General features: G+C 62.5%; 52 protein-coding genes (1 of these 52 running past the window's edge). 38 read left to right on the top strand and 14 right to left on the bottom strand.

The window, feature by feature from the left end; translation table 11 throughout:
- Positions 1–377: 377 nt before the first annotated feature.
- From DK391_RS16225 to DK391_RS16265, 9 genes are all read left to right on the top strand, one after another.
- On the top strand, positions 378–878 hold the full coding sequence (locus DK391_RS16225) for a (2Fe-2S)-binding protein (protein ID WP_109478994.1): 501 nt from the start codon (positions 378–380) through the stop codon (positions 876–878).
- Positions 879–888: 10 nt separating this feature from the next.
- A complete protein-coding gene (locus DK391_RS16230; RefSeq protein ID WP_109478995.1) occupies positions 889–3,276 on the top strand; it encodes a xanthine dehydrogenase family protein molybdopterin-binding subunit in 2,388 nt (795 codons plus the stop codon).
- Between the two features lie 12 nt (positions 3,277–3,288).
- Positions 3,289–4,086: a xanthine dehydrogenase family protein subunit M gene (locus DK391_RS16235; RefSeq protein WP_109478996.1), complete on the top strand. Its 798-nt coding sequence runs from the start codon at positions 3,289–3,291 to the stop codon at positions 4,084–4,086.
- 143 nt (positions 4,087–4,229) lie between these two features.
- Positions 4,230–5,117 (top strand): MoxR family ATPase, encoded by an 888-nt coding sequence (locus DK391_RS16240; RefSeq protein WP_109478997.1) that lies wholly within the window; start codon positions 4,230–4,232, stop codon positions 5,115–5,117.
- Positions 5,118–5,122: 5 nt separating this feature from the next.
- Positions 5,123–6,364, top strand: coding sequence for a VWA domain-containing protein (locus tag DK391_RS16245; protein WP_109478998.1), 1,242 nt, complete (start codon positions 5,123–5,125; stop codon positions 6,362–6,364).
- Positions 6,355–6,936: a carbon monoxide dehydrogenase subunit G gene (locus tag DK391_RS16250; protein WP_109478999.1), complete on the top strand. Its 582-nt coding sequence runs from the start codon at positions 6,355–6,357 to the stop codon at positions 6,934–6,936. The genes DK391_RS16245 and DK391_RS16250 overlap by 10 nt, the downstream gene beginning before the upstream one ends.
- Positions 6,909–7,937, top strand: coding sequence for an XdhC family protein (locus tag DK391_RS16255; protein WP_109479001.1), 1,029 nt, complete (start codon positions 6,909–6,911; stop codon positions 7,935–7,937). The genes DK391_RS16250 and DK391_RS16255 overlap by 28 nt, the downstream gene beginning before the upstream one ends.
- Before the next feature lie 203 nt (positions 7,938–8,140).
- Complete coding sequence (locus DK391_RS16260; RefSeq protein WP_109479078.1) at positions 8,141–8,485, top strand: type II toxin-antitoxin system RelE/ParE family toxin; 345 nt, start codon at positions 8,141–8,143, stop codon at positions 8,483–8,485.
- Between the two features lie 13 nt (positions 8,486–8,498).
- Positions 8,499–8,840 carry an XRE family transcriptional regulator gene (locus DK391_RS16265; protein ID WP_109479002.1) on the top strand — a complete coding sequence of 114 codons (342 nt, stop codon included), beginning with the start codon at positions 8,499–8,501 and terminating at the stop codon, positions 8,838–8,840.
- Between the two features lie 41 nt (positions 8,841–8,881).
- On the opposite strand, the gene DK391_RS16270 is transcribed toward DK391_RS16265, so the two are convergent.
- Positions 8,882–9,604, bottom strand: a complete 723-nt coding sequence (locus tag DK391_RS16270) for a PepSY-associated TM helix domain-containing protein (protein WP_109479003.1) — start codon at positions 9,602–9,604, stop codon at positions 8,882–8,884.
- A 401-nt stretch (positions 9,605–10,005) separates the two neighbouring features.
- Here DK391_RS16270 and DK391_RS16275 point away from each other — a divergent pair, with 401 nt between their 5' ends.
- Positions 10,006–12,006, top strand: a complete 2,001-nt coding sequence (locus DK391_RS16275; protein WP_109479004.1) for a DUF3857 and transglutaminase domain-containing protein — start codon at positions 10,006–10,008, stop codon at positions 12,004–12,006.
- A 35-nt stretch (positions 12,007–12,041) separates the two neighbouring features.
- On the opposite strand, the gene DK391_RS16280 is transcribed toward DK391_RS16275, so the two are convergent.
- Both DK391_RS16280 and DK391_RS16285 read right to left on the bottom strand, forming a co-directional pair.
- Positions 12,042–13,073 (bottom strand): serine/threonine protein kinase, encoded by a 1,032-nt coding sequence (locus DK391_RS16280; protein WP_109479079.1) that lies wholly within the window; start codon positions 13,071–13,073, stop codon positions 12,042–12,044.
- Positions 13,074–13,188: 115 nt separating this feature from the next.
- A complete protein-coding gene (locus tag DK391_RS16285; RefSeq protein WP_109479005.1) occupies positions 13,189–13,401 on the bottom strand; it encodes a hypothetical protein in 213 nt (70 codons plus the stop codon).
- Positions 13,402–13,825: 424 nt separating this feature from the next.
- Here DK391_RS16285 and DK391_RS16290 point away from each other — a divergent pair, with 424 nt between their 5' ends.
- The 5 genes from DK391_RS16290 (at position 13,826) to DK391_RS16310 (ending at position 21,714) form a co-directional block, all read left to right on the top strand.
- Positions 13,826–17,008: an efflux RND transporter permease subunit gene (locus DK391_RS16290; protein WP_109479006.1), complete on the top strand. Its 3,183-nt coding sequence runs from the start codon at positions 13,826–13,828 to the stop codon at positions 17,006–17,008.
- A 51-nt stretch (positions 17,009–17,059) separates the two neighbouring features.
- Positions 17,060–18,325: an efflux RND transporter periplasmic adaptor subunit gene (locus DK391_RS16295; protein WP_109479007.1), complete on the top strand. Its 1,266-nt coding sequence runs from the start codon at positions 17,060–17,062 to the stop codon at positions 18,323–18,325.
- Positions 18,322–19,827: an efflux transporter outer membrane subunit gene (locus DK391_RS16300; RefSeq protein WP_109479008.1), complete on the top strand. Its 1,506-nt coding sequence runs from the start codon at positions 18,322–18,324 to the stop codon at positions 19,825–19,827. The genes DK391_RS16295 and DK391_RS16300 overlap by 4 nt, the downstream gene beginning before the upstream one ends.
- Positions 19,828–19,980: 153 nt before the next feature.
- Positions 19,981–21,252 (top strand): MFS transporter, encoded by a 1,272-nt coding sequence (locus DK391_RS16305; protein ID WP_109479009.1) that lies wholly within the window; start codon positions 19,981–19,983, stop codon positions 21,250–21,252.
- Between the two features lie 279 nt (positions 21,253–21,531).
- Complete coding sequence (locus tag DK391_RS16310) at positions 21,532–21,714, top strand: hypothetical protein (protein ID WP_109479010.1); 183 nt, start codon at positions 21,532–21,534, stop codon at positions 21,712–21,714.
- Between the two features lie 741 nt (positions 21,715–22,455).
- Here DK391_RS16310 and mgrA read toward each other — a convergent pair.
- Complete coding sequence (gene mgrA, locus DK391_RS16315) at positions 22,456–23,499, bottom strand: L-glyceraldehyde 3-phosphate reductase (protein WP_109479011.1); 1,044 nt, start codon at positions 23,497–23,499, stop codon at positions 22,456–22,458.
- 278 nt (positions 23,500–23,777) lie between these two features.
- Between mgrA and DK391_RS16320 the strand changes: the two genes are divergently transcribed.
- Complete coding sequence (locus tag DK391_RS16320; RefSeq protein WP_109479012.1) at positions 23,778–23,978, top strand: DUF3185 family protein; 201 nt, start codon at positions 23,778–23,780, stop codon at positions 23,976–23,978.
- A gap of 12 nt (positions 23,979–23,990) precedes the next feature.
- Here DK391_RS16320 and DK391_RS16325 read toward each other — a convergent pair whose 3' ends face one another.
- Positions 23,991–24,752 carry a phytanoyl-CoA dioxygenase family protein gene (locus tag DK391_RS16325; RefSeq protein ID WP_109479013.1) on the bottom strand — a complete coding sequence of 254 codons (762 nt, stop codon included), beginning with the start codon at positions 24,750–24,752 and terminating at the stop codon, positions 23,991–23,993.
- A gap of 436 nt (positions 24,753–25,188) precedes the next feature.
- Here DK391_RS16325 and DK391_RS16330 point away from each other — a divergent pair, with 436 nt between their 5' ends.
- On the top strand, positions 25,189–25,551 hold the full coding sequence (locus tag DK391_RS16330; RefSeq protein ID WP_109479014.1) for a hypothetical protein: 363 nt from the start codon (positions 25,189–25,191) through the stop codon (positions 25,549–25,551).
- Positions 25,552–25,689: 138 nt separating this feature from the next.
- Here the strand turns inward: DK391_RS16330 and metK are convergent, their stop codons facing one another.
- Positions 25,690–26,877, bottom strand: coding sequence for a methionine adenosyltransferase (metK, locus tag DK391_RS16335; protein ID WP_109479015.1), 1,188 nt, complete (start codon positions 26,875–26,877; stop codon positions 25,690–25,692).
- A 275-nt stretch (positions 26,878–27,152) separates the two neighbouring features.
- On the opposite strand from metK, the gene DK391_RS16340 reads away from it, so the two are divergent.
- From DK391_RS16340 to hslU, 9 genes are all read left to right on the top strand, one after another.
- A complete protein-coding gene (locus DK391_RS16340; protein WP_109479016.1) occupies positions 27,153–28,037 on the top strand; it encodes a lipid A biosynthesis lauroyl acyltransferase in 885 nt (294 codons plus the stop codon).
- Between the two features lie 55 nt (positions 28,038–28,092).
- Positions 28,093–28,953, top strand: coding sequence for a diaminopimelate epimerase (dapF, locus tag DK391_RS16345; RefSeq protein ID WP_109479017.1), 861 nt, complete (start codon positions 28,093–28,095; stop codon positions 28,951–28,953).
- A 93-nt stretch (positions 28,954–29,046) separates the two neighbouring features.
- Complete coding sequence (locus DK391_RS16350) at positions 29,047–29,766, top strand: DUF484 family protein (protein WP_109479018.1); 720 nt, start codon at positions 29,047–29,049, stop codon at positions 29,764–29,766.
- Between the two features lie 10 nt (positions 29,767–29,776).
- Positions 29,777–30,700, top strand: a complete 924-nt coding sequence (gene xerC / locus DK391_RS16355) for a tyrosine recombinase XerC (RefSeq protein WP_109479019.1) — start codon at positions 29,777–29,779, stop codon at positions 30,698–30,700.
- A gap of 76 nt (positions 30,701–30,776) precedes the next feature.
- A complete protein-coding gene (locus DK391_RS16360; protein ID WP_109479020.1) occupies positions 30,777–31,979 on the top strand; it encodes a class I SAM-dependent rRNA methyltransferase in 1,203 nt (400 codons plus the stop codon).
- Positions 31,980–32,157: 178 nt separating this feature from the next.
- Entirely contained in the window at positions 32,158–33,225 is a 1,068-nt protein-coding gene (locus DK391_RS16365) for a GTP-binding protein (RefSeq protein ID WP_204117373.1), read from the top strand.
- A 600-nt stretch (positions 33,226–33,825) separates the two neighbouring features.
- Positions 33,826–34,245, top strand: coding sequence for an RNA polymerase-binding protein DksA (gene dksA, locus DK391_RS16370; protein ID WP_109479022.1), 420 nt, complete (start codon positions 33,826–33,828; stop codon positions 34,243–34,245).
- A gap of 447 nt (positions 34,246–34,692) precedes the next feature.
- Positions 34,693–35,229 (top strand): ATP-dependent protease subunit HslV, encoded by a 537-nt coding sequence (gene hslV / locus DK391_RS16375; RefSeq protein ID WP_109479023.1) that lies wholly within the window; start codon positions 34,693–34,695, stop codon positions 35,227–35,229.
- Positions 35,230–35,238: 9 nt separating this feature from the next.
- Complete coding sequence (gene hslU, locus DK391_RS16380) at positions 35,239–36,585, top strand: ATP-dependent protease ATPase subunit HslU (protein ID WP_109479024.1); 1,347 nt, start codon at positions 35,239–35,241, stop codon at positions 36,583–36,585.
- Between the two features lie 75 nt (positions 36,586–36,660).
- Here the strand turns inward: hslU and DK391_RS16385 are convergent, their stop codons facing one another.
- Together DK391_RS16385 and DK391_RS16390 are read right to left on the bottom strand one after the other, a co-directional pair.
- A complete protein-coding gene (locus DK391_RS16385) occupies positions 36,661–37,203 on the bottom strand; it encodes a response regulator transcription factor (protein WP_109479025.1) in 543 nt (180 codons plus the stop codon).
- Entirely contained in the window at positions 37,200–38,504 is a 1,305-nt protein-coding gene (locus DK391_RS16390) for an ATP-binding protein (protein WP_109479026.1), read from the bottom strand. The genes DK391_RS16385 and DK391_RS16390 overlap by 4 nt, the downstream gene beginning before the upstream one ends.
- A 102-nt stretch (positions 38,505–38,606) precedes the next feature.
- Between DK391_RS16390 and DK391_RS16395 the strand changes: the two genes are divergently transcribed.
- Positions 38,607–40,241, top strand: coding sequence for a tetratricopeptide repeat-containing glycosyltransferase family protein (locus tag DK391_RS16395; RefSeq protein ID WP_109479027.1), 1,635 nt, complete (start codon positions 38,607–38,609; stop codon positions 40,239–40,241).
- Between the two features lie 19 nt (positions 40,242–40,260).
- Here DK391_RS16395 and DK391_RS16400 read toward each other — a convergent pair whose 3' ends face one another.
- Positions 40,261–40,506: a cysteine-rich CWC family protein gene (locus DK391_RS16400; RefSeq protein WP_109479028.1), complete on the bottom strand. Its 246-nt coding sequence runs from the start codon at positions 40,504–40,506 to the stop codon at positions 40,261–40,263.
- A 318-nt stretch (positions 40,507–40,824) separates the two neighbouring features.
- On the opposite strand from DK391_RS16400, the gene argB reads away from it, so the two are divergent.
- From argB to DK391_RS16435, 7 genes are all read left to right on the top strand, one after another.
- Positions 40,825–41,724 (top strand): acetylglutamate kinase, encoded by a 900-nt coding sequence (gene argB, locus DK391_RS16405; RefSeq protein ID WP_109479029.1) that lies wholly within the window; start codon positions 40,825–40,827, stop codon positions 41,722–41,724.
- Positions 41,725–41,932: 208 nt separating this feature from the next.
- Positions 41,933–42,688, top strand: a complete 756-nt coding sequence (locus DK391_RS16410) for a pyrimidine 5'-nucleotidase (protein WP_109479030.1) — start codon at positions 41,933–41,935, stop codon at positions 42,686–42,688.
- Positions 42,689–42,724: 36 nt separating this feature from the next.
- Positions 42,725–43,390 carry a nucleoid occlusion factor SlmA gene (slmA, locus tag DK391_RS16415; RefSeq protein ID WP_109479031.1) on the top strand — a complete coding sequence of 222 codons (666 nt, stop codon included), beginning with the start codon at positions 42,725–42,727 and terminating at the stop codon, positions 43,388–43,390.
- Positions 43,391–43,633: 243 nt separating this feature from the next.
- Complete coding sequence (locus DK391_RS16420; RefSeq protein WP_109479032.1) at positions 43,634–44,779, top strand: homoserine O-acetyltransferase; 1,146 nt, start codon at positions 43,634–43,636, stop codon at positions 44,777–44,779.
- Positions 44,776–45,384: a methionine biosynthesis protein MetW gene (metW, locus tag DK391_RS16425; protein ID WP_109479033.1), complete on the top strand. Its 609-nt coding sequence runs from the start codon at positions 44,776–44,778 to the stop codon at positions 45,382–45,384. Before DK391_RS16420 ends, metW begins: the two co-directional genes overlap by 4 nt.
- Before the next feature lie 13 nt (positions 45,385–45,397).
- On the top strand, positions 45,398–46,792 hold the full coding sequence (locus tag DK391_RS16430) for an AmpG family muropeptide MFS transporter (protein ID WP_109479034.1): 1,395 nt from the start codon (positions 45,398–45,400) through the stop codon (positions 46,790–46,792).
- Entirely contained in the window at positions 46,792–47,976 is a 1,185-nt protein-coding gene (locus DK391_RS16435) for a M48 family metallopeptidase (protein ID WP_109479035.1), read from the top strand. Before DK391_RS16430 ends, DK391_RS16435 begins: the two co-directional genes overlap by 1 nt.
- Positions 47,977–47,988: 12 nt before the next feature.
- Here DK391_RS16435 and DK391_RS16440 read toward each other — a convergent pair whose 3' ends face one another.
- From DK391_RS16440 to gatC, 5 genes are all read right to left on the bottom strand, one after another.
- On the bottom strand, positions 47,989–48,774 hold the full coding sequence (locus tag DK391_RS16440) for an exodeoxyribonuclease III (RefSeq protein WP_109479036.1): 786 nt from the start codon (positions 48,772–48,774) through the stop codon (positions 47,989–47,991).
- Between the two features lie 43 nt (positions 48,775–48,817).
- Entirely contained in the window at positions 48,818–49,654 is an 837-nt protein-coding gene (locus tag DK391_RS16445; RefSeq protein ID WP_109479037.1) for a PPK2 family polyphosphate kinase, read from the bottom strand.
- Positions 49,655–49,802: 148 nt separating this feature from the next.
- Complete coding sequence (gene gatB / locus DK391_RS16450) at positions 49,803–51,278, bottom strand: Asp-tRNA(Asn)/Glu-tRNA(Gln) amidotransferase subunit GatB (protein ID WP_109479038.1); 1,476 nt, start codon at positions 51,276–51,278, stop codon at positions 49,803–49,805.
- 2 nt (positions 51,279–51,280) lie between these two features.
- Positions 51,281–52,774, bottom strand: coding sequence for an Asp-tRNA(Asn)/Glu-tRNA(Gln) amidotransferase subunit GatA (gene gatA / locus DK391_RS16455; protein ID WP_109479039.1), 1,494 nt, complete (start codon positions 52,772–52,774; stop codon positions 51,281–51,283).
- 153 nt (positions 52,775–52,927) lie between these two features.
- Positions 52,928–53,227 carry an Asp-tRNA(Asn)/Glu-tRNA(Gln) amidotransferase subunit GatC gene (gene gatC / locus DK391_RS16460; protein ID WP_109479040.1) on the bottom strand — a complete coding sequence of 100 codons (300 nt, stop codon included), beginning with the start codon at positions 53,225–53,227 and terminating at the stop codon, positions 52,928–52,930.
- A gap of 378 nt (positions 53,228–53,605) precedes the next feature.
- On the opposite strand from gatC, the gene DK391_RS16465 reads away from it, so the two are divergent.
- The 4 genes from DK391_RS16465 to mrdA all read left to right on the top strand — a co-directional run.
- Entirely contained in the window at positions 53,606–54,649 is a 1,044-nt protein-coding gene (locus tag DK391_RS16465; RefSeq protein WP_004189550.1) for a rod shape-determining protein, read from the top strand.
- 128 nt (positions 54,650–54,777) lie between these two features.
- Positions 54,778–55,890, top strand: coding sequence for a rod shape-determining protein MreC (mreC, locus tag DK391_RS16470; protein ID WP_109479041.1), 1,113 nt, complete (start codon positions 54,778–54,780; stop codon positions 55,888–55,890).
- Positions 55,887–56,399, top strand: coding sequence for a rod shape-determining protein MreD (gene mreD / locus DK391_RS16475; protein ID WP_109479042.1), 513 nt, complete (start codon positions 55,887–55,889; stop codon positions 56,397–56,399). Before mreC ends, mreD begins: the two co-directional genes overlap by 4 nt.
- A gap of 176 nt (positions 56,400–56,575) precedes the next feature.
- Positions 56,576–57,671 carry the beginning of a penicillin-binding protein 2 gene (gene mrdA / locus DK391_RS16480; protein WP_109479043.1) on the top strand. Its footprint extends 1,304 nt past the window's final position, so only the first 1,096 of its 2,400 coding nucleotides appear in the window; it begins with the start codon at positions 56,576–56,578; its stop codon lies beyond the right edge, outside the window.

A 57,671-nucleotide genomic window follows, 5' to 3' on the forward strand; every position in this document is an offset into this window, starting at 1 on the left:
AGACCGAAACGGGCGGTGTTAGCCCGCTTTCTTTTGCCTACTTTTCTTTGCGGCGGCAAAGAAAAGTAGGTGCTGCCCCGCACAGGGGCAACGCGTGAAGCACCGACACCAAATCGCGGACGCCAGCAAAACCAAAACCAACAGCGAAAGCGAAAGCAAAACCAAAACCAAAACCAAAAACCGCCGGAGGCACAGACTCCAATAGCCGCCTCCCGTTTTTTGTGTTTTACTTTTCAGCGCAAGCAAAAAAAAAAACAAAAAAAACCCAACCGTACCGGACCCATAGAAACAGGCAGTCGGTAGGAAGTGAATGCGGGCCCGAGCCGGTATCGCCCCATCCGGGGCTCAATACAAGGGCGTCCCCTAGGAGACAGTTCATGGCGATCAGCATCAGTCTGACGGTGAACGGTTCACCCGTTACCGCGAACGTCGAGCCGCACACCCTGCTTGTCCAGTTTCTCCGAGAACAATTGCGGCTGACAGGAACACACGTCGGCTGCGATACCGCGCAATGCGGCGCGTGCACCGTTCATCTGAATGGCCGCGCGATCAAGTCCTGCAACATGCTCGCCGTTCAGGCCGAAGGCCAGCAGGTCACCACCATCGAAGGTCTGTCGACGAACGGTGAACTGCACCCGATGCAGGCCGCGTTCCGCGAATGCCATGGCCTTCAATGCGGGTTCTGTACGCCCGGCATGGTGATGAGCGCCACCGCACTGGTCGACACGCAACCCAACCTCACGGAAGACGACGTGCGCCGTCAGCTCGACGGCAATCTGTGCCGCTGTACGGGCTACCACAACATCGTCAAGGCGGTGCTTCAGGGCGCTGACGGCATGAAAGCCGGCGCGCCGCAGAAAACCACCACGACCGTCTGAGGAGCCCGCCATGAACGCACCCGATTCACATCGCATGGTGGGCATGCCCGTCAAGCGCAAGGAAGACTATCGCTTCCTCACCGGCAACGGCCAGTACACCGACGATATCGTCCTGCCCGGTCAAACCTATGCCGTTTTTCTGCGCTCGCCGCACGCGCACGCACGCATCAAACGCATCGACACGACGGCTGCGAAGCAGTCGCCCGGCGTCGTCGCGATTTTCACCGGCGCGGATCTCGCGGCTGAAAACGTCGGCGGATTGCCGTGTGGCTGGCTGATCCACAGCGTCGACGGCAAGCCGATGCACGAGCCGCCGCACCCCGTGATTGCGCATACGAAAGTGCGTCATGTGGGCGACCAGGTCGCGCTGGTGATCGCCGATTCGGTGAACGCCGCCAAAGATGCCGCCGAACTGATCGAAGTCGATTACGACGAACTGCCCGCCGTCATCGACACCCCGCACGCCGCCGATGCCGGTCAGCCCGCCGTGCACGACGAAGTGCCCGACAACACCTGCTACACATGGGGCCACGGCGACAAGGCCGCGACAGATGCCGCATTTGCCAAGGCGCATCACGTGACGACGCTCGACATCGTCAACAACCGCCTGATCCCGAACGCGATCGAGCCGCGCGCCGTCAACGCCAGCTACGCGCCGCAGGACGACAGCTACACCGTGTACGTGGCGAATCAGAACCCGCACGTCGAACGGCTGTTGATGGCGGCGTTCGTGCTGTCGCTGCCGGAATCGAAAGTGCGCGTGGTCGCGCCGGATGTCGGCGGCGGCTTCGGCTCGAAGATCTTCCTGTACGCGGAGGATGTCGCGCTGACGTGGGCGTCGAAGAAAATCCGCCGTCCGGTGAAGTGGACGGCCGAGCGCTCCGAAGCCTTCATCTCCGATGCACATGGCCGCGATCACGTGACGACAGCCGAACTCGCGAAGGATGCCGACGGCAAGTTCCTCGCGATGCGCGTGCACACGATCGCCAACATGGGCGCGTATCTGTCGACATTCGCCTCAAGCGTGCCGACCATCCTCTACGCGACGCTGCTCGCCGGCCAGTACGCGACGCCCGCGATCTACGCCGAAGTGAAGGCGGTGTTCACGAACACCGTACCCGTCGATGCGTATCGCGGCGCGGGCCGCCCTGAAGCGACGTACGTCGTCGAACGCCTGGTTGAAACGGCTGCGCGCGACATGAAGATGGATCCTGCTGAAATCCGGCGCCTGAACTTTATCCGCACGTTCCCGTACGCAACGCCAGTCGGCCTCACCTACGACACGGGCGACTACGACACCTGCCTCGACCGCGCGATGGAACTCGCCGATGTCAAAGGCTTCGCGGCCCGCAGACAGGAATCGGAGAAGAACGGCAAGCGGCGCGGTCTGGGCTACTCGTGCTACATCGAAGCATGCGGTCTCGCGCCATCGAATATCGCGGGTGCGCTCGGCGCACGTGCGGGTCTGTTCGAAGCAGGCGAAGTGCGCGTGCATCCAACCGGCTCGGTGACCGTCTTCACCGGCTCGCACAGTCACGGCCAGGGTCACGAGACGACGTTCGCGCAAGTCGTGTCCGACCGTCTCGGCATACCGCTCGACAACATCGAGATCGTGCACGGCGACACGGGCCGCATTCCGTTCGGCATGGGCACGTATGGTTCGCGCTCGATTGCCGTCGGCGGCTCGGCGATCATGAAGGCGCTCGACAAGATCGAATCGAAGGCGAAGAAGATCGCCGCGCATCTGCTCGAAGCATCGGCCGACGACATCGAGTTCAAGGACGGCACCTTCCGCGTCGCGGGCACGGACCGCACGAAGACTTTCGCCGACGTGTCGCTGGCCGCGTATGTGCCGCACAACTATCCGCTCGACAAGCTCGAACCCGGTCTCGACGAAAGCGCGTTCTACGATCCGACCAACTTCACTTATCCGGCGGGCGCGTATCTCTGCGAAGTCGAAGTGGATGTCGATACGGGCGAAACGCGCATCGAACGCTTCACTGCCGTGGATGACTTCGGCAACGTGATCAATCCGATGATCGTCGAAGGACAGGTGCATGGCGGACTCGGTCAGGGCATCGGTCAGGCGATGCTGGAGCGCTGCGTGTACGACAACGAAAGCGGTCAGTTGCTATCCGGCTCGTACATGGACTACGCGATGCCGCACGCGTCCGACCTGCCGTCATTCACCGTCGAAACCGCGAAAGGCACACCGTGCACGCACAATCCGCTCGGCGTAAAGGGCTGCGGCGAAGCGGGCGCAATCGGCTCGCCGCCCGCCGTGATCAACGCGATCATCGATGCGCTCGCCCCGCTCGGCGTGACCGATCTGCAGATGCCCGCCACGCCGCATCGCGTGTGGTCCGCAATTCACGCTGCTCAATCAGCACGTCCGTAAGCGGAGGCCGACATGTACACATTCAACTATCAACGTGCAGCCGATCCGAAAGCCGCTGTCGCCGTGCTGACTGCCGACGGCGAAGCGAAGTTTCTGGCGGGCGGACAAAGTCTGTTGCCGACCATGCGCCTGCGTCTCGCGCAGCCGTCGCAACTGATCGACGTGACGCGTATTCCGCAGCTGAAAGAGATTCGCGTGGAGCCGAACAAGGTGACGGTCGGCGCGGCCGTCTGTCACGCCGATGTGGCGAACAACGCGGACGTGCAGCGCGTGCTGCCTGCGCTCGCCTTTCTCGCGGGACATATCGGCGACCGGCAGGTGCGCTCGCTCGGCACGATCGGCGGATCGATCGCGAACAATGATCCTGCGGCGGATTATCCGGCTGCCGTGCTCGGTCTCGACGGAACGGTCGTCACGGACCGGCGGCGCATCTCCGCGGCGGAGTTCTTCGTCGGCATGTACGAGACCGCGTTGCAACCGGATGAATTGATCGTCGCCGTCGAATTTCCCGTGCCCGAGAAAGCCGCGTACGAGAAGTTCAGGAATCCGGCATCGCACTTCGCGCTGACGGGCGTGTTCGTCGCGAAGACGGCTAGCGGCGTGCGCGTGGCGATCACGGGCGCGGCGCCCTCGGTGTTTCGCGCGACGGACATGGAGACTGCGCTTTCCGCGAACTTCACGGAAGCCGCCGCGCGCAGCGTGACGATTGCACCGGACGACCTCAACACCGACATGCACGCGAGCGCTGACTATCGCGCGCATCTGATTCCGGTGCTGACGGCGCGCGCGGTGCGGGCCGCGAACGGCTAGCGACCCGCTAGCGGCCAACGGACACGGCGAGCCACGAAGCGTTGAGCATCGCGAGGCCCGGCGCGTCCGGGCCGCTTCGTTTATCGGCTCGTTCGCGTCTGCGCCGTTCGTGAGCGATGCAAGCCGACGTGCAAGGGAGAACCATGCAGCCCGCTTCAATCGACGACACCCTCGCCCAGCTTACCGCGCAAGGCTACTTCGCGCGCCGCGAACTGGCGACCGCGCTTTATCTCGCGCTGCGCATGGAGCGGCCGCTGTTCGTCGAAGGCGAGCCGGGTGTCGGCAAGACGGAACTGGCGAAAGCGGCGGCAGGCATGCTCGGCACGTCGATGTTGCGGCTGCAATGCTATGAAGGACTCGATACCGCGAGCGCGCTGTACGAATGGGACTATCCGCGGCAGATCATGGCGCTGCGGCTCGCCGAAGTGTCCGGTGAAAAACCCGATAACAGCACGCTGTATCGCGATGAATTTCTGTTGAAGCGTCCGCTGCTGCAGGCGTTGCTGCCCGACGAACATCATCCCGGTGCGCGGCGCGTGTTGCTGATCGATGAAATCGATCGCGCCGATGAGCCATTCGAAGCCTTCCTGCTCGAACTGCTGTCGGACTTTCAGGTGTCGATTCCCGAATTCGGCACCGTGCGTGCCGAACATCCGCCGCTGGTGGTGATGACGTCGAACCGCACGCGCGAAGTGCATGATGCGTTGAAGCGTCGCTGTCTGTATCAGTGGATCGGGTATCCGGAGCGCGAGCGCGAACTCGCGATTGTCGCGGCGCGCGCGCCCGAAACTGGCGAAGCACTGCAAAAGCGCGCCGTCGATTTCGTGCATCGGCTGCGCGGCATGGATCTGTTCAAGGCGCCGGGCATCGCCGAGACGATCGACTGGTGCCGCGCGCTCGCCGCGTTGACCGTGACCGAACTCGATCCGCAATCGGTGCAGGACACGCTCGGCGTGCTGCTGAAGTATCAGGATGATCTCGCGCGCTTCGACGCCGAGCAGATCCGCCAATGTCTGGCGACGGCGGAGTAGCGTCGATGACGGCCACCTGCGATTCCGGCTCTGCGACCATCGCGCGCAACGTCGTGCATTTCGTGCGGCTGCTGCGCGGCGCAGGTTTGCCGATGTCGCCCGCGCAGGCCGTCGATGCGCTCGAAGCGCTGCGCTGGATCGATCTCGACCGGCGCGACGATGTACGCGCCGCGCTCGCTGCGCTGCTGTTGTGCGCGCCCGACGAACGCGAGCTCTTCAATGCCGCATTCGACCTCTTCTGGCGCGATCCTGATTGGGAAGGCAAGCTGCGCGCCCTGCTGCTGCCAAAGGTGACGGGCGGCATCCCGCCGCCGAAGCGCAACAACCGGCTCGCCGATGCGCTCGCGGCGCATCACGCGAAACAGAACAAACAGGCCGCACCATCCGCCGATAAAGACCGTCACGAGTTGCACGCGCACGTGACGTTCAGCGCGGAAGAACGTTTGCGTCATCGCGATTTCGACACGCTCACCGCCGACGAATGGCGCACGCTGCGTCATCTGATTCGCGCGCAGCGCCTGCCGCTCGCGATGGAACCGACGCGTCGGCTGAAAGCGGCATCGCATGGCACGCATGCGGATCTGCGCGCGAGCGCGCGGCATGCAGTGCGTGCGGGCGGCGATTGGACCGTGTGGAAGTATCGCGCCGTGGTAGCCCGCAAGCCGCCACTCGTGCTGCTGCTCGATATTTCTGGCTCGATGAGCAGCTATTCGCGCGCGGTGCTGTACTTTTGCCACGCGCTGCTCCAATCGCGTGAGCGTCTGCAAGTGTTTCTGTTCGGCACGCGGCTCACCAACGCGACGCGCGCACTCAAGGAACGCGACCCGGATGTCGCGATTGCGGCGCTTGCGGATCAGGTGCTCGACTGGTCGGGCGGCACGCGCATCGGCGCGGCGCTCGCCGAATTCAACCGGCGCTGGGCACGTAGAGTGCTGACAGGCAGAGCAACCGTGCTGCTCGTCACCGATGGTCTCGATCACGAAGCCATCGATGTGCTCGAAACCGAAATGGGCCGCCTGCGCCGCTTCGCGCATCGCATCGTGTGGCTCAATCCGCTGTTGCGTTATCGCGAGTTCTCGCCGAAAGCGCGCGGCGTGCAGGCGATGCTGCCGTTCGTCGATGCACACAAGCCCGTTCACAATCTCGACAGCCTGGCCGCGTTTGGTCGCGATCTCGCGCAACTGACGCGCGTGTCCCGCGATGCCGCGCGTGCCGCACTATCTGGAGGAGCAACGTCATGGAACTGACGGAAACCTACACGCTGCCCGTGCCGCAGCAAAAGGCGTGGGAAGCGCTAAACGACACGGAGATATTGCGTGCGTCGATTCCCGGCTGCGACAGCATCGAGCCGGATGGCGAGAATGCTTACGCCGTTGCGTTGAGCGCATCGGTCGGGCCGGTGAAGGCGCGTTTCAAGGGCCGCATGGAACTCACCGATATCGACGCGCCTCACACGTATACGATCGTGTTCGAAGGCCAGGGCGGCGCGGCGGGATTCGGCAAAGGGCAAACCCATGTGCAACTCGAGCCCGATGGCGACGAAGCGACAAAGCTCACCTATACGGCCACGGCACAGGTCGGCGGCAAGCTCGCGCAGATCGGCTCACGGCTCGTCGACGGCGCGGCGCGCAAGCTCGCAGGCGAGTTTTTCAGGCGATTCGGCGAGCAGTTGACGGGCGGCGGTGACGCGGCGCAGGCAGAAACAATAATTTCCGGCGACACTGCGAGTCCTGCCGATGACGGCGAAAGCGCCACCGACGGCAGTGGCGAAGAAACGAAGAGGAAGAAATCATGGACAGCGTGGATCTCGAAGTCCTGAAGTCCAGCGCACGCTGGCTCGAACAGGGACATCGCGCGCTACTCGTGACAGTGGTGAAGACGTGGGGTTCGTCGCCGCGTCCCGAAGGCGCGATGCTGGTCGTGCGCGACGATGGCTCGGTGGTGGGTTCGGTGTCGGGTGGTTGTATCGAAGACGACCTGATCGATCGCGTGCGTCAGCGCGGTATCGAGCAGACGAAGCCCGAGGCCGTCAAATACGGCATTACGGCGGAAGAGGCGCATCGCTTCGGGCTGCCGTGCGGCGGCACGATCCAGCTCGTGATGGAGCCGCTGACCCACGCGAGCGGCATCGCGGAACTGTGCGAGGCGGTGGAAGACGGACATCTCGTTGCGCGCACACTCGATATGGAAACGGGCGCCGCGCGCCTCGGTCCTGCGCAGGCGACGGACGGCGTCGATTTCAACGGCAAGCGTCTGCTGACCATTCATGGGCCGCGTTACCGGATGCTGGTGATCGGCGCGGGGCAGTTGTCGCGCTATCTGTGCAATATCGCGGTGGGTCTCGACTATCAGGTGACCGTGTGCGATCCGCGTGATGAATACACCGACGAGTGGGATGTGCCGGGCACCAAAGTCGTTCGCACGATGCCTGACGATACCGTGCTCGAGATGAAGCTCGATGAGCGTTGCGCGGTGATCGCGCTGACGCATGATCCGAAGCTCGATGATCTAGCACTGATGGAGGCGTTGAAGACGCCGGCGTTTTATGTCGGCGCGTTAGGGTCGCGGCGCAATAACGCGGCGCGGCGCGAACGGCTCAAGGAGTTCGATCTCACCGATACGGAACTTGCGCGGCTGCATGGGCCGGTTGGGATTTATATCGGCAGCAGGACGCCGCCGGAGATTGCGGTGTCGATTCTGGCCGAGGTCACGGCGGCGAAGAATGGCGTGTCGCTGCCGACGCTGTTGCAGGTCGAAGGTGCCAAGGCCGCAAGGGAAGTGGCGGCGAGTGGTGGGACGGCTTGTAGTATTCCCGATTAAATTTTCTTCGGCCGTGGACCATACCGGTTCGCGGTCGATGTCTTCAACCCGTTGTTAGCCATTCGGCTGACTGTCGCCGGGTTTCTTTGATCCCTAGCATCGAATTTTTCTGGACTGCGCACGCGGCTTCGTTGTCGCGTCGTAGCTCGTCCATGGTCACCGATATTCCCTTGACGGAATATTCCTTGGAGGCTATATTTTCGATGACTTGGGAAGTTGAGTACACCGATGCATTTCAGGCCTGGTGGGAAGGTTTGCCGGGACCAGAACGAGAGTCCGTCGATACGATCATTTGTATGCTCGCCGAGCGTGGTCCGACTTTGCGTTACCCGTATTCGAGCCAGATCGTGCAGTCGCGCTTTGGCAATTTGCGTGAGTTGAGGATTCAACACTGCGGACGGCCGTATCGAGTACTTTACGCGTTCAATCCACGCCGAGTGGCAGTTCTACTGCTGGGAGGCGACAAGACGGGTCATGACCGCTGGTACGAACAGAACGTCCCGAGAGCGGAGGTTCTGTATCAACTACACCTCATGCGGCTAATTTAAGGAGAAGCTGTCGATGGCCAGAAAATATGCAGAATTGCGGGCACAAATGTCGCCGGAATCGAGGGCACGCTCGGAAGCGTTAGCGAAGAAACTGTTAGCCGAAATGCCCCTGCACGGCCTGCGTCAGGCTCGCGGACTTTCGCAGGACGCGCTGGCAAAACGCCTCAACGTCAAGCAACCCAGCATCGCCAAACTCGAGCAACGCACCGACATGTATATCTCTACGCTACGCGATCACATTCGCGCGCTCGGCGGCGAGCTGGAAGTGATCGCGCGTTTTCCGGAAGGTGAGGTGAAGATCACCAATTTTTCGCAGATCGAAGCGCCCGAGCGCGAAGAAGCACAAGACGACTGACGGCGCCACGGTTCACGACGTGAGCGCCGCTCTATTCACGCTCACACCAACCCACACACCCCCGCCGCCACAATCGACCCGCCAATCAGCACGACGCCCACGGTCCGCCGGTTATTGAGTTCCGTCCACAGCAGCACACCCGTCAGCGACAGCAAAATCAGGCTGCCCGCAATCGTATCGATCAGCAGCACCCAGCCGACGCTCAATCCCGTTCCCTTGTGCAGGTTGTTCAACGTGCTCATGAACGAGTTCTGCGTGCGTTTGACGGAAACGAAGCCGTTGCCGACCCAATACTCCGCCTGCACGTTCTGCCCCGGCGACGCGATCGCGATCTGCCAGAACTCCGGCTGCATGGCGCTCTGATCGCCCCACGCAACGGGATGCGCCGGCTCGCGGCGCGCCCTGCCCGGTTTGCCGTCGACATGCAGTTCATTTTTCAGCCAGTGCGCCATCTCGCCCGGCGACTTGACGCCTTTCTGCGGCAACGCAATCTGCAACTGCTCGACCTGCGGTTCGCCCGACGACACCTTCAGCGGCCCCGCACGGTGATTCAGCAGAAACCCGGTCACGCCGAACAGCATGCCGCGCACGGCGCCCCACAGCCCGACCCAGCCGTGCACCTTGCGCAGCCACTTGATAAATGTCGCGCGCCGCGAACGTTGACGGCGCGCGGCCAGTTCGCCGGCATCCAGTTGCTGGACGGAGGCGGACTTTGCGCCAGCGCGGACGGCAGGCTTCAGTTCGATCGTGTCGGGCGCGTTCATCGTGTTCCTGGCAAAGCGGGTCGTGCGTCGCCGACTGGCGGCAACCTGTGGATGGAAACTGGAAAAGTCGTTCCGGAGGGGAAAGACGGATGCCTGATGCGCGCTGGCGTCAAACAGCGGCCTGGCGTTCTGGGCTAAAGCAGAATGGTCACCGAAGAGCTGGCTGGCTCTTCGTCATGAGGAGAAAGATGACGATTAGCTGGCGACGCCCTTCAGATGAGAATAACTATCATTACACAGAACGAGATTTCTTTCAATCCCGACAGTTAAAGCGCCCTATGCAACGAATCATCGGGTTTTGTGCGGCCGGCCCGCTTGACACAAACGTCGCCTGACTTTGAACTGTGGGATGCGAGCGAACCAGACATAACCAGACCAATACCTACGGACGCCTCATCCCCATGCGCCTGCTCACGATCTTCCGTATCGCGATGACCGCCTGCGCCTTGTGCGCCGGCACAGCGCACGCCATTGGCGAGGCGCCAGACAGCACGGACCACCCGACGCCAACGACGGCATCAGTAAGCGCCCCCGTCGAGCCCTACACGAACGAACGCGAAACCCAGACTTTCACGGTGAACGCAGACGGCTCCTACACGAAGCTCGACGACATGACGCTGCGCGTGAACAACGAAGCGGGTGTCGCGCGCGTGGCGCAGTACTACATCTGGTTCAACCGCAACATGGCGAGCGTCGAGATTCTGGAGGCGTACACCACGTCCGCCGATGGCACGCGCCACGACGTGCGTCCCGAGCAGATCCGCGACGTGCAGGAAGCGCGTTCGTTCGACGCGCCTATGTTTCAGGACATCCTCGAAAAGGTGATCGTGTTCCCCGCCGTCGAACCGGGCGCGCGCGTGCATCTGAAGTACCTGAAAACGCAAAGCCAGCCGATCGTGCCGGGTCATTTCAGCGACTTCACGCCACCCGATCTCGCGCCGACCCACAATATCCGGCTCATCTCCGACTTGCCCGCCGAAAAGCCGCTTTACGCCGACGCACGCGGCTTCGTCGCGCTGCCGCCGACGACGCAGAACGGCCGCACGCGCTATGAATATCGCTATGACAAGGCGCACTTTGCGCGGCTCGAATACGGGTCGGTTGCGTACGTGAGCTACGGTGACCGGCTAATGGTGTCGACCTTTCCCGACTACGCCGCATTCGCCGCGAAGTATCGCGAGTCAGCCGCCGATCCGAGCGCCAGCGATGCCGCGCTAGTCAAGCTGGCGCAATCGCTCACCGCCCGCGATCCGACGCCGCGCGCGAAAGCCAAAACGCTTTATGACTGGGTGCGCAAGAACATCCGCTATGTCGCCGTCAACATCGGACGCGGCGCGGTCGTGCCGCATCGCGCGACCGACATCCTCGCGCTGCGCTACGGCGACTGCAAGGACCACGTCGCGCTCTACGGTGCGCTGCTCGATGCCGTCGGCATTCGCAACGAACCCGCGTTGATCAGCAGCGGCACGATCTACACGCTGCCCGCTGTGCCGGGCTACGGCGTGCTCAACCACGTCATCACCTGGCTGCCCGACCTTCAGCTTTACGCCGATTCGACCGCGCCGAACGTCGAGTTCGGCTATCTGCCATCCACCGACATGGATCGCCCCGTCGTGCTGGTGAATCAGGGCGTGGTGTCGCGCACGCCCTCGACGGCCACGATGTCGCGCACCACCGATCTGTCGATCGATGTCGCAGCCGACGGCTCGGCGAGCTTCGTCTACCGGCTGGAGGCGGTGGGCTGGGCGGCGGAACAAGGTCGCGCACTGCTGCGCATGCAAACGCCCGCGCAACGCGAAGAGTCCTTGCAGGGCGAGCTGCGCTTCGTGAATCTGTCCGGCGCGGCGACGCTCTCGACCAGCAATCTCAACGTGTCGGACGGTCCGCTGTCGCTCACGATGAAGGGCAAGCTCGAAGATTTCGTCGTGCCGGGCACGGCTGCATCGATTCCGGCGTTGACGAGTTTCGTCGGCGGATTTCAGTCGGACGCGCGCTACTGGCTCGGCGAACGGCAGCGCACGCAGCCTTTCGTGTGCCGCAACGTCGAACTGCACGAGCGCACGCGCATTACGCTGCCTGCCAACTTCCGCGTGCTGGATATGCCGGAAGCCATGGCCGCACAAGATCGCTTCATCGACTATCGCTCGACGTACGCCTACGATGCGGGCGCCAATGTCATCACCGTGACTCGCGACGGCGCCACGCGCTTCGGCAGCGAAGTCTGTTCGCCTGAAGAGTTCACGCAGATGCGCGCGGGCATCGAAACGATCAGCCGCGACGTGCGCGCCCAGGTGATCGTGCGCTCGACACTCGCCGACACCGCGCAAAGCGCATCGTCGACGCCCGCGATACCCTCGCGCGTGATGGCGGGATCGTCAGCCCGCGCGCAACCCGCGGACTGACGGCGCAACGCAGGCGATGCGCCGCGCGCTGGGGATCACACGGGCCAGAGCGGCCCTTCCTGCATGGCGCCAATCTGCTCGCGCAATTCGAGAATCCGGTCTTCCCAATAGCGCTGCGTGTTGAACCACGGAAACGCGACGGGAAAAGCAGGATCGTCCCAGCGACGCGCGAGCCACGCCGAATAATGGATCAACCGCAAGGTCCGCAACGCTTCGATCAGATGCAGTTCGCGTTGATCGAACTCGCAGAAATCCTCGTAGCCCGCGAGCAGATCGGTGAGCGCACGCGATGCTTCCTGGCGCTCGCCCGGCAGCAACAACCAGAGATCCTGAATGGCCGGGCCCATGCGGCTATCGTCGAAATCGACGAAATGCGGGCCGGCGTCGGTCCACAGCACGTTGCTCGGATGACAGTCGCCGTGCATGCATAGCTGGCGCACATCGCCGGCGCGCTCGAAGGCCTGCTCGACGCCTTCCAGCGCCATCTTGACGGCGGCATCCCATGCGGTACGCACATCGGCGGGCACGAAACCTTGCCCGATCAGATAGTCGCGCGGCTCGTAGCCGAAGGTCTGAATATTGAGCGTCGGACGCGCCGCGTAATCCGCCGTCTGCCCGACAGCATGAATGCGCCCGATAAACCGCCCGAGCCATTCGAGCGTGTCCTTGCGATCCAGATCGGGCGCGCGGCCGCCGCGCCGCTCGAAAATGGAAAAGCGAAAGCCGTCGAACGTGTGCAGCGTCTGGCCGTTGAAGGTGCGTGCCGGCACGGCGGGAATTTCGCGCGCGAACAGTTCCGCAACAAACGCGTGCTCTTCGAGAATCGCTTCGTCTGTCCAGCGCTCGGGCCGGTAGAACTTCGCGACGACAGGCGGCCCGTCTTCGACGCCAACCTGATACACGCGGTTCTCATAGCTGTTCAGCGGCAGCATGCGCCCGTCAGTACGCACGCCGACGGAATCGAGCACGCTATCGAGCGCGTCGAGCACCACTTCCGGTGTGAGGCGGGCGAATGGAACGGCGTGGCCGTCCGGCGAGGTGGGAATGTCGGGAGTGTCTTCGTTCATGCCCGCATTGTGCGCCGTGCCGCGCGCAAAAACGAGCACAAGTGTCACCCGCGATGCGCTGCCCTGTCAGTAGCGGCGCGCCGCGTCATTCACAACAGCAGGAACGAAACCGCGATCAATGTACCTGTGCGCCAGCGGGACGGACGATGTCGCCCGTATCGATCAGATCCTCGAGGAAAAAGGGTTCCGTGTTCAGGATCTTCGATGTGCCCGGCTCGCCGGCGTACCACGCCACCATCGCCATGTCGCCCAGAATACGCATCACGATTCCGCGTGCGCCTTGTGGCACGGCGATATGCACGGAACGAACAATAGAACCGACTTGCATGATGTTTCCCCGTTCTCCCAATGCCGGCTTGTTTGGGACTGCGCCGGTCAAAGTGCTGATAAAAGCGCCGCAACGTGCAAATGGTTGCATGCGCACCTGAATCCAAACCTTGGGCCAACGTCGACTCGCCGCACCTGCGCTGCAACGAAGTCTGTCAGCCCCATTGTTGCCCCTTTGGGCTTTTTGGCAAAGCAAAAAGTAAGTCTGTGTGAGGCGTCTGACCAGTCATTTCGACTTACGAAACCCTGACTGTAACCGGGCGTAACAGGGTCATCATAAACCGGGTCGCACCTGAGTCTCAAAAATGTCGATGTAAGCTACGATACGCGCTATATTCCTGTCGCGCAGCCCGGCCGGGCTGTCATCGCGCACAATCGCTGCCGCCAGAAGCAGCTGCCACCGCCCTCACCGGACCGCACTGTTCATGTGGATCGTTCGTCTCGCGCTGCGGCGCCCTTATACGTTCGTCGTACTCGCGCTGCTGCTGCTCATCATCGGTCCGCTGACGATCCTGCGCACGCCTACGGATATCTTTCCGAACATCGACATTCCCGTGCTGTCCGTCATCTGGACGTACACCGGCATGCCCGCCGACGAGATGGAAAAGCGCATCGTGCTGAATTACGAGCGCGGGCTGTCGGTGGCGGTGAACGATATCGAGCACGTCGAATCGACTTCGCTGAACGGCATTGCCGTCGTGAAGATCTTCTTTCAGCCACACGCGAACATCAACGAAGCGCTCGCACAGGTCACGGCACTGTCGCAATCGCAGTTGCGCTCGCTGCCGCCCGGCATCACGCCGCCGAACATCCTGCGCTACAACGCATCGACCGTGCCGATTCTGCGGCTGTCGCTGTCTTCGTCGTCGCTTACCGAGCAGGAACTGTACGACTACGGTAACAACTTCCTGAAGACGCAGCTCGCCACCGTGCCGGGCGCCTCGGCGCCGTTGCCTTATGGCGGCAAGCAGCGCCAGATCATGGTCGATATCGATTCGCGCAAGCTGCAGGAGCGCAATCTGTCGCCGATGGATGTGGTGAATTCGATCACCGCGCAAAACCTCATCGTGCCGACAGGCACGGCAAAAATCGGCTCGACCGAATATTCGGTGCAGCTGAATTCGAGTCCCGACTCGCTCGCAGGCCTGAACAATATCCCCATCAAATCGGGGCCAAACGGCACGATTTATATTCGCGATGTCGCGCACGTGCGCGACGGTTTCCAGCCGCAAACCAACATCGTGCGCGTGGATGGCCAGCGCGCATCGCTGCTGACCATCAACAAGAGCGGCAACACGTCGACGCTCGAAATCGTCGATCGCATCAAGACGATGATGCCGACGCTGCGCAATCTGGTGCCCGAGTCGCTGAATATCGATCCCGTCGCCGATCAGTCGCTGTTCGTGCGCGCTTCCGTGCAGGGCGTGCTGCGCGAAGCGCTGATTGCCGCCTGCCTGACGGGCCTGATGATTCTGCTGTTCCTCGGCAACTGGCGCGCGACGCTGATCATCGCCGTGTCGATTCCGCTGTCGATGATTACCTCGATCATCGCGCTCTCCGCGCTCGGCGAGACGATCAACATCATGACGCTAGGCGGGCTCGCGCTCGCGGTCGGCATTCTCGTCGACGATGCGACAGTCGCGATCGAAAACATCAGTCATCAGCTGGAACAGGGCAAGAATCTCGAACAGGCGATTCTCGACGGCGCACATCAGATCGCGATTCCGACGCTCGTTTCCACGCTGTCGATCTGTATCGTGTTCGTGCCGATGTTCCTGCTGACGGGCGTCGCGCACTATCTGTTCATTCCGCTCGCGGAAGCCGTCGTATTCGCGATGCTCGCGTCGTACTTCTTCTCGCGGACGCTGGTGCCGACGCTCGCGAAGTATCTGCTGCGCCATCACCATCGCGCCGCAGACCATCATCACGTGCAGCCGACGCGCAATCCGTTCATGCGCATGCATCTCGCGTTCGAGCGTGGTTTCGAGAACGTGCGCGGGCGGTATCGCGGTTTTCTGGTGGCGCGCGTTGCGCGGCCCGGCATCTTCGTGACGGGCTTTCTCGCGTGCTGTCTGCTGTCGTTGCTGCTGATGCCGTTTCTCGGCCGAGACTTCTTTCCGTCCGTCGATGCCGGCACGATCGCACTGCATCTGCGCGCGAAAACGGGCATGCGCGTCGAGGAAACCGCCGTCGTGACCGATCGCGTCGATTCGCGCATCCGCGAGCTGATTCCGCGCAACGAGCTACATTCGATCATCGATAACATCGGCTTGCCGGTGTCGGGCATCAACCTGTCGTACAGCGCGACGGGCACGATCGGCACCTCGGATGCCGACATCCTGATCAGCCTGAATCCGGATCACCGTCCGACGGAAGAATACGTGCGCAAGCTGCGCCGCACGCTCACCGATGAATTCCCCGGCGTGCAGTTCGCGTTCCTGCCTGCCGACATCGTCAGCCAGACGCTGAACTTCGGCATGCCGTCGCCAATCGACGTGCAGATCGTCGGGCGCGACGTGCAGGGCAATCGCGCGTTCGCTGCGATGCTGCTCGACAAGTTGCGAGCGATCCCCGGTTTCGCCGATGCACGCATCCAGCAGCCGTCCGATCTGCCACGCATCTTCGTCGATGTGGATCGCACGCGCGCGCAACAGGCGGGCTTCACGCAGCGCGACGTCGCGAGCAATCTGCTGATCACGCTCTCCGGCAGCCAGCAGACCACGCCGACCTTCTGGCTCAATCCGCGCAACGGCGTCAGTTACAACGTGATCACGGAAGCGCCGCAATACACGATCGATTCGCTGCAATCGCTCGCGAACATTCCGCTGAACGCGAACGGCCACACCAACATTCTCGGCTCGCTATCGACGATGCGCCGTGAAGCAGGCAACGCCGTGCTCACGCACTACAACGCGCAAACCACGATCGATATCTACGGCACCGCTGACGGCCGCGATCTCGGCGCCGTTTCCGACGATATTCAAAAGATCATCGCCGAGACCAAAGCCCAACTGCCGAAGGGTTCGTCGATCGAACTGCGCGGCCAGGTGCAGACGATGAACGATTCGTTCTCCGGCCTGTTCGCCGGCCTCGTGTTCGCGATCGTGCTGGTGTATCTGCTGATTGTGGTGAACTTCCAGTCGTGGCTCGATCCGTTCATCATCATTACGGCGCTGCCCGGCGCGCTGGCGGGTATCGTGTGGATGCTGTTCCTCACGCACACCACGCTGTCGATTCCGGCGCTGACGGGTGCCATCATGTGTATCGGCATCGCGACAGCGAACTCGATCCTCGTGGTCAGCTTCGCACGCGAACAGTTGCTCGAACACGGCGACGCGACGCGCGCGGCGATCGAAGCAGGCTTCACGCGTTTCCGTCCCGTGCTGATGACGGCGCTGGCGATGGTGATCGGCATGGTGCCGATGGCGATCGGCCTGGGCGAAGGCGGCGAGCAGAATGCGCCGCTCGGGCGCGCGGTGATCGGCGGCCTGACGATCGGCACGGTCGCGACGCTGGTGTTCGTGCCCGTGGTGTTTTCGATGATCTATCGACGGCTGTCGGAGCGGCGCGCCCGCGCCGCCGTGCATGTCGTCCAGAAACCGCAATGATGCGGCCGACGTTCATAACAACGATGCGCAAGCACAGTATCTGGAGTGCAGATGGAAGGGAATCGTCCTGATGAGTCCGCGCCGCACGGGGAAGGCCCGCGCAGCTCATCGAAACGTTCGCGCTGGATTCTGATCGCCGCGGCGGTCGTCGTGCTCGCGCTCGCCGCGCAGGGCATCTGGTCGCGTCACGATGCGCACGCCGCGCTGGAGCGCGAAGCGGAGCATGCCGCGCAGCTCTCGGTTGAAGTGGTCAAGCCGCAGAAATCGGCGGGATCGCTCGATCTCGTGCTGCCCGGCAACGTGCAGGCGTTCCTCGACACGCCGATCTACGCACGCACCAACGGCTATCTGAAGAAGTGGTACGCGGATATCGGCGCGCACGTGAAAGCGGGCCAGTTGCTCGCCGAGATCGACACGCCCGAAGTCGACGATCAGCTGAAAGCCGCACGCGCCGATTTCGACAACGCGCAGGCCAACTACGCGCTGGCAAAAAGCACTGCCGACCGCTGGTCGGAAATGCTCCGCAGCAATTCCGTGTCGAAGCAGGAAACCGACGAAAAGGTCGGCGACATGCTCGCGAAGAAAGGCACGCTCGACGCCGCGCGCTTCAACGTCGCGCGGCTCGAAAAGATGCAGTCGTTCCAGAAAGTCTATGCGCCATTCGACGGCATCGTGACCGCGCGCAACGTCGATGTCGGCGCGCTGATCGACGCAGGCAGTTCGGGCGGCCCGGCGAAGGAACTGTTCCATGTCGCGCAGGCCGACCGGCTGCGTGTCTACGTGAACGTGCCGCAGGCTTATGCGCAGGAAGTGAAGGCGCAGCAGACTGCGTTTCTGACGCTCACTGAATCACCGGCGAAGCACTATCCCGGCACTGTCGCGCGCACGTCGGGCGCCGTCGATCCGCAGCAGCGCACGATGCTCGTTGAAGTCGATGTCGATAACCGCAATGGCGATCTGCTGCCGGGCGCGTATGCGCAGGTTCACTTCGCGCTGAAGTCGCAGGTTGCTGCGCCGTTCACGTTGCCGGGCAACGCGTTCCTGTTCCGGCCCGATGGCGTGAAAGTCGCCACCGTCGATGCGCAACAGCGCGTGAAGCTGGTCAAGGTCTCGCTCGGCACGGATTACGGTACGCGCGTCGCGATAGCATCCGGTTTGACCGGCGATGAACAGGTGATCCTGAATCCGCAGGATTCGATCGTCGATGGCGCGGCCGTGCGGATCGTGCATCCGAAAGCGAGCGGCGCTGCGGGTGCTTCAGGCGCAAGCGGTGCCGCTGCGCCGAAAGGCGAACAGACGGCGAAGGCACCAGAGTGAGCACGCCACGCATACGCCTTCGTTCGATCGTTCTCGCGCTAGCGGGCGCGAGTGTCCTTGCTGCATGCACGGTCGGCCCCGACTACAAGCGCCCCGAGGCGGTGACGGCTGCGACGTACAAGGAACTCGAAGGCACCGGCTGGAAAACGGCCGAACCCGCCGACGCGCATATCCGCAGCTCATGGTGGGAGGTCTACGACGACCTAGCGCTGAACGCGCTCGAACAGCAGGTCGCCAGCGCGAACCAGAACGTGCAGGCCGCGCAGGCGCGTTTTCGCGCGGCGCGTGCGCAGGTCGCGCAGTTCCGCTCGCAGTTCTTCCCGGTTGTCACGGCGAACGGCGGCTACTCGCGCGCGCGTTCGTCGGAAAACGTGAAGTTCAAATCGACGGCGGGCAAGACGCTCGACGACTGGATCGTCGGCGCCGATGCAAGCTGGGAACCCGACTTGTGGGGCCGCGTGTCGCGCAGCGTCGAAGGTGCGCGCGCCAGCGCCCAGGCAAGTGCCGCCGACGCCCAGAGCGCACTGCTGTCGATGCAGGCCGAACTCGCGACGGATTATTTCGAACTGCGCGGCATCGATCGCGAGCAGCAGTTGCTCAACGACACGATCGCCGCCTACAAGGAAGCTGTCGAACTTACGCAGAACCGCTACAAAGGCGGCATCGCCACCGATGCCGATGTCGCCCAGGCGCAAACGCAATTGCGCACGACGCAGGCGCAATCGATCGATCTCGGCGTGCAGCGCGCGCAACTCGAACATGCGATTGCGATCCTGATCGGGCAAACGCCGTCGACGTTTTCGCTGCCTGTCGCGCCGCTGGTTGCCATGCCCGTGATTGCGCCTGTCGGCGTGCCGTCGACGCTGCTCGAACGGCGTCCCGACATCGCCTCCGCCGAGCGGCGCATGGTGAATCTGAATGCGCAGATCGGCGTGGCGACGGCGGCGTATTACCCGAACCTGATTCTCTCGATGACGGGCGGGCTGGAAGCGACCAACTTCAGTCAATGGCTGCTCGCGCCCGCGCGCTTCTGGTCGCTTGGGCCATCGCTGGCAGGCACGCTGCTCGATTTCGGTGGACGTGCCGCGGCGAAAGCCGAGGCGCAAGCGAACTACGACGAAGGCGTCGCGCAGTATCGGCAGACGGTTCTGACGGCGTTCGGCCAGGTCGAGGACAACATCGCCGCGCTGCGCGTGCTCGAACAGGAAGCGCAGGCACAGGACGACGCTGTATCGGCGGCACAGCGCTCGCTCGCGATCGTGTCGAACCGTTACAAGAACGGCGCGATCACGTATCTCGACGTGGTGGTTGCGCAAACGACGGCGCTCACCAACGAACGCGAAGCCGTGTCGATCGCACGTCGCCGGATGGCTGCGAGCGTTGCGCTGGTGAAGGCGTTGGGCGGCGGCTGGGACACCACCGCGCTGCCCACCGATGAACAGCTCACGCATCCCGACGCAACCGGCCCGGCCGCCAGCGCACCCGCTGCGACGCGCAGCTGACGCGTGATGAATCTGCCGCTGCTCCAAGCGATGCCACGCATCCAGCTGCCGGATTCGAAGACGTGATACGCACAATCGGCGTATCGTTGACCCTTCGCGCGCCTTTGGCAGGCGTGCTTTTCGTCACCAGTCATCGTTTCCGGGAGTGGTGTTGTGACCGCATCGTCGGACCCGAGTCGGCCCGCTGATTCTTCTTTTGCTTCGTCCTCCTCTTCCTCGCCTTCCGTCCCGCCGTATCTCGAACGCGGCACGCGTGCTTACTGGCGCGCCAGTCTCGCGCTGCTGTTCGCCGGTTATGCGACGTTCTCGCTGCTCTACTGCGTGCAGCCGCTATTGCCCGCGTTCTCCGCTTCATTCGACGTCAGCCCGGCGCAAAGCAGCCTGTCGCTTTCGCTGACGACGGCCGCGCTGGCGCTCGCTGTGTTCGTCGCGGGCTTCGTGTCGGAAGGATGGAGCCGCCACCGGCTGATGACGGCATCGCTCACAGCGTCTTCGCTGCTGACGCTGGCCGTCGCATTCACTCCGCAATGGCACGCGCTGCTGTTGCTGCGCGCGCTCGAAGGACTCGCGCTCGGTGGCGTGCCTGCCGTCGCGATGGCGTATCTGGCCGAGGAAGTGCATCCCGATGGCCTCGGTCTGGCGATGGGCCTCTATGTGGGTGGCACGGCGATCGGCGGCATGGCGGGGCGCGTGATCACGGGCGTGGTCGCGGATCTGTTTTCGTGGCGTGTGGCGATCGGCACGATCGGCGTGCTCGGCATTCTGTCGATGCTCGCGTTCCGTTCGCTGCTGCCGCCGTCGCGGCATTTCGTGCCGCGTCGCGGGTTGGGCTTTTCGCATCATCGCTCGGCACTGCTGAAGCATCTGCGCAGACCCGGCCTGCCGCTGCTGTTCCTGATGGGCTTCGTGCTGATGGGCAGCTTCGTCACGCTGTACAACTACATCGGCTACCGGCTGCTAGCACCGCCGTTCGGACTGAGCCAGACGGCCATCGGCGGGATCTTCGTCGTGTATCTGACGGGTGTGGTCGCGTCGCCGTGGTCGGGCCGGATGGCCGATACGTTCGGGCGCGGACGCGTGCTGATCGGCAGCATCGTCATCATGCTGTGCGGTTTGCTGTTGACGACGACGCAGTCGCTTGCGCTGATTGCATGCGGGATTGCGTGCGTCACGTTCGGTTTCTTCGCTGGACATGCTGTCGCGAGCGGCTGGGTCGGCAGGATGGCGAAAGAAGCGAAAGGTCAGGCGGCCGCGCTGTATCTGCTGGCGTATTACCTCGGGTCGAGCATCGTCGGCTCGTATGGCGGGCGCGTATGGGCGGCTTATGCGTGGACGGGCGTCGCGACGCTCGTCGGTGGATTGCTGCTGATCGGCATACTGGCGTCGGCGCGGCTGCACGCACGGGAGCGGGCTGACAAGGCGTAAAGGTTACGCGGTGCTGCGTGCAAGGAAGCTGCGCCCGCGCTCGGTTCAACCTGCACGGCGCATATTCGGAAAGGTGAGCGTAAGCGGACATCGACGCGGGATGGGATTTTGCATGCTGCCGTCTGTTGGCCGGAAAGCCTTGTCCCGCCTTGCGTTGCGCCCGAAGGGACAGAGCCGTGCGTGCGCTGCGGCCCACATAATGAAGCGATAACGTCTCCTATACTGGTATCAGGCGCGCCGCATGCAGTCGCGTCCGACGAGTACACAAAGGAGACAGGCATGCACTACTTCACGATCGGTGATTTCATTCTCGTCATTCCTATGGCGTTGGCTGGGGCGCTGTTTCTGGGCGCGCTGCCATGTAAAACCGAGTTCAGGCATAACACTTTGCGCGTGCTTGGGGCACTGCTAGGGGTTATGTTTGCGGTTGCGCTGGTGGAGGGGCTGCCTGCGTTGGTGTAGCTTGTTTTGTTTTTGTTTTTGTTTTTGTTTTTGCGGTGGCATCCGCGGTTTGGTGTTGGTGCCTCACGCGTCGCCCCTGTGCGGGGCAGCACCTACTTTTCTTTGCCGCCGCAAAGAAAAGTAGGCAAAAGAAAGCGGGCTAACACCGCCAGTCCTTGTTATTGCCTGCGGGCCCCCAACGGCCCCGTCCTGTCAGCGGCATCGATCTTCTCGATGCCCGCTGCCAACGCTCTTCAAGGGCGCATCACCCACTTCAAACTCCCGCGTCTCAGCGCGCCTTACCAGTTTGGTCCAGGCCGCCCAGGTGGCAAACTGTGTGTTGGCTTTCGCGCCTTATACGCATCACTCCGGACTGGAAAGCAAAGGCGGTGTGTCTTGTAGGATCGCCGACGCATCAGGCGCGACAACCTACACACCGTTTGCCACCTGGGCTGCATATGCGAGTCGCTGCCGCTTGATGCACTACGGGTGATTGGAGCGGGTGAGGCGCTGATGAAGAGCGCTGGCAACGGGCAACGAGAAGATCGATGCCGCGAACAGGACGGGGCCGCTGGGGGCCCGCAGGCAAACGTCAAGCGGTTCGGTGTGAGCGGCTTTCTTTTGCCTACTTTTCTTTGCCGCTGCAAAGAAAAGTAGGTGCCGCCCCGCACAGGGGCAACGCACGAAGAACCTCTAAAAAATCGCGGATGCCAGCGCAGAGCAAAAGCACTCAAAACAACTTGAGCACCCCTGCTCACCCCTTCAGATATGCTGATCCGTCGACGGCTTCTTCCAGAGATTCACCTCACCCTCAGTCGCGTAGCGGTCGATCTCCGCCAGTTCTTCCGCTGTGAACGACAGATTCTTCAGCGCCGCGACATTCTCGCGAACCTGCTCGGCCTTACTTGCGCCAATCAACGCCGACGTCACACGCGGATCCCGCAGCGTCCACGCGAGCGCCATCTGCGCGAGGCTCTGACCGCGCCGCTGCGCGATGTCGTTGAGCTTGCGCACGCGCTCGATGTTCTGCTCGCTCAGATGTTCCTGCTTCAGCGAGCCGCCGCCTTCCTTGTTGACACGCGCATCCTGCGGCACGCCATTCAGATACTTGCCCGTCAGCAAACCCTGCGCCAGCGGCGTGAACGCAATCGCGCCCGAACCGGTTTCTTCCAGCGCGCCGAGCAGTTCCTTCTCGATCCAGCGATTCAGCATGTTGTACGCCGGCTGATGGATCAGCAGCGGCACCTTGTACTCGGCGAGCAGCTTCGCCATCTCGCGCGTCTTCTGCGCGGAATACGACGAAATGCCGATATACAGCGCCTTGCCCTGCTGCACTGCGCTGGCGAGTGCGCCTGCCGTTTCTTCGAGCGGCGTGTCGACGTCGAAACGGTGCGAATAGAAGATATCGACGTAATCCAGCCCCATGCGCTGCAGACTCTGATCCAGACTCGCGAGAATGTACTTGCGCGAGCCGCCGCCCTGACCATACGGGCCGGGCCACATGTCCCAACCGGCCTTCGACGAAATCAGCAGCTCATCGCGATACGGCTTGAAGTCGTCCTTGAAGATGCGGCCAAAGTTGGTTTCCGCGCTGCCGTACGGCGGCCCGTAATTGTTCGCGAGGTCGAAGTGCGTGATGCCGAGATCGAACGATGTACGCAGGATCTCGCGCTGCGTCGAGATCGGCGTGGTGTCGCCGAAGTTGTGCCACAGGCCGAGCGACAGCGCCGGCAGTTTGAGACCCGACTTGCCGCAAACGCGGTACTGCATGTCCGAATAGCGTGCTGAAGCTGCTTCGTAAGCCATTGCTGGAGTCCTCGAGAACTTGAGTGGAATCGGCGATGCAGTAAGCGCATCGCGTGAATAGAGCGAGTTTGTTGTAGTAAAGGTAGCGTTGTAGCGAGCGCTGCGCTGATACCGGTATCACGCCGGCATGCAATCACGCGGCAGCAGCGGCCCAACACGCTATGTTAGCCAATCGGCGCGTGGCCTGCATACGCCCACATTGCGGGAAGCGGACATGGACTCGGCGCCGCGCATCCCCTAGACTTTCGGCCACCGTAATCCTGTGTTGAGGAATGTTCATGACCAAAGCGATCTCGCTCGCATTGATCGTCGGCGGCGTGGTGCTGCTGTACTTCGGCGGCCAGTCGTTTCATTCGTTCAGTAACGACATGTCGCGCGTGTTCACCGGCGCGCCGACCAACAAGACCATCTTTCTGATTGCGGGCGGCATCGTCGCGACGCTCGCCGGACTGATCGGGCTCGCGTCGTCGAAACGCTGAGCCGATCGGAACTCAGAACGCCACTTCGGGTTTGGACGCGGAGCGCGAACCCGGCAGCGGCACGTTGCTCGCGCCGTGATAGGTGAAGACCAGCGAGAACTTCACCTGATCGGACAGATTCTTGCCCGCCGAGTGCAGCGTGTTGCAATGGAAGAAAACCACATCGCCCGCTTTCAATCCGGGCGATACGGCCTTCTTGATCAACGCCTCGTTCTCGGGCAGATCGGAGCGGAAAAACTTCGCTTCGTCGAAGCGGTCCGATGTGAATGCCGCAGCGTGCGAACCGGGCACGAACCACAGCGCGCCGTTGTCGATGGTTTCGTCGCCGAGCGCGAGCCAGACCGACACCAGATCGTCCCGCTCGAACGACCAGTAACGCACATCGCGATGCCAGCCCGTCAGGCTGCCGTACGCGGGATGCTTGGTCATCATGCAGTTGTGATGCGCGCGCGACAGGCGCGGCTCTTCACCGAAATACAGCTCCATCCAGCCGCGGATTTCGGGCGCCGTCGACCATTCGGCGAAGCGCGGATGACGCGCGTACGCATCCAGCAAACGCCGCACCGTATGGCCGCCCGGCGCGTGCTTCGAATCCGGCGCGCCTGGATAGCGCAGATCCGCTTCGAATTCGATCGGCTCGGCGGCTTCCTGCAGCTGCTGGCGCGCGATCTGTTTCATCTCGGCGCAGCGCTCGGGCGTAATAAGCCCCGGCACGATGACATAACCCTGCTCCCGCAGCACCTGGATCTGCTCTTTCTTCGAGTGGACTGACATGGACGTTCCGTTCAGCTAGCGTTCGTTCGACAACTGCCTGCCATTGTAAAGCGGGCACGATCGAACCGCCGCAAGTCGCGCGCTTCCTCAACGTTCCCTCGACGTTTCCCGCGCTTTCGAGGTGCAGGTGCAGTGCGCCGACCTGCACGCCGGCTGGGCAGCCATGCACGTTCGTCGAGCGCAAAGGGCGCGATCATGCAGGCTTCGTCCTCGTAAAAACCCTGATCCCGCCGGACTTTCGATGGTCACGAATCACGTGTAGCCTGTCACGCATGTCGATTGCAACACACGCTACTTCGCCATCGGCACGGCCACACGCAGCCGCTGCCGGTACATTCCGCCATTCCTCAGGTCGTTGCGTCCCACCCGTTGGCATGGATGGTGCTGCTTATGCGGCACCCTTCAACGCGCGTCACGCTGCCTGATCTTTAAAGCCATGCACAGTCCATTGAGCACCCGACTCAGCCGCGCGTTCAACGCCGCGCGCCCAGCACGCCGCCATATGGCGCGTGCCCTGCGTCATCATTCCGCCCGCACGCGCGCGCTCGCCGAGCAGTTGCGCGACGCGAAACCCGTCGATAACGTGCGCTTCTGGTTCCGCACCTTCTTCAGCGCGCTGCGCATGCAAGGCGCGTCACGCCGTTTCTCGCTGCGTACGCTGCTGCGCAGTCCGACGCCCGTTCGCATGCTCGGCACGTCGCCGCGCGCGGCCAAGCCCGCAACCGTGCCGCATGCGGCAAGCCGCCGTCCGCGCCGACTGTCGGCGACGAGCGAAGGCTGGTTCGCGTTCGCTCACTGAGCAACGCAGCGCCACAGCAACGAACAAAACAAAACGCCCTGCATGCGCTTTATCGCATGCAGGGCGTTTTCGTTTCCTGCCGTGTGTTCCCGACACCGCGCGACGATCAGCCGCGCGGCGCGTTCACCGCCTGTTCGCTCAGGCGAGCGCGACGACCGGTTCCGTGCCGGCGGCTTCGGCCAGCGCGAGTGCCTTGTCGGTGGCTTCCCACGTGAATTCCGGCTCTTCGCGGCCGAAGTGACCATAAGCGGCCGTCTTTTCGTAGATCGGACGCAGCAGGTCGAGCATCTGGACGATGCCCTTCGGACGCAGGTCGAAGTGTTCTTGAACCAGACGCGTGATGGTCGCATCCGACACGCGGCCCGTGCCGAACGTGTTGACCATAACGGACGTCGGCTGAGCCACGCCGATTGCGTACGACACCTGGATCAGCGCGCGCGATGCCAGACCTGCTGCGACGATGTTCTTCGCGACATAGCGGCCGGCGTAAGCAGCCGAGCGGTCGACCTTCGACGGATCCTTGCCCGAGAACGCGCCGCCGCCGTGCGGAGCCGCGCCGCCGTACGTATCGACGATGATCTTGCGGCCAGTCAGACCACAATCGCCTTGCGGGCCGCCGATCACGAACCGGCCGGTCGGGTTCACGAGGAACTTGATGTCGCCCTTGATCAGATCAGCCGGCAGCGTCGGCTTGATGATCTCTTCGATCACGGCTTCGCGCAGTTGCGCCAGTTCGATTTCCGGTGCGTGCTGCGTGGACAGAACGATGGTGTCGATCGAATGCGGCTTGCCGTCGACATAACGGATCGTGACCTGCGACTTCGCATCCGGACGCAGCCAGGGCAGACGTCCGTCACGGCGCAGATTAGCCTGACGCTCGACGAGGCGGTGCGACAGGTGGATCGGCAGCGGCATGAGTTCGGGCGTTTCGTCGCACGCGTAGCCGAACATCAGACCCTGGTCGCCTGCGCCCTGATCGAGATTGTTGTCATGTGCACGGTCGACGCCTTGGGCGATATCCGGCGATTGCTTGTCGTACGCGACGAGCACCGCGCAGCCGCGGTAGTCGATGCCGTAATCCGTGTTGTCGTAACCGATGCGCTTGATCGTGTCGCGCGCGACCTGGATGTAATCGACGTTGGCCGTGGTGGTGATTTCACCTGCCAGCACGACGAGACCCGTGTTGCACAGCGTTTCTGCGGCAACGCGCGAGTACTTGTCCTGCTTGAAGATGGCGTCGAGGATGGCGTCCGAGATCTGGTCGGCGACCTTGTCCGGATGGCCTTCAGAGACGGATTCAGAGGTGAAGAGGTAATCGTTAGCCACGTTACAGGCTCCTTTTCTTGGTTACGGTTGCGTTTCACGTAGCCAGCTTCGAGCCTGAAGCGGCGACGCTTTAGCGGATTTCCTTACCGTCGGCCGGCTTATCTGAAAGATAAACGTCCGTCGGCTTCGCCCCGCAAGTTGTCAGTTAACTCGGCGAAGCCCTTATTATAGCGACTTCTTTCATTTGTCACAGAGTGTCTGCGCGTGCGGTATATCGTCTCTTCCGCTGTTTTTCTTTACCCTGCGTGGTTTCGCGCACAAAACGGAGCCTTCGCATGCTGAGCCGACTGGGCGTCAACCTCGCCATTGGCCTGCTCAAGCTGTTCGCGCTGTTGCCCTACGGCTTCGTCGCGCGACTGGGCGACGGCCTCGGCTGGCTGCTCTATCAGATTCCGAGCCGCCGCCGCCGTATCGTTCACATCAACCTGAAGCTGTGCTTCCCCGAATGGAGCGACGAGCGCCGCGAGGAAGTCGCGCAGAAGCACTTCCGGCACGCGATCCGCAGCTATCTCGAGCGCAGCGTGCAGTGGTTCGGCTCGGCGAAGAAGCTCGAAAAGCTGGTGCAACTCGACAGCGAAATCGATCTCACCGATCCCAATCTTCCGCCCACGCTGTTTCTGGGCTTTCACTTCGTCGGGATTGAAGCGGGCTCGATCTTCCTCAACTATTCGCTGAAGCGCCCGTGCGGCTCGTTGTATCAGCCGATGTCGCACCAGCAGCTCGAAGCCGTCGCCAAGGCGCAGCGCGGCCGTTTCGATGCCGAAATGGCGAGCCGCGCGGACAGCGCGCGCATCGTGCTGCGCTGGCTGCGCGACCGCAAGCCGGTGATGCTCGGCGCCGACATGGACTACGGCATGCGCAATTCGACCTTCGTGCCCTTCTTTGGCGTGCCGACCTGCACGCTGACGGCCGTCGGACGTCTCGCGAAAGTGGGGCACGCGCAGGTGGTGCCGTTTATCGGCGAGGTGCTGCCGAACTACAAGGGATATCGGCTGAAGGTGTTCAAGCCGTGGGACAACTACCCCACGGGTGACGACGAGGCCGACGCGCGCCGTATGAACGAATTTCTCGAAGAGCAGATTCCGCGCATTCCCGAGCAGTATTACTGGGTGCACAAGCGCTTCAAGACGCGCCCGCCGGGCGACCCGAGCTTTTACTGACCCTGGCCATCCGGACAGTGGGCGGGATACACGGACAGTCACTTACAATAGCGGCATGAAACTGAAATTCACCAAGATGCACGGCGCGGGCAACGATTTCGTCGTGCTCGACGGCTACACGCAACCGCTCAGCCTGACGGAAACGCAGGTGCGCGCGCTCGCGAACCGCCATTTCGGCGTGGGCGCGGACCAGTTGCTGGTAGTCGAAAAACCGACCATCGAAGGTGTCGATTTCAGATACCGCATCTTCAATTGCGACGGCGGCGAGGTCGAGCACTGCGGCAACGGCGCGCGCTGCTTCGTGAAATTCGTGCGCGACACACGGCTCACTGATAAAAGCAGCGTGCGCGTGCAGGTCCAGAACGGCGTGATCACGCTGACCATGCAGGACAACGGCGAAGTCGTCGTCGATATGGGTGCGCCCGTGTTCGAACCGGCGCAGGTGCCGTTCGATGCAAGCGGCCTCGAAGCACGCCATGACGGCAACGACACGCTTTACGCGCTAGAGGTGAACGGCGCGGCGCGCTGGATCTCGGTGGTATCGATGGGCAATCCGCACGCCGTGCAGGTGGTGGACGATGTCGAGGCGTTCCCGGTGCTGGTCGATGGTCCCGTGATCGAGCATCACCCGCGCTTTCCGCAGCGGGTCAACGCCGGTTTCATGCAGATCGTCAGCCGCAGCGAGATCAAGCTGCGCGTCTACGAACGCGGCGCGGGCGAAACGCTCGCGTGCGGCACGGGCGCATGTGCGGCTGTCGCGGCGGGCATCCGTCGTGGCCTGCTGGACGCGCCCGTCAAGGTACACACGCATGGCGGCGCACTCACCATCACGTGGGACGGCCAGTCCGCGTCGCCGCTGATGATGGCGGGTCCGGCCGCCACCGTGTTCGAAGGCGAAATCGAAATCGCAGACTGAATCCGGATTGAACACATCACCGCCGCACGGAGGCTGGACCGCGCGGCGTGGCAGCAAGACAGCAACGAAGCGCGCAACCATTAAGCTGAAACCATGAACGATCGCGAAGTCGCCGACTACCTGCTAGCCAACCCCGAATTCTTCGCCGAGCACGCAGAACTGCTCGCGTCCGTGCGCCTCGCGAATCCTCACGGCAAAGCCGCCGTGTCGCTGCAGGAACGTCAGATGGACATGCTGCGCGAGAAGAACAAGCATCTCGAGCGGCGCCTCGCCGAACTGCTGCGCTACGGCCATGAGAACGACAGCATCGCGTCGAAATTCGGCCGCTGGACCACGCGCGTGATGGCCGAGCGCGATCCGGGCGCGTTGCCGCGCGTGATCGCAACAGGTCTGCGCGACGTGTTCGACGTGCCGCAAGCGGCGCTGCGCGTGTGGGAAGTGGCCGAACCGTATTCGCAGGCGGACTTCACGCGCCATGTCGGCGAGGAAGTGCGGATCTTCGCGAACAGCCTCGCCACGCCGTACTGCGGCGCGAACACGGGCTTCGAGGCGGCGCAATGGCTCACGCCCGCCGTCACCGCTGTCTCCGGCGACGCGGTCCCTTCGGGCGACGGCGTAACCGCGGGCGGCACCGAATCGATTGCGCTGATCGCGTTGCGCGACCCGGAAGCGTCGAACGACGCCTCTTCGTTCGGCTTACTAGTGATGGGCTCGCCCGATCCGCGCCGCTTCCACGACGGCATGGCCACCGATTTCCTCACGCAGATCGGCGCGCTCGCAAGCGCGGCGCTGAGCCGTCTGCTGCCGCGCTGAGCGCCGACTCGTGACTGACGCCGACCCGATCACTGCGTACCTTTCGAGCCTTCAGCACGAGAGAAAGTTGTCGGCGCACACATTGCGCGCCTACACGCACGAACTGGGCGAGCTGAAAACGCTGGCCAACGGCAGGCCGCTCGAAAGCCTCACCGCAACCGACATTCGCGGCGCCGTTGCGCGCGCGCATGCGGGCGGGCTCTCGGCGCGTTCGATTGGGCACCGGCTGTCGGCGTGGCGCGCGTTTTACCGCTGGCTCGCCGGGCGCATCGAGTTGCCCGCGAATCCCGTTGCCACGGTGCGCGCACCGAAGCGTGCCAAGACGTTGCCCAAGGCGCTGTCCGTCGATGACGCGCACAAGCTGATGGAATCGCCCGCCGCGGCCACCGCCGAAGGCCTGCGCGATCACGCGATGCTCGAACTGTTCTACTCATCGGGGCTGCGACTGTCGGAACTGGTCGGCCTCGATGTGCGTTACGCCGATGTCGACGGCTATCGTTCGGCGGGCTGGCTCAAACTCGACGAAGCGGAAGTCGAAGTGCTCGGCAAGGGCAACCGGCGGCGCATCGTGCCCGTCGGCACCAAGGCGCTCGACGCGCTGCGCGCATGGCTCGCGGTGCGTGGCGAACTGCTGAAGCTCGATCCGCACCCGCTGTTCGTCTCGGTGCGCGGCAACCGCATGTCGCCGAATGTGGTGCGCGAACGCGTGAAGCGCGCGGCGCTCGCGGCGGGAATTCCCGCCAACGTTCACCCGCACGTGTTGCGCCATTCGTTCGCCACGCATGTCCTGCAATCGAGTGGCGATCTGCGCGCCGTGCAGGAACTGCTCGGCCACGCGAGCATTGCCGCCACGCAGGTCTACACCGGCCTCGACTTCCAGCATCTCGCGCGTATCTACGATCAGGCGCATCCGCGCGCAAAAAAACGCGACTGACGCGGCTCAGGCCGTCAGTCATATCCGCTTTGCCGCGTTGCGCGGCATATTGTTCTGCTGAAATCCTCACGAAGTCATGAATACCGTTACGCTCAAACCGTCGAAAGAGAAGTCGCTGCTGCGCCGCCATCCGTGGGTCTACGCGAACGCGATCGATCGCGTCGACGGCAAGCCCGCGGCGGGCGCCACCGTGCTGGTGCGCGCGCACGATGGCCGCTTTCTGGCGCGCGCCGCGTACAGCCCGCATTCGCAGATCCGCGCGCGGGTCTGGAGTTTCGACGAGGCCGAACCCATCGATCACGCCTTCTTCAAGCGCCGCGTGCAACGCGCGCTCGCGCACCGTCAGGCGATGGTGCACAACACGGGCGCGACGCGGCTGATCTTCGGCGAAGCTGACGGCCTGCCGGGCCTGATCGTCGATTACTACATCCAGGACGATGAAACGAAGCGCGGCCAGATCGTCTGTCAGTTCATGGCGGCGGGCGTCGAGGCGTGGAAGGATGCCATCGTGCAGGCGCTGATCGGCGCGACGGGCTGCCCGAACGTCTACGAACGCTCGGACGTGTCGATCCGCGAAAAGGAAGGGCTGGAACAGACGGTCGGCGTGCTCGCTGGCGACGCGCCGTCCGAAACGCTGATCGCAAGCGAAAACGGCGTGCGCTATCACGTCGACGTGCGCAACGGCCACAAGACGGGCTTCTACGTCGATCAGCGCGACAACCGCGCGCTGGTGCAGGAACTGTCGAAAGACCGCGACGTGCTGAACTGCTTCTGCTACACGGGCGGCTTTTCGCTGGCGGCGCTCAAAGGCGGCGCGAAGCGCGTGGTATCGATCGATTCATCGGGCGAAGCGCTCGCACTGGCGCAACAGAACGTCGTCGCCAACGGCTTCGACGCCGAACGCGCCACGTGGCTCGACGCCGACGCGTTCAAGACGCTGCGCAAACTCCACGACGACGGCGAGCGCTTCGACCTGATCGTGCTCGATCCGCCGAAGTTCGCGCCCTCGCGTGAACACGTGGACCGCGCCGCGCGTGCGTACAAGGACATCAACCTCACCGGTCTGAAGCTGTTGCGGCCGGGCGGCCTGCTGTTCACCTACTCGTGCTCGGGCGCGATCGATGCTGAACTGTTCCAGAAGATCGTCGCGGGCGCGGCTGCCGACGCTCGCGTCGATGCGCGCATCCTCAAGCGCCTGGGCGCTGGCGTCGATCATCCACTCCTGACGGCTTTCCCCGAAGGCGAATATCTGAAAGGCCTATTGTTGCAAATCGCCTGATCGCCCATAGTTAAGGCGTTATTTCCCTGGCGTTGTCGGGGCTTTGGCCGTGCAGCAGCGGCGCCCCGGCACTTATGCTTCAATATTCCGCTGAATTGATGCGGTTCGCACCGTGCGCACGTCGCGCGGTTCGCACCCCAGATTGACGAACACAAGGCGACCTCACATGGCGAACAACATGATTCCCGTCACTATCCTGACCGGCTTCCTCGGCAGCGGCAAAACCACGCTGCTCAAGCGCATCCTGAACGAGAAGCACGGCATGAAGATCGCCGTGATCGAAAACGAGTTCGGCGAAGAAAACATCGACAACGATATCCTCGTGCAGGACACGGGCGAGCAGATCATCCAGATGAGCAACGGCTGCATCTGCTGCACGATCCGCGGCGACCTCGCGCGCGTGCTCGGTGACCTCGCCAAGCAGAAGCAGGAAGGCAAGCTCGATTTCGACCGCGTCGTGATCGAAACCACGGGTCTGGCTAATCCCGGCCCCGTCGCGCAGACCTTCTTCATGGATAACGAGATCGCCGACGAATTCCTGCTCGACGCGATCATCACGCTGGTCGACGCCAAGCACGGCAACGCGCAACTCGACGAGCACGAAGTCGTGCAGCGCCAGGTCGGTTTTGCGGACCGGCTGTTCATTACGAAGTCGGATCTGGTTGACGAAAAGGTGCTGGCTGATCTGCGCCACCGTGTGCTGCACATGAACCCGAAGGCGCAGATTCGCGTCGTCAATTTCGGCGAAGCGGACATCAAGGAAATCTTCGATCTGCGTGGCTTCAACCTGAACGCCAAGCTCGAAATCGACCCGGACTTCCTCGCCGAAGACGATCACGACCACGCGCACCATGATCACGATCACGCAAATTGCGATCACGATCACGGCAAGTGCGATCACGAAGGCCACGATCACGGCCATCATCATCACCATCACGCGCATCACGACGACAAGATCAAGTCGTTCGTGTTCCGCAGCGACCGTCCGTTCGATCCGAACAAGCTCGAAGACTTCCTCGGCGGCATTCTGCAGATTTATGGCGAGCGCCTGCTGCGCTACAAGGGCGTGCTGTACATGAAGGGCGTCGATCGCAAGGTGGTGTTCCAGGGCGTCCATCAGATGATGGGCAGCGATCTGGCCGCTAAATGGCAGCCCGTCGAGAAAAAGACCAACAAGATGGTGTTCATCGGTATCGACCTGCCGCAAGACCTGATCACCGACGGGCTTGAAGCCTGCCTCGCCTAAATCGTTCTATTCGGGCGGGCGGCGCTTCCACGTGCTGTCCGCCTGTCGCATTTCCGCTTCCAGAACGCCAGAAAGCCCTAAAAACACAGGTACGGCAATTAAACAGCCGGCTGACGGTCAAAGCACGTGAAAACCCTGTTGCAAGAATACGTGTCCGACCATCGCTTTTTAGTGAACAGCGCGTTATATTTTCACGATAAGTGGAGTTTGCGGCAGGGATTTCCCCTGCTTGCAGTTTCGTATTGTGATTCAGTTACAATACGGCCCCACTGGAGAAAGATAACGATTTGCCCGGTGTAAAACGCTAATCGCGTCGCAGCCGTGCCGGGCCGAAAAACGGCGCCGGAAAATCTCATCCGGGGATATCGCCGATATGCCGGCCGGTCACACTCCGGCTCATAACGCGCTGCCGGGAAGCATTGCCTCAGGAGCATGGGAAGAATCGGTTTCCAGAGGAGTTCGGCCCCGCATCGGCGCTTCGGCGTCACGACAGCCCACCGTCCGTGTTCGCCGGCGCTCATTTGAGCGTCATCGAGGCGCCTTTGCGGGCAACACGAAAGTGCGGGCAATGATTTGCCTCACATTGAAGAAGCAAGCCAGATGACCACGAAACGACTCTTGACCGAAGCCGAAATCCTGAAGATGAGCGACAAGGATTACATGAATGAGGATCAGCTCGCTTTCTTCAAGAACCGGCTCGAGCAGCTGCAGGCGGACATCCTCCGCAATGCCGGCCAGACCACCGAGAATCTCCGCGAAACCGTGATCGTGCCGGACCCGGCCGACCGCGCGACGATCGAGGAAGAGCATGCGCTGGAACTGCGCACGCGCGACCGCGAACGCAAGCTGCTGAAGAAGGTTCAGCAGTCCATCGCGCGTATCGAATCGGGCGATTACGGCTGGTGCGAGGAAACGGGTGAGCCGATCGGCATTCCGCGTATGCTCGCGCGTCCGACCGCGACCCTGTCGCTCGAAGCACAGGAACGCCGCGAACTGCGCCAGAAGCTGTTCGGCGACTGATCGACGGGCGGCGCGGTAATCGGGGTCCGCGCCCCAGATACGCTTCGTGAGAGGCGCACGGTGATTCGTGCGCCTCTTTTTTCTTTTCAGGTTCGCTTTGACCGGTTCGTTCGCGTTGCCGTGACGTGAATCGGTAAATGCGGATTGCATATCCGCACACTCAGAAAGCGCCGTAGCACCTTTTACCTTGGTGGCCGCCTCGCGCGCCGCATCTTCCCTCCTCCCGCCCTTTTCTCGCGCCTGAGCGACTTCGGCTCTTGATATGGCTGCGCCCGCCCTAAAATAACTCCGACATGCGTTGCACGCGCGCGCGGCACCCAGCATCGCGCGCCGTCCGCTTTCGGATTCCGTGGTGGCGCAATGGCGTCTCCGCGTCCCTGGAACCGGCACTTCAGCGCCGGTTCCGGTCCCACGCAAAGTATTTGCGGTTTTGCAAAAGGAACGCATATGGAGCAATTTCACGGCACGACGATCGTCTCCGTGCGCCGCGGCGACAAGGTCGCGCTCGGCGGCGACGGCCAGGTCACGCTGGGCAATATCGTCATGAAAGGCGGCGCGAAGAAGGTTCGCCGCATCTACAACGGCAAGGTGCTGGTCGGCTTCGCGGGCGGCACGGCCGACGCGTTTTCGCTGCTCGATCGCTTCGAAGCCAAGCTCGAAAAGCATCAGGGCAATCTCACGCGCGCCGCTGTCGAACTCGCCAAAGACTGGCGCACCGACCGCATGCTGCGCCGTCTCGAAGCGATGCTGATCACGGCCGACGCGACCACCACGCTGGTCATCACCGGCAACGGCGACGTGCTCGATCCCGAAGGCGGCATCTGCGCGATCGGCTCGGGTGGCGCGTATGCGCAGGCCGCTGCCAAGGCGCTCGCCGACAACACGGATCTTTCGCCGCGCGACATCGTCGAAAAGTCGCTGGAGATCGCCGGCGACATGTGCATCTATACGAACCACAACCGCGTCATCGAGACGATCGAGTAAGGACACACGATGAGCACCATGACTCCCGCCGAGATCGTCTCGGAACTCGACAAGCACATCATCGGCCAGAATCGCGCGAAGAAGGCTGTTGCCGTCGCGCTGCGCAACCGCTGGCGCCGTCAGCAGGTTGGTGAACCGCTGCGTCAGGAAATCACGCCGAAAAACATTCTGATGATCGGGCCGACGGGCGTCGGCAAGACGGAAATCGCGCGGCGCCTTGCCAAGCTCGCCGACGCGCCGTTCATCAAGATCGAAGCGACCAAATTCACGGAAGTCGGCTATGTGGGCCGCGACGTCGACAGCATCGTGCGCGATCTGATTGAAATCTCGGTCAAGCAGACGCGTGAGACGGAAATGCGCAAGGTGCGCACCAAGGCTGAAGATCTCGCTGAAGACCGCATCCTCGAGATTCTTCTGCCCGGCACGCGCAGCACGGTCGGCTTCGGCTCGGGCGCCAGCGAAACGGGCGGCGACGAATCGAACACCACGCGTCAGACCTTCCGCAAGCGTCTGCGCGAAGGCGCGCTCGACGACAAGGAAATCGAGCTCGACATCGAGATGACGCAGCCCACGATGGACATCATGGGCCCGCCCGGCATGGAAGACATGACCGAGCAGATCCGCTCGATGTTCGCGAACCTCGGCGGCGGCAAGAAGACGCGCCGCAAGGTGAAGGTGAAGGAAGCGCTGAAGCTCCTCACCGACGAAGAAGCCGCGAAGATGCTCAACGACGAGGAGGTCAAGACGAAGGCCGTGCAGAACGTCGAGCAGAACGGCATCGTGTTCCTCGATGAAATCGACAAGATCGCGTCGCGCAGCGAAGCGGGCGGCGGCGAAGTCTCGCGTCAGGGCGTGCAGCGCGATCTGCTGCCGCTGGTCGAAGGCACCACCATCAACACGAAGTACGGCATGGTGAAGACCGATCACATCCTCTTCATCGCGAGCGGTGCGTTCCATCTCGCGAAGCCGAGCGATCTGATTCCCGAACTGCAAGGCCGTTTCCCGATCCGCGTCGAACTGGATTCGCTGTCGGGGAAGGACTTCGAATCGATTCTCGTCGCCACCGACGCCAGCCTCGTCAAGCAATACCAGGCGCTGCTCGCAACGGAAGACGTGCACCTCGAATTCGCCGACGACGGTATCCGACGTCTTGCTGAAATTGCTTACTCGGTGAACGAGAAAACGGAAAACATCGGTGCACGCCGTCTCTATACGGTAATCGAGAAGTTGCTCGAAGAAGTGTCGTTCTCGGCGGGCAACCACGCCGGCAAGAACGTGCAGATCGACGCAGCGTATGTCGATCGTGCGCTGAACGAAGTCGCGCAAGACGAAGATCTGTCACGCTACGTGCTGTAACGCGCGCTGACCTTTGTTAAGTAAAAGGCGTCGCCCCTCACGGAGCGACGCCTTTTTTCATGCACGCAAGCAGCGTTACTGCTTGACCGGCCGCTTCGCGAGCTTGCGCTGCAACGTGCGCCGATGCATGTTCAGCGCACGCGCCGTCGCCGAGATATTGCCGCCGTTCTCTGCGAGCACGCGCTGGATGTGCTCCCATTCGAGCCGCGCCACGGACAGCGGCGTCGGATTCTCAATCGCCTCTTCGGCCTGCAGCGCGCTCGCTTCCGTTTGCAGCGCGGACAGAATCGTCTCGACGTTCGCGGGCTTGGCCAGATAGTTGTCCGCGCCGTCCTTCACCGCCTGCACGGCCGTCGCGATGCTCGCATAGCCCGTGAGCACCAGCATGCGCGCGTTCGGCTGCAGATCGCGCAGCGGCGCAACGAGATTCAGGCCGGAGTCGTTGCCCAGATGCAGATCGACGGTGATCTGTCCGAACTTCTGCTGATTCGCGAGGCGAATCGCTTCGTCGGCGTTGTGTGCTTCGGACACCGTGAAGCCGCGGCGCGTCAGACCGCGCGCGAGGATGCCGGAGAACACTTCGTCGTCGTCGATGACCAGAAAATTCATGTCGCTCATGCTTGCTTCTCCGTATTGGACGACGCGGCGCCCTGCCGGCCCGCGCCCGTTTGCTCGCGGGCCAAAGGCAACCGCAATACTGCGCGCGTGCCGCGCGGCTTGATTTCGTTGATGTCGGTGAGATCGATCGATCCGCCCAGGCGCGCGGCTGCCGTGAACGCCAGATACAGCCCGACGCCATGACCGCCCTGCGTGCTGTCGACGGGCGCCGCGCCCAGCAAACCGCGCAGCGCGGCAGGCACGCCTGGCCCGGCATCGCAGACTTCGAAGTCGATCGAATCCTGATCGGCCAGCGTTGCAGCAAGCGTCACGTGATCGCGGCTCGCGCGCGCGGCGTTATCGAGCAGGATGGTGAGGATCTGGCTCACGGCAACAGTGTCGTCGAGACTGACGTTGTCGGGCGGCTCGCCCAGGCGCTCGAACTTGACGTGTGGATGGCGCAGACGCCATTGATCGGCGAACGAATCGAGCCACTCGTCGACGCGCTGACGGCTGCCTTGCGTCGACGCGCGACTGCGCAGGCGCGCGAGCGCCGAGGTGCACAACGTCAGTTGCTGATCGAGGATATCGATGTCGGCGGCGTAAGGCTTCAGGCCTTCGTCGCTGCGCGCGGCATCGCGAAGTTCTTCCGTGAGCATCGCGATGGTCGACAGCGGCGTGCCCATTTCATGCGCGACGGTTGCGGCCTGCACGCCGAGCGCCACCGCGCGTTCGTCGCGCAAGAGACGCTGCTGCGCGTCGCCGAGCGCTGCGTCGCGTTGCCTCAGCCCGCGCGACATGCGCGCCACGAACCACGCGATCAGGCCGACACTGACCATGAAGTTCACCCACATGCCGGCGCGGTAGTAGTCGAACAGATTGGCGGGATTGTCGAGATTGAGCGGCACCGAATCGAAGCCGAGAACCGCATAGCAGGCCACCGCGAAGGCGGCGAGCCAAGCCATCAGATGCCAGGGCAGCACGGCGGCCGCAATCGCCAGTGAAGGCAGATACAGCGAGACAAACGGATTGGTCGTGCCGCCGGACAGAAACAGCAGCGCGGACAACGCGCCGAGATCGACCCACAGCTGACCGAACAGTTCGAGACTCGACTCCGGCTTCTGGCTCGCGACGCGCAGCCACGTCAAGCCATTGAAGAGCACCTCTAGACCGATGACGAGCAGCATCGCCGGCAGCGGCAGCTTCACGCCGACGAAGGTCTGGACGAACGCGATCGTCACCAGTTGCCCGATGATGGCAAGACTGCGCAGCCAGAAGAGATGCCCGAGGTTGACCCGGCCAGTGACGGTTATGCGGTGCATCCTGCAAGTTTACCTGTTGGGAGGGGTCTGATTCATCTAGCGAATGTTCGGAACTATAGTGTTCTTTGTCGCTTATCGTGTGTTCTCAACCCTTTACCCACAATGCTTAAGACAACGCTTGATCCACATCAGGTTCTTTTGGATTCCTTCCAGACATTCCTGCGTCACGCTGTCGCAGCGCAACAGCGCGATGATCAGAAAGGTCGCGAGATCTGGCTTCAGGCAGCTTCGCATCTGTTCCCCACAGACACGGCATCGCTCGATGCGATGATCCAGCAGTTGACCTCCATTAGACGCGGCACCGAGGCTTTGGTCATCGCCGAAGCTTTCTGCACGCTCACGCCGCGAAATGCCGAAGCGCTCTTTCGTCTCGGATACGCACTGCAATCCGTGAACCGTCATGACGAGGCGATTGCGCCGTATCGCGATGCGCTTACCATCGATCCCAACTTGCATAGCCTGCGCAACAATCTGGCCGCCGCGCTGATGGTGGCCAATCCAGCGTCGACAGAAGCGCTCGAGCTATTGAACGCCGCTCTTCGCCAGCGTCCGGACGACGCCAATGCCTTGATCAATATCGGCAAGATTCACCTTGCGAGCTTCGATCTCGACAACGCGCTCGTAGCCGAGCGGCGTGCTCTCGCGATTCATCCCGACAATCCGATTGCACTGGGTAACCACGGCCAGACACTTCGTGAAGCGCAGCAGTGGGAAGAGGCCGAGCACTTCACACGCGCCGCCCATCGCGCCGCGCCCGACAACGCGTCCTACCTGTCCAACCTGAGCATGATTCACCTGCTGCGCGGCAACTACGCCGACGGTTGGCCCGAGCATGAAGCACGCTGGGATGGATCGAAGGAACTCGCTGGCAAGCGCCCCGTGATGCCCGGCCCTGCGTGGCGCGGCGAACCGCTTGCGGGTAAGACGCTGCTTCTGTGGGGTGAACAGGGCATGGGCGATCTGCTGCAGTTCTGCCGCTATGTGCCGTTGCTTGCCGAGCGCGTGCATCGCGAAGGCGGGCGTCTGGTGTGGAATTCGTTTCCGCAGATGGGCGTGCTGCTCGCGCGCACGCTCGCACACCATGCCGACGAGTTCTCGCTGGGCGGCGGCGTCGAGCACCTTCCCGCCTTCGATTATGAAATCTCGCTGCTGTCGTTGCCGCTGCTGTTCGATACACGAGAGGAAACGATTCCCACAACCGTTCCGTATCTGCAAGCCGATCCGCAATCCGTCGATGCGTGGCGTCATCGCTTCGTCGATGAGAAGCGGCTGAAGGTCGGCCTGGTTTGGACGGGTAGCCACGGACACCAGCGCAATCCGTACCGTCGCGTCGGACTGGAACGGTACGTCGACGCGTTCCGCGAACTCGGCAATGTCGCGTTTTATTCACTGCAACCCGGCGCCGGCGCAGAAGTGGCGGCGGCCCGCACAGCCGGGCTCGACATTGCCGATCACACTTCCGAATTCAACACCTTCGACGACACAGCCGCTTATATCGGCGCGCTCGATTTGGTGATCACGGTTTGCACGTCGGTCGCGCATCTCAGCGGCGCGATCGGTCAGCGCACGTGGGTATTGCTCGATGTGAACCCGCACTGGGTCTGGCTGCTCGATCGCACCGACAGCCCGTGGTATCCGAGCGCGACCTTGTACCGGCAACCGCAGTTCGCCGAATGGGAACCCGTTTTCGACGAGTTGACGCGCGATCTCGCGGCACTGGCGGATTCGCGCACCTGAGTGCTCGCTGCCGGACGTCTCAATCCGGAGCGGGCGCCGCATTGCCTTCAGTAGCACGCGTGCGTGCGATAGCGGCGGCCAGGCATTCGGGGCATAGACAGCTCATGCCGGGATCAAGTGTCTCGGCGGGCAACGCGGGCATCGACATGCACCAGCAGCCCGAACGGTCGCCACGCGCGCCACAATCGAAGACCCGGCGGCAGCGCGGGCAGCGCACACTGGACGCCGCGGAAGATTCAGCCGATCCGGATGAAGACGGTTTCATGACAGAGAGATGAAACAGGTCAATCGATCAGAACATGATGCCACTTCCGGCAAGTCAGCAAAATGTCGGCTCGTCTCCCGTCACTCGCCTTCATCGCGCTCTCGCGCGAACTAACCCGCGCAACGGGAGCCAAAACCTTCCGTTGCACCGCCGTCGGTTGCACGCAAACGCATCGTCCGCCTAGCGTGAATAGCGTTATTCCGCATCGCAGCAAAATGCGGACAATCACCGCGGCGGCACGCGTCAAATTCACTATTGCACCGCGCCAGTTGTGTACAATCCGGCGTTGTTTTCACCGTTTTCGTCCGAGCCGCCGCCATGTCCGACACTCCCGACCTGTCCCAGATCGCTCCCACGCTGAAGGCTGAAATTCTCGCCGAGGCGCTGCCCTATATTCGCCAGTATCACGGTAAGACCGTCGTCATCAAGTACGGCGGCAACGCGATGACGGAAGAGCGCCTGAAGCAGGGCTTCGCGCGCGATGTGATCCTGTTGAAACTGGTCGGCATCAACCCGGTGATCGTGCACGGCGGCGGTCCGCAAATCGATCAGGCGTTGAAGAAGATCGGCAAGCAGGGCACGTTCATCCAGGGCATGCGCGTCACCGACGAAGAAACCATGGAAGTCGTCGAGTGGGTGCTCGGCGGCGAAGTGCAGCAGGACATCGTCACGCTGATCAACCACTTCGGCGGCCACGCGGTCGGTCTGACGGGCAAGGACGGCGGCCTGATCCACGCGCGCAAGCTGCTGATGCCGGACCGCGACAATCCGGGCCAATACATCGACATCGGCCAGGTCGGCGAAGTCGAGGCGATCAATCCGGCTGTCGTGAAGGCGCTGCAAGACGATGCATTCATTCCCGTGATCTCGCCGATCGGCTTCGGTGAAGACGGCCTGTCGTACAACATCAACGCCGACCTCGTCGCGGGCAAGCTGGCTGTCGTGCTGAACGCCGAAAAGCTCGTCATGATGACGAACATCCCCGGCGTGATGGACAAGGAAGGCACGCTGCTGACCGATCTGTCGGCACGCGAAATCGACGCGCTGTTCGCCGACGGCACGATCTCGGGCGGCATGCTGCCGAAGATCTCGTCGGCACTCGACGCCGCCAAGAGCGGCGTGCGTTCGGTGCACATCATCGATGGCCGCATCGAGCATTCAGTGCTGCTCGAAATCCTGACGGAACAGCCGTTCGGCACGATGATCCGCTCGCACTGAGCGCGCGTCGTCATCTCAGGCATCACACGCAATCTCGCATCACGCGAAGCACGGCACGCTGGCCGTCGTGCTTCGCAGAAGGCATACTGGCCTTCCGTCTCCCGCGCAGCACGCTGCGCTGTCTCACGTTTCCACCTGCACGCGCTGCCGCCTCGCATCACAAGGCAGAATCTGCACGCGCGCGTAACCACGATCACGCCGCAACATCATGCGCACTTACCGTCCGAAGCGCCGTCGGCCGCAGATTCACGCCGGCACGCCCGTCTGGTTGTTCGACCTCGACAACACGCTGCATCACGCGTCGCACGCCATTTTCCCGGCCATCAACAGCGCGATGACGCAGTACATCATCGACGCGCTGCAAGTCGAACGCGCCGAAGCGAACCGTCTGCGCACCGGCTACACGCAGCGCTACGGCGCCGCGCTGCTCGGTCTCACGCGCCATCATGATTTCGACGCGCACGACTTCCTCGACTACGTGCACACGTTCCCCGATCTGCGCGCGATGCTGCGCAGCGAGCGCGGCCTGAAACGTCTCGTCGACGCGCTGCCTGGCCGCAAGATCGTGCTCACCAACGCGCCCGAAGCGTATGCGCTCGACGTGCTGAAAGAACTCGGCATCGAGCGGCTGTTCGAGCGCGTGATCGCCATCGAGCACATGCGCGACCGCCGTTTCTGGCGCGCCAAACCCGATCATTCGATGTTGCGCCGCGCGATGCGCGACGCGCACGTACGTCTCACCGATGCCGTGCTGGTCGAAGACACGCGCAGCCATTTGAAGAACTACCGGCGGCTGGGCATCCGCACGGTGTGGATCACCGGCCATCTGCCGCGCCACGCGCACGCCGACGGCACACCGACGCGATTGCCGGGCACGGGTCGCCCGCACTATGTCGATCGACGCATTCGTTCGCTAAAATCGTTGAGACTGGGCACTCGCCTGGAAGGCCGATCGAACAACTGACGCAGAACCGGCCGCGCCAAATCAGGGACGACAGACATGCAGCCTATCCGCAAGCATGACGAGGACGTAACCGAAGACCAGCCGGCCGCGCCGCGCGCAACACGCCTGAAGCCGGGCGAACGCCGCGTGCATATCCTGCAGACGCTCGCCGCGATGCTGGAAGCGCCGAAGAACGAAAAGATCACCACGGCGGCGCTCGCTGCGCGTATCGGCGTATCGGAAGCTGCGCTGTATCGGCATTTCGCCAGCAAGGCGCAGATGTTCGAAGGACTGATCGAATTCATCGAACACACGCTTTTCGGGCTCATCAACCAGATCGTCGAGAAAGAGCCGAACGGCGTGCTGCAGGCACGCGCGATCGCGTTGATGCTGCTCAATTTTTCGGCGAAAAACCCCGGCATGACGCGCGTGCTGACCTGCGAAGCGCTCGTCGGTGAACACGAACGGCTCACCGATCGTGTCAATCAGTTGCTCGAACGCGTCGAGGCGTCGCTCAGGCAATGTCTGCGGCTCGGCTTGATGGAATCGTCGAGCCACGCCGCAGATCCGGCGGTTCCGCTGCCCGCCGACTACGATCCCGTCGTGCGCGCGAGTCTGGTGATCAGCTACATCATCGGGCGGTGGCATCGCTTCGTGCGCAGCGGCTTCGCGCGTGCACCCGTCGAACAGGCCGACGCGCAACTGCGGCTGATTCTCCAGTAAGGCGCCTCGACGCAGTGGCGCCACATTTTCCGCTATACTCTGCGCTTGACCGTTTTTGACGGTTCAAGACAACACAACGCGCCGATTTGCTGACTCGATTGCGGGCGCGCGAACCAGCGGGTGGATTCGATCCATCTACGCGGTTCACTATAAATGCGGCTAAAGAGGTCGTCAGCCGCGCACACTCTCCTTCCGCGCACGCGCCGACACCATTTAGCCGCCTCATGTCAGAAGGCGGAATGAATGGAATCGATCGGGATCGTCACTCCACAAACAATGCATTTTTCCGAGCCGCTGCGTCTGCAGAACGGCAGCTCGCTCGCGAACTACGACCTCGTCGTCGAAACCTACGGCACGCTCAATGCAGCGCGCAGCAACGCCGTGCTCGTGTGCCACGCGCTCAACGCGTCGCATCACGTGGCGGGCGTGTATGCGGACGATCCGAAGAACGTCGGCTGGTGGGACAACATGGTCGGGCCGGGCAAGCCGCTCGATACCAACCGCTTCTTCGTGATCGGCGTGAACAATCTCGGCTCGTGCTTCGGCTCGACAGGACCGATGAGTATCGATCCGTCGACAGGCCGTCCGTACGGCAAGAGCTTCCCGGTTGTGACGGTCGAAGACTGGGTGAACGCGCAGGCGCTCGTCGCCGATCAGTTCGGCATCGAGAAATTCGCCGCCGTGATGGGCGGCAGCCTCGGCGGCATGCAGGCGCTCGCGTGGAGCCTGATGTATCCGGACCGGCTCGCACATTGCATCGTGATCGCATCGACACCGAAGCTCTCGGCGCAGAACATCGCGTTCAACGAAGTGGCGCGCTCGTCGATTCTCTCCGACCCGGATTTCCACGGCGGCGACTATTACGCGCACGGCGTGAAGCCGAAGCGCGGCTTGCGCGTCGCACGGATGATCGGCCACATCACGTATCTGTCGGATGACGATATGGCCGCCAAGTTCGGCCGCGCGTTGCGCCGCGCGGAAGGCGCGGAAGACGCGTACAACTTCAACTTCGATGTCGAGTTCGAAGTGGAATCGTATCTGCGCTATCAGGGCGACAAGTTCGCCGATTACTTCGACGCGAACACGTATCTGCTCATCACACGCGCGCTCGATTACTTCGACCCTGCCAAGGCATTCGACGGCGATCTCACCGCCGCGCTCGCGCACACGAAGGCGAAGTATCTGATCGCGAGCTTCACGACCGACTGGCGTTTCGCGCCTGCACGTTCACGCGAACTGGTGAAGGCGCTGCTCGATCACAAGCGCCAGGTGACGTACGGCGAAATCGACGCACCGCACGGCCACGACGCCTTCCTTCTCGACGACGCGCGTTATCACAACCTGATGCGCGCCTACTACGAACGCATTGCTGCGGAGGTAAACGCATGAACCAGCGCGCTCTCGATTATCTTGCGACGCGCCCGGATTTCCGCGCGATTGCCCGCTGGGTCGAGCCACGCGGCACGGTGCTCGATCTCGGTTGCGGTGACGGCTCGCTGCTATCGCTGCTGATGGAAGAACTCGAAGTAACGGGCTACGGCATCGAGATCAACGACGCCGGCGTGCTCGCCTCGACCAAGAACGGCATCAACGTGATCCAGCAGAATCTGGAAGACGGCCTGCGTCTGTTCGAAGACGGCAGCTTCGATTTTGCGATCCTTTCTCAAACGCTGCAGACCATTCACCAGACGGCCGCGATCCTGCGCGAGACGGTGCGAGTCGGTAAGGAATGCATCGTTTCGTTCCCAAATTTCGGGTATTGGGCGCATCGGCTGTCGGTTTTGCAGGGACGCATGCCGGTGTCGAAATCGCTGCCTTATCAGTGGCACAACACGCCGAACGTGCGTGTGCTGACCATCAAGGATTTCGAAGCGCTCGCGCCGGAAGTCGGCATCGATATTCTCGATCGCCTGGTGCTGCATGGCGGCCAGCAAGTGAGATGGGGCGTGAACTGGCGTGGTAGTCTTGCGGTCTATCGCGTCAAGAAAAGCTAACCTCATTCATCTCATGTCGAACCCGCCACACGAGGCGCCTGCACTAACCGCTCACGAAGAACATCCCGGCTGGCGCGCGTTTCTCAACGCGCGCATGCTGATCTGCGTCTTTCTCGGCTTCACGTCGGGGTTGCCGCTATTCACGCTCGTCTATCTCGTGCAGGCCTGGTTGCGCTCCGAAGGCGTGAACCTGAAGGAAATCGGCCTGTTTGCGCTGATCCAGTTTCCCTACACGTGGAAATTCGTCTGGGCGCCGCTGATGGACCGCTATGTGCCACGTCTGCCCGGCTGGCGTCCAGGACGCCGGCGCGGCTGGATGCTGTTCACGCAGATTCTCGTTGCTGTCGCGATTGCCTCGCTTGGCATCGTGTCGCCGCGCGATTCGATCTGGACGGTGGCGGCGTTGACGTCGCTCGTCGCGTTCTTCGGCGCGAGTTCGGACATCGTGATCGACGCCTATCGACGCGAACTCCTGCACGACACCGAGCAAGGTCTCGGCAACGCCGTGCACGTGAACGCGTACAAGATCGCGGCACTCGTGCCTGGCTCGCTCGCCCTGATTCTCTCGGACCATCTGCCGTGGGCCACCGTATTCATCGTCACGGCCGCGTTCATGATTCCGGGCATGATCATGACGCTCGTCGTGAAAGAACCCGAAGTGCACGGCAAGCCGCCGAAGAACCTGCGCGAAGCGATCGTTGAACCGTTCCGTGAGTTCATTCACCGCGACGGCTGGCGCGGCGCGCTGTTCGTGCTCGGCTTCATCTTCCTGTACAAGCTCGGCGATACGATGGCGACCACGCTATCCACGTCGTTCTTTCTCGACATCGGCTTTTCGCGCACGCAGATCGGCGTGATCGCGAAGACGACGGCGTTTGGCGCGAGTCTCGCGGGCGGCATCATCGGCGGGATTGCGCTGATGAAGATCGGCATCGGGCGCGGATTGTGGATCTTCGGCTTCCTGCAAATGGTGTCGACGCTCGGCTTCGCGTGGCTCGCGCATGTCGGGCCCACGTCGCCGGGGCTGACTGTCGTGTATGACATTGCCGTTGCAATCAGCACGGGTACGACGAATCTGCTGTCGCTGCTCGGTATCGGCTGGACGGTGAAGCTCGAACCGATGTCGGTGGCGCTGGCGATCGTGTACGGCTTCGAGACGTTCACCACCGGTCTCACGCTCGCCGCATTCACTGCGTATATCGCGAGTACGACCGATCCGCGCTATACGGCAACGCAGTTCGCACTCTTTACATCATTGGCTTCCGTGCCGCGCACATTGGCGTCGGCGGCAAGCGGCTTCGTCGTCGCGGAGTTCGGCTGGTTCCATTACTTCATCCTCTGCACGGCGCTTGCTGTACCGGGCATGCTACTGTTGGTCCGGATCGCCCCTTGGAGAAAGCAGTCGTGATGTTGTCCGTGTCGCGGCGCGCCGTCATGGGTCCGGCTGTGCGCGCCGCTTTCCGTCGATCGCCTGCATATCGCATGCGCGCGTCGGTGCGTGCGCTGCATGTAGCTGTGCTCGCCGCGTGTGCGGTTGTCGGCATGTTGACACCGTGGCAGGCGCAAGCGACGGAATCGCCGTCCAACGTCAGCGCGCCGCCTGCCGCTAATGCTCCTGCGGCGCCTGTTACGCCGTCTGCACCGAAATCCGAAGCCGCACCCGCTGCTACGTCTGGCGTTTCCGTGCCGTCGAATGCGGGCTCTGTGCCGCCTCAAACGCCCGTCACCGCGCGCACGCCCGCGCCAACACCACCGCCGCCCACGCTTCCCGCGCCATTCCAGCCGAATCAGCAATTGCGTTACGGCGGCTACGCGGTGTTCCGCAACCTGATTCCCTCACCGATGCTCGAAGCGCAATCGGCTGAAGAATTCGATCAGATCGCCCGCGGCGCGGAACACATGAACCGGCTTTACCCGGCTTCCGACGCGCACACGACGCGCGTGCAGTCGATCGTCGACAAGCTGATTCCGTATTCGCTGAAATGGAACGACCGCTCGAAGAACTGGAAATGGGACGTTGCCGTTCTGCGCTCGACGGACATCCGCGCGTACTGTCTGCCGGGCGGCAAGATCGTGATCTACGGCGGCATGCTCGACAAGGTCAAGCTCAACGACAACGAACTCGGCATGCTGCTCGGCCATGAAATCGCGCATGCGCTGCGCGAGCATGCGCGCGAGCGACTCGGCGAACAGCAGGCCGCGCAACTCGGTTCGGGGACGATTCCGCAACTCTTCGGTCTCGCCGATCTCGGCGAAGCGCCGCTCGGCATCGGCACGCAGTTGCTGGAAATGAAGTACGAACGCGCCGATGAAACGGAAGCCGATGTGATCGGCAGCGAAATCGCGTCGCGCGCGGGTTTCGATCCGCGCGCTGCCATCACGCTATGGGACAAGCTCGCCGTCGCGACGCGCAACAATCGCGATCAGGGCTTTATCTACGTGCATCCGTACAATCCGGCGCGGCGCGCGGACATCATGAAGCGCCTGCCCGACATGTTGCCGCTGTACGCGAAGGCGATCGGCAAGACAGTCGATGCGTTGCCTGACTACGCGGGCATCGGTCATCCACGTCGTACGACCGCGAACGACTGACACCCGGCGCGTTTATTTCTTCTTCGCGATCTTGTGCGCGTAGTCGACGGTCACGGGCGCGTGATCACTGAACTTGATATCGCGGAACACGTCGACGCGCTTGGCCGTGTCAGCAATGCCCTGCGTCGCGATCTGATAATCGATACGCCACCCGACGTTCTTCGCATACGCCTGACCGCGATTGCTCCACCACGTGTACTGCTCGGGACGCTGGTCGAGCGTGCGGAACACATCCACGTAACCGACTTCATCGAACAGTTTGGTGAGCCACGCGCGCTCTTCCGGCAGGCAGCCCGAGTTCTTCTGGTTGCCCTTCCAGTTCTTGATGTCGATTTCCTTGTGCACGATATTCACGTCGCCGCACACGATCACTTCGCGTTCTTTCGCGAGTTCCGCGAGATGCGGCATGAACTCGTCCATGAAACGGTACTTGGCCTGCTGGCGCTCGTCGCCGCTCGAACCCGACGGCACGTACACCGAAATCACCGACAGATTGCCGAAGCGGGCTTCCACATAACGGCCTTCGGGATCGAACTCTTCGCTGCCAAAACCGATGATGACTTCATCCGGCTCATGACGCGTGTAGAGACCCGCGCCGCTATACCCCTTCTTCACCGCATGCTGGAAATAGCCGGTGAAACCGTGCGGCGCGAGGAATTCCGGCGTCATGTCGTCCTGCGAGCATTTGATTTCCTGCACGCACACCACATCGGCCTTCTGCTCGCCGAACCACTCGAAAAAGCCCTTCTTGGCCGCCGAACGAATGCCGTTCAGGTTGGCGGTGATCACACGGAACATGTTTTTCCTTCGTTATGTTTTCGTCTATTCGACAAGGTGAAGATCATTCGACAATCACGCCCTTCAGCGATTCTTTTGCGGGCGGGAATTCAAGCTTCAGCGACTGGAACGCGCGCAGCAACAACTCGCCGACCATCACGTTGCGATGCGTTTTCGAATCGGCGGGAATCACGTACCACGGCGCGTATTCCGTCGATGTCGCCGCGAGCGCGTCGTCGTAGGCGTCCTGATACTTGTTCCACAGCTTGCGCGCGTCGAGATCGGAGACGTCGAACTTCCAGTGCTTGGTCGGATCGTCGATACGCGATTGAAGACGCTCGCGCTGCTCGTCCTTCGAAATGTGCAGCATGCATTTGATGATCGTCGTGCCGTTTTCCGCGAGCATCAGCTCGAAGTCGCGAATGTGACGATAGCGGCACAACCGCGCCTCCTTGTCCATCGAGCCGAGCACGACGGGCACCAGCACGTCTTCGTAATGGCTGCGGTTGAAGATGGTCAGTTCGCCGGCAGCGGGCGCCTGCGCGTGAACGCGCCACAGGAAGTCGTGAGCAAGCTCGATCGGCGTCGGCGCCTTGAACGGCACGATGCGCAAACCGAGCGGATCGACTTCATGAAACACCGCGCGGATCGTGCCGTCCTTGCCGCTGGTGTCCATGCCCTGCAGCACGAGCAGAACACGCTGCACGCGCTGCGCATGCAGACGTTCCTGCTGCGCATCGAGCGCCGCGCCGATTTCAGCGAGCCGTTCGCGGTCAGTGTCTTTTGCGCCCGTCGAAAACGGCTTCGTGGACGGATCGATGCTCGCGAGCGAAAACTTCGATTTGCTGCCTTCGTCGAAGAACGGCACGCGATAGTCGTCCAGTTCGATTTTTTTCGCCATCGTGTTTCCTCCTGTTCGGCGGGCCATCATGTCGAATGGAAAAGTGGAAAAGCAAACGGGCCGTTGCGCGACTTTCGATGCGACAACAGCCCGTCATGGCAGTTGCGTGCTGACGTGCTGCACGCAAACGCCGATACCACTACGACACTTAGCCCAGCTTCTTCTTCAACAGTTCGTTGACCTGCTGCGGATTCGCCTTGCCCTTGGTCGCCTTCATCGCCTGACCGATCAGCGCGTTGAACGCCTTTTCCTTGCCCGCGCGGAATTCTTCAACCGACTTCTGGTTCGCGGCGAGCACTTCGTCGATGATCGCTTCGAGCGCGCCGGTATCGGAAATCTGCTTGAGACCCTTCGCTTCGATGATGCGGTCGGCAGCGGCTTCGTCGGTGGCTTTCTCTTCCCAGATCGCGAGGAAGATTTCCTTGGCGATCTTGTTCGAGATCGTGCCGTCGGCGATACGTTGCAGCACCAGCGCGAGTTGCACGGCGGAAACCGGGCTGTTGGCGATATCGAGGTCTTCGCGGTTCAGTTGCGACGACACTTCGCCCATCAGCCAGTTTGCTGCAACCTTCGCCTGCGCTGCGCCGACCTTGGCGACAACGGCTTCGTAGTAAGCGGCCATTGCCTTGCTCGACGTGACGACGCCTGCATCGTACGGCGTGAGACCGTATTGCTCGACGAAACGCTGCTGCATCGCAGCCGGCAGTTCCGGCAGTTCACCCTTCACGCGCTCGACCCACGCCGCGTCGATCACGAGCGGCATCAGATCGGGATCGGGGAAATAGCGGTAATCGTGCGCGTCTTCCTTGCTGCGCATCGAACGCGTTTCGCGCTTGTCCGGGTCATACAGACGCGTTTCCTGCACCACCGTGCCGCCGTCTTCGATCAGTTCGATCTGACGACGCACTTCGTACTGGATCGCTTCTTCGAGGAAGCGGAACGAGTTCAGGTTCTTGATCTCGGCACGCGTGCCGAATTCCTTCTGGCCAACCGGACGCACCGACACGTTCGCATCGCAACGGAACGAGCCTTCCTGCATGTTGCCATCACAAATGCCGAGCCACACGACGAGACCATGCAAGGCCTTCGCATACGCCACGGCTTCGGCGGCGCTGCGCATTTCCGGCTCGGTGACGATTTCGAGCAGCGGCGTGCCCGCGCGGTTCAGGTCGATGCCCGTCATGCCTGCGAAGTCTTCGTGCAGCGACTTGCCTGCGTCTTCTTCCAGGTGAGCGCGCGTCAGGTTGACGGTCTTTTCGTATGCTTCCTTGCCAGCCTTTTCGTTAGCCGGAACCTGAATCGTGATCTGTCCGCCCTGCACGACAGGAATCTCGTACTGGCTGATCTGATAGCCCTTCGGCAGATCAGGGTAGAAGTAGTTCTTGCGCGCGAAGATGCTGCGCGGCGCGATCGTCGCGTCGATGGCGAGGCCGAACTGGATCGCGCGCTCGACAGCGCCCTTGTTCATCACGGGCAGCACGCCCGGCAATGCCAGATCGACGGGACAGGCCTGTGTGTTCGGTGCGGCGCCAAACTGCGTGGCTGCGCCCGAGAAAATCTTCGAGACCGTCGACAGTTGCGCGTGGGTCTCGAGACCGATAACGACTTCCCATTGTGTTGCCATGTTTACACCCCTGCCGGAGCCTTGCGATGCCAGTCGGTGGCGCGCTGGAACGCGTCCGCCACCTGCAGCATGCGAGCTTCGTTGAAATAGTTGCCGATGATCTGCAAGCCGACAGGACGCTGCGCATTCGCGCCCGCGCCGAAGCCGCACGGCACGCTCATGCCCGGCAAACCGGCGAGGCTCACCGACAGCGTGTAGATGTCCGCGAGGTACATCTGCACGGGATCGTCGCCCTTCGCGCCGATATCCCACGCCACCGACGGCGCCACCGGCCCCATGATCACGTCGCACTGCTTGAACGCTTCCTGGAAATCCTGCGCGATGATGCGGCGGATTTTCTGCGCCTGCAGGTAGTACGCGTCGTAGTAGCCGTGCGACAGCACATACGCCCCAACCAGAATGCGGCGCTTCACTTCCGGGCCGAAGCCTTCGGCGCGCGACTTCTTGTACATGTCGAGCAGATCGCGATACTCGGCCGCACGATGGCCATAGCGCACGCCATCGAAACGCGACAGGTTCGACGATGCTTCAGCCGGCGCGATCACGTAGTACACGGGAATCGACAGTTCCGTCTTGGGCAGCGAGACTTCGACGAGCGTCGCGCCGAGCGCTTCGTATTGCTTCAAGGCGGCGTCGATGGATGCGCGGACTTCATCGGTGAGACCTGCGCCGAAGTATTCCTTCGGCAAACCGATGCGCAAACCCGCGAGCGGCTTGTCAGCCGTGGCGCCCGCGCCCGACCAGTTCTGGCCGAGATAGCGCGTGTAGTCTTCATGCGCGTGCGTGAGGCTGGTCGAATCGCGTTCGTCGAAACCGGCCATCGCGTTGAGCAGCAGCGCGCAGTCGGCGGCCGTTTGCGCCATCGGACCGCCCTGATCGAGCGACGATGCAAACGCGATCATCCCGTAACGCGACACGCGGCCGTACGTCGGCTTGATCCCCGTGATGCCCGAGAACGAAGCCGGCTGACGGATCGAGCCGCCCGTGTCCGTGCCCGTCGCGGCGGGCGCGAGGCGTGCGGCGACAGCCGCCGCCGAACCGCCCGACGAGCCGCCCGGCACCGATTTGCGGTCCCACGGGTTCTGCACGGGGCCGAAGTACGAATTTTCATTCGACGAGCCCATCGCGAACTCGTCCATATTCGTCTTGCCGACGCACACCATGCCAGCCTGCGCGAGACGATCGACAACCGTTGCATCGAACGGGCTCACGTAGTTTTCGAGCATCTTCGAGCCCGCCGTCGAGCGCCAGTTGCGCGTGACGAACACATCTTTATGCGCGATGGGCAGGCCCGTCAGCGGACCGGCGTTGCCGGCGGCGATCAATGCATCGGCGGCTTGCGCCTGCGCGAGCGTCTGCTGTGCATCTACATGCACGAACGCGTTCAGCGCCTTGTGATCGTCGATCCGCTTCAGATACGTCTGCGCCAGTTCGACTGCGGAGCATTGCTTCGCGTCGAGCGCGGCGCGCAGTTCGGTCAAGCTTTTTTCATGCATTGCGTTTTTCCTGGAAAGCGCGGCGGCGTGCTGCGCCGCCGTGTAGGCATCCGGCAGCCCGCCGGCAGGCCGCGCCGAAAAGTGCGGGCCGTGTTGCGTGCGGACCTTCGCACGCCTGACACACAACCCGGTGCTTAATCATGGACCTGGCGCTTACTCGATGACCTTCGGCACCAGATACAGACCGTCCTGCACTGCGGGCGCGGGACGCTGGAATTCGTCGCGATTCACGTTTTCGGTGACGGCGTCATTGCGCAAACGCAAGGCGACGTCTTCAATCTGCTCGATCGGGTGCGCGAGCGGGGCGATGCCCGTTGTATCGACTGCCTGCATCTGTTCGACGAGGCCGAAGAAGTCGTTGAGCTGGGCGAGCGTGTGCTCGGCGTCGGCTTCAGGCAATTCGAGCCGCGCGAGATGGGCGATGCGTTTCACATCGGTCAGAGTCAGGGCCATGCAGTCACCAGAAAAGTGGCGGTCTGCCGCAACGATGAAAAAACGATGCTGCGACAGCAGGTTAGGTCATTGGAGCAGGCCCTCGAAATTGGGGCCAACGAAGGCAAAAAGTGCCATCCGTTTCCTTTAAATCAAGCAAAATTATAAGGTATCATTACGCGTTCGACCCAAACCCGGACCGTCTTACCAAGGCCTTTCTGACATTTTCAGAGATCGCTGAACGACAGCTCGGCTGCCTTGCTATAGCCTCCGGTACGTTCCCTCGCAGTTTCATGCTTCTCTCGGCGCACTTGGCCGGACATGAGGCTGCTAATTTTTTTCCGCTGCCGCCCTACGCTTACGATGCGAGGCCCGGCCCCCAGCGAGACAGGATTTTGCATGTTCGGTTTTTTGCGCAGCTATTTTTCCAACGATCTGGCCATTGACCTCGGCACAGCCAACACCCTCATCTACATGCGTGGCAAGGGTATCGTTCTCGACGAACCGTCCGTCGTTTCGATTCGCCAGGAAGGCGGCCCGAATGGCAAGAAGACCATTCAGGCAGTCGGCAAGGAAGCAAAGCAGATGCTCGGCAAGGTGCCGGGCAACATCGAGGCAATCCGCCCGATGAAGGACGGCGTGATCGCCGACTTCACCGTGACCGAACAGATGATCAAGCAGTTCATCAAGACGGCTCACGAATCGCGCATGTTCTCGCCGTCGCCGCGCATCATCATCTGTGTGCCGTGCGGTTCGACCCAGGTTGAACGCCGCGCGATCAAGGAAGCCGCACACGGCGCGGGCGCATCGCAGGTCTATCTGATCGAAGAACCGATGGCAGCGGCAATCGGCGCAGGCCTGCCGGTGTCGGAAGCAACGGGCTCGATGGTCGTCGACATTGGCGGCGGCACGACGGAAGTCGGCGTGATCTCGCTGGGCGGCATCGTGTACAAGGGTTCGGTGCGCGTCGGCGGCGACAAGTTCGACGAGGCGATCGTCAACTACATCCGCCGCAACTACGGCATGCTGATCGGCGAACAGACGGCTGAAGCCATCAAGAAGGAAATCGGTTCTGCGTTCCCGGGCTCGGAAGTAAAGGAAATGGAAGTCAAGGGCCGGAACCTGTCGGAAGGTATTCCGCGCAGCTTCACTATTTCGAGCAACGAAATTCTCGAAGCATTGACCGATCCGCTGAACCAGATCGTGTCGTCGGTGAAGATCGCGCTGGAACAGACGCCGCCGGAACTGGGCGCCGACATCGCCGAGCGCGGCATGATGCTGACGGGCGGCGGCGCACTCCTGCGCGACCTCGACCGCCTGCTGGCGGAAGAAACGGGCCTGCCCGTGCTGGTCGCCGAAGATCCGCTGACGTGCGTCGTACGTGGTTCGGGCATGGCGCTCGAACGCATGGACAAGCTCGGCAGCATCTTCTCGTACGAGTAAGGTTGCTGATCTCCATGTCTGCAGCGCGCACTGAAAGGCTGGCTCCGCCAGCCTTTGTGCGCTTCGTGCATCGCGCGCGCGCTTAGGCGCGCCGCCGTTTCACCCAATCGCTTACGCTCCCGGCGACCATGGAATACAGTCCGCCGCCCCTATTCAAGCAAGGCCCATCGGCACTCGCACGACTGATTCTGTTCGTGCTGATAGCGCTCGCGCTGCTCATTTCCGACGCGCGCTTCCGCACGCTCGAAATCGTTCGCGGCGTGCTCGGCGCTGGCCTGTATCCGTTGCAACGCGCAGCGCTCGTGCCGCGGGACATCTTCATGGGTGCCGCCGATCTCGCCGTGACCAGCGCCACGCTGCGCACCGAGAACGACAAGTTGCACGCGCGCAACCTGCAGTTGTCGCAGCAGGCCAACGAAGCCGCGCAGCTCGATGCCGAAAACAAGCATCTGCGTAATCTGCTGCAGTTGTCGCAACGCATGACAACGCAATCGATCCCCGCCGAAATCCAGTACGACACACGCGATCCATTTACGCAAAAGGTCGTGATCGGTCGCGGTTCGCAGCAGGGCATCAAGGACGGCTCGCCCGTCGTCAACGAAGACGGCGTGATCGGCCAGATAACGCGCGTTTTCCCGATGCAATCCGAAGTGACGCTGCTCACCGACAAGGATCAGGCCGTGCCCGTGCAGATCGTTCGCACAGGCTTGCGCAGCGTGATCTACGGCACGCCGAAGGGCGATGCGCTCGACCTGCGTTTTGTGCCGATCAGCGCCGACGTGCTCGCCGGCGACGAACTGGTCACCAGTGGCCTCGACGGCGTGTATCCGCCGGGCTTGCCGGTCGCCAAGGTGGTGCGCGTCGACAAGCAGGCGGATACGGCGTTCGCCCGCGTGGTGTGTCAGCCCATCGCGCCAGTGCGCGGCGCGCGCGACCTGCTTGTCCTACACTACGAGAACAACGTGCCGCCGCGTCCCGCCGACGAACCCGATCCCGCGACCGTCGCCAAGGAAGCGAAAAAGAAGAACGCGAAAACGCCGGACAAGGGCAAGGACACGAAACCTGCTGAGCCGGCCAAGGCGGGCGCCGCGTCGGCACCTGCCGCTGCGGCAGCCGCGCCGGCGAAACCTGCGTCGTCGGCGAAACCCGCTGGCAAGTCTCCTGTCGAGAAAAAGCCAGCCGCTGAAAAGAGCGCAAAGCCGCAAACCGCTCGTGGCACCGCTGAGGGGGCCAAGCAATGAATCGCCCGCAGTACATTCTGCAGCCCGTTAATCCTTATTTCATCGCGTTCAGTCTGGCCGCGGCGTTCCTGCTGAACATGATGCCGTGGGGCCGCCTGATCGCCGTGCCCGATTTCGTCGCGCTCGTGCTGCTGTTCTGGAACGTGCATCAGCCGCGCAAGGTCGGCATGGGCATCGCGTTCATGCTGGGCCTGTTGATGGACGTCCATAACGCCAGCCTGCTCGGCGAACACGCGCTCGCTTATACGCTGCTGTCTTATGGCGCGATCACGATTCACCGCCGCGTGCTGTGGATGTCGATCGGCGTGCAGGTTTTTGCAGTGATGCCACTGCTCGTCGTCGCGCAACTCGTGCCTTTTGTGATCCGCCTGCTGACGGGCGCTGCATTTCCGGGCTGGGGCTATCTGATCGACGGTTTCGTCGAGGCAGCCCTCTGGCCTGTCGCGAGCATCCTGCTGTTGATGCCGCAACGCCGCCCGGCCGATCCGGACGATACGCGGCCCATCTGACCGCCCGCGCCTCCCTGTCCGCTCATGAACACGCCATGTCGTCACCGTCTTCACGAGCGTTCAGCCGCGCAAACCGCCGCGCAGCTGCATGACCCAGCGCAAAGCCCAGGCAGTAAAAAGGCGCGTCGCCGCCGAACTGATTCAACCCGCATAACCGGCAGTCACTGCCCAACCGCATGACCGAATTCAAGGACACCCAGCAGCAGCTCACGAAATTCCGCCTGCGCGTCGCGGCGGCGGGGCTGTTCGTGTTCGTCTGCTTCGGGCTGATCGCGTTCCGTTTCCTGTTCCTGCAGGTCTGGCACTACAGCAAGTATTCGCTGCAAGCCGATGAAAACCGCATCTCGGTCGCGCCTATCGTGCCGAACCGCGGCATCATCACCGACCGCAACGGCGTCGTGCTCGCCAAGAACTACTCGGCCTACACGCTCGAAATCACGCCTTCGAAGCTCAACGACACACTCGACAACGTGATCGACAATCTCGCGACCGTCATCAGCATCGACGCGCGCGATCGTCGCCGTTTCCGCAAGCTGCAGGAAGACTCGAAGAACTTCGAGAGCCTGCCGATCCGCACTCGCCTCACCGATGACGAAGTCGCGCGTTTCACTGCACAGCGTTTCCGTTTTCCGGGTGTCGAAGTGCGTGCACGTCTGTTCCGGCAATATCCGCTCGGGCCGACGGCGGCGCACGTGATCGGCTATATCGGCCGTATTTCGCAGCGCGATCAGGACAAGATCGACGACGCCAGCGACCAGAACGACAGCGATCCCGATCACTACGATCCGCGTCTCGATGCCAACAACTACAAGGGCACCGACTATATCGGCAAGATCGGCGTCGAGCAGAGCTACGAAACCGAGCTGCACGGTCTGACGGGCTTCGAGGAAGTCGAAGTGACCGCCGGCGGCCGGCCCGTGCGCACGCTGTCGCGCACGCAGGCGACGCCGGGCAACAATCTCGTGCTGTCGCTCGATATCGGCTTGCAGCAGGTTGCCGAGCAGGCGTTCGCGGGCCGCCGCGGTGCGCTCGTCGCAATCGAGCCTTCGACGGGTGACGTGCTCGCATTCGTCTCCGCGCCGAGCTTCGATCCGAACTCGTTCGTCGACGGCATCGACCAGCAGACCTGGGACGAACTGAACAACTCGCCCGATCACCCGCTGCTGAACCGCCCGCTGCACGGCACCTATCCGCCGGGTTCGACGTACAAGCCGTTCATGGCGCTTGCCGCGCTGACGCTGCACAAGCGCACGCCGCAGTGGGGTTTCCAGG

It is taken from the genome of Paraburkholderia sp. C35 (assembly GCF_003121405.1).
Lineage (GTDB): Bacteria > Pseudomonadota > Gammaproteobacteria > Burkholderiales > Burkholderiaceae > Paraburkholderia.

Bases quoted from the DNA above. Each gene is read 5' to 3' on its own strand.
- DK391_RS16340 (WP_109479016.1), top strand. From the start codon at position 27,153: ATGCTGAGCCGACTGGGCGTCAACCTCGCCATTGGCCTGCTCAAGCTG.
- metW (WP_109479033.1), top strand. From the start codon at position 44,776: ATGAACCAGCGCGCTCTCGATTATCTTGCGACGCGCCCGGATTTCCGC.
- DK391_RS16240 (WP_109478997.1), top strand. From the start codon at position 4,230: ATGCAGCCCGCTTCAATCGACGACACCCTCGCCCAGCTTACCGCGCAA.
- gatB (WP_109479038.1), bottom strand. From the start codon at position 51,278: ATGGCAACACAATGGGAAGTCGTTATCGGTCTCGAGACCCACGCGCAA.
- DK391_RS16445 (WP_109479037.1), bottom strand. From the start codon at position 49,654: ATGGCGAAAAAAATCGAACTGGACGACTATCGCGTGCCGTTCTTCGAC.
- DK391_RS16225 (WP_109478994.1), top strand. From the start codon at position 378: ATGGCGATCAGCATCAGTCTGACGGTGAACGGTTCACCCGTTACCGCG.
- DK391_RS16320 (WP_109479012.1), top strand. From the start codon at position 23,778: ATGACCAAAGCGATCTCGCTCGCATTGATCGTCGGCGGCGTGGTGCTG.
- DK391_RS16290 (WP_109479006.1), top strand. From the start codon at position 13,826: ATGTGGATCGTTCGTCTCGCGCTGCGGCGCCCTTATACGTTCGTCGTA.
- DK391_RS16310 (WP_109479010.1), top strand. From the start codon at position 21,532: ATGCACTACTTCACGATCGGTGATTTCATTCTCGTCATTCCTATGGCG.
- DK391_RS16270 (WP_109479003.1), bottom strand. From the start codon at position 9,604: ATGAACGCGCCCGACACGATCGAACTGAAGCCTGCCGTCCGCGCTGGC.
- DK391_RS16395 (WP_109479027.1), top strand. From the start codon at position 38,607: ATGCTTAAGACAACGCTTGATCCACATCAGGTTCTTTTGGATTCCTTC.
- gatA (WP_109479039.1), bottom strand. From the start codon at position 52,774: ATGCATGAAAAAAGCTTGACCGAACTGCGCGCCGCGCTCGACGCGAAG.
- mreC (WP_109479041.1), top strand. From the start codon at position 54,778: ATGGAATACAGTCCGCCGCCCCTATTCAAGCAAGGCCCATCGGCACTC.
- DK391_RS16385 (WP_109479025.1), bottom strand. From the start codon at position 37,203: ATGAGCGACATGAATTTTCTGGTCATCGACGACGACGAAGTGTTCTCC.
- DK391_RS16400 (WP_109479028.1), bottom strand. From the start codon at position 40,506: ATGAAACCGTCTTCATCCGGATCGGCTGAATCTTCCGCGGCGTCCAGT.
- DK391_RS16365 (WP_204117373.1), top strand. From the start codon at position 32,158: ATGATTCCCGTCACTATCCTGACCGGCTTCCTCGGCAGCGGCAAAACC.
- DK391_RS16245 (WP_109478998.1), top strand. From the start codon at position 5,123: ATGACGGCCACCTGCGATTCCGGCTCTGCGACCATCGCGCGCAACGTC.
- mgrA (WP_109479011.1), bottom strand. From the start codon at position 23,499: ATGGCTTACGAAGCAGCTTCAGCACGCTATTCGGACATGCAGTACCGC.
- DK391_RS16350 (WP_109479018.1), top strand. From the start codon at position 29,047: ATGAACGATCGCGAAGTCGCCGACTACCTGCTAGCCAACCCCGAATTC.
- DK391_RS16265 (WP_109479002.1), top strand. From the start codon at position 8,499: ATGGCCAGAAAATATGCAGAATTGCGGGCACAAATGTCGCCGGAATCG.
- DK391_RS16465 (WP_004189550.1), top strand. From the start codon at position 53,606: ATGTTCGGTTTTTTGCGCAGCTATTTTTCCAACGATCTGGCCATTGAC.
- DK391_RS16260 (WP_109479078.1), top strand. From the start codon at position 8,141: ATGACTTGGGAAGTTGAGTACACCGATGCATTTCAGGCCTGGTGGGAA.
- gatC (WP_109479040.1), bottom strand. From the start codon at position 53,227: ATGGCCCTGACTCTGACCGATGTGAAACGCATCGCCCATCTCGCGCGG.
- DK391_RS16275 (WP_109479004.1), top strand. From the start codon at position 10,006: ATGCGCCTGCTCACGATCTTCCGTATCGCGATGACCGCCTGCGCCTTG.
- DK391_RS16285 (WP_109479005.1), bottom strand. From the start codon at position 13,401: ATGCAAGTCGGTTCTATTGTTCGTTCCGTGCATATCGCCGTGCCACAA.
- hslV (WP_109479023.1), top strand. From the start codon at position 34,693: ATGGAGCAATTTCACGGCACGACGATCGTCTCCGTGCGCCGCGGCGAC.
- mreD (WP_109479042.1), top strand. From the start codon at position 55,887: ATGAATCGCCCGCAGTACATTCTGCAGCCCGTTAATCCTTATTTCATC.
- DK391_RS16230 (WP_109478995.1), top strand. From the start codon at position 889: ATGAACGCACCCGATTCACATCGCATGGTGGGCATGCCCGTCAAGCGC.
- DK391_RS16280 (WP_109479079.1), bottom strand. From the start codon at position 13,073: ATGAACGAAGACACTCCCGACATTCCCACCTCGCCGGACGGCCACGCC.
- DK391_RS16440 (WP_109479036.1), bottom strand. From the start codon at position 48,774: ATGTTCCGTGTGATCACCGCCAACCTGAACGGCATTCGTTCGGCGGCC.
- slmA (WP_109479031.1), top strand. From the start codon at position 42,725: ATGCAGCCTATCCGCAAGCATGACGAGGACGTAACCGAAGACCAGCCG.
- DK391_RS16255 (WP_109479001.1), top strand. From the start codon at position 6,909: ATGGACAGCGTGGATCTCGAAGTCCTGAAGTCCAGCGCACGCTGGCTC.
- DK391_RS16250 (WP_109478999.1), top strand. From the start codon at position 6,355: ATGGAACTGACGGAAACCTACACGCTGCCCGTGCCGCAGCAAAAGGCG.
- DK391_RS16410 (WP_109479030.1), top strand. From the start codon at position 41,933: ATGCGCACTTACCGTCCGAAGCGCCGTCGGCCGCAGATTCACGCCGGC.
- DK391_RS16295 (WP_109479007.1), top strand. From the start codon at position 17,060: ATGGAAGGGAATCGTCCTGATGAGTCCGCGCCGCACGGGGAAGGCCCG.
- argB (WP_109479029.1), top strand. From the start codon at position 40,825: ATGTCCGACACTCCCGACCTGTCCCAGATCGCTCCCACGCTGAAGGCT.
- hslU (WP_109479024.1), top strand. From the start codon at position 35,239: ATGAGCACCATGACTCCCGCCGAGATCGTCTCGGAACTCGACAAGCAC.
- DK391_RS16330 (WP_109479014.1), top strand. From the start codon at position 25,189: ATGCACAGTCCATTGAGCACCCGACTCAGCCGCGCGTTCAACGCCGCG.
- dksA (WP_109479022.1), top strand. From the start codon at position 33,826: ATGACCACGAAACGACTCTTGACCGAAGCCGAAATCCTGAAGATGAGC.
- DK391_RS16325 (WP_109479013.1), bottom strand. From the start codon at position 24,752: ATGTCAGTCCACTCGAAGAAAGAGCAGATCCAGGTGCTGCGGGAGCAG.
- DK391_RS16420 (WP_109479032.1), top strand. From the start codon at position 43,634: ATGGAATCGATCGGGATCGTCACTCCACAAACAATGCATTTTTCCGAG.
- DK391_RS16430 (WP_109479034.1), top strand. From the start codon at position 45,398: ATGTCGAACCCGCCACACGAGGCGCCTGCACTAACCGCTCACGAAGAA.
- DK391_RS16235 (WP_109478996.1), top strand. From the start codon at position 3,289: ATGTACACATTCAACTATCAACGTGCAGCCGATCCGAAAGCCGCTGTC.
- DK391_RS16435 (WP_109479035.1), top strand. From the start codon at position 46,792: ATGTTGTCCGTGTCGCGGCGCGCCGTCATGGGTCCGGCTGTGCGCGCC.
- DK391_RS16360 (WP_109479020.1), top strand. From the start codon at position 30,777: ATGAATACCGTTACGCTCAAACCGTCGAAAGAGAAGTCGCTGCTGCGC.
- DK391_RS16390 (WP_109479026.1), bottom strand. From the start codon at position 38,504: ATGCACCGCATAACCGTCACTGGCCGGGTCAACCTCGGGCATCTCTTC.
- dapF (WP_109479017.1), top strand. From the start codon at position 28,093: ATGAAACTGAAATTCACCAAGATGCACGGCGCGGGCAACGATTTCGTC.